The 57,671-nt window shown below is 40.8% G+C and carries 55 protein-coding genes (1 of these 55 running past the window's edge); 35 read left to right on the forward strand and 20 right to left on the reverse strand.

The window, feature by feature from the left end:
• Nucleotides 1–467: 467 nt before the first annotated feature.
• Together ENH88_RS08960 and ENH88_RS08965 are read right to left on the reverse strand one after the other, a co-directional pair.
• Complete coding sequence (locus ENH88_RS08960; protein WP_304181790.1) at nucleotides 468–1,073, reverse strand: type II toxin-antitoxin system HipA family toxin; 606 nt, start codon at nucleotides 1,071–1,073, stop codon at nucleotides 468–470.
• Nucleotides 1,074–1,084: 11 nt separating this feature from the next.
• Nucleotides 1,085–1,384, reverse strand: coding sequence for a helix-turn-helix domain-containing protein (locus tag ENH88_RS08965; RefSeq protein ID WP_304181791.1), 300 nt, complete (start codon nucleotides 1,382–1,384; stop codon nucleotides 1,085–1,087).
• Between the two features lie 480 nt (nucleotides 1,385–1,864).
• Here ENH88_RS08965 and ENH88_RS08970 point away from each other — a divergent pair, with 480 nt between their 5' ends.
• From ENH88_RS08970 to ENH88_RS08985, 4 genes are all read left to right on the forward strand, one after another.
• The gene (locus tag ENH88_RS08970) at nucleotides 1,865–2,464 is read left to right on the forward strand and encodes a class I SAM-dependent methyltransferase (protein WP_304181793.1); all 600 of its coding nucleotides are present in this window, start codon (nucleotides 1,865–1,867) and stop codon (nucleotides 2,462–2,464) included.
• Entirely contained in the window at nucleotides 2,461–3,570 is a 1,110-nt protein-coding gene (locus tag ENH88_RS08975) for an HNH endonuclease (RefSeq protein ID WP_304181795.1), read from the forward strand. Before ENH88_RS08970 ends, ENH88_RS08975 begins: the two co-directional genes overlap by 4 nt.
• Nucleotides 3,571–4,003: 433 nt before the next feature.
• Nucleotides 4,004–4,807, forward strand: coding sequence for a hypothetical protein (locus tag ENH88_RS08980; RefSeq protein ID WP_304181797.1), 804 nt, complete (start codon nucleotides 4,004–4,006; stop codon nucleotides 4,805–4,807).
• Between the two features lie 522 nt (nucleotides 4,808–5,329).
• Entirely contained in the window at nucleotides 5,330–5,734 is a 405-nt protein-coding gene (locus ENH88_RS08985; RefSeq protein ID WP_304181799.1) for a hypothetical protein, read from the forward strand.
• A gap of 10 nt (nucleotides 5,735–5,744) precedes the next feature.
• On the opposite strand, the gene ENH88_RS08990 is transcribed toward ENH88_RS08985, so the two are convergent.
• Nucleotides 5,745–7,322 (reverse strand): DNA cytosine methyltransferase, encoded by a 1,578-nt coding sequence (locus ENH88_RS08990; RefSeq protein ID WP_304181801.1) that lies wholly within the window; start codon nucleotides 7,320–7,322, stop codon nucleotides 5,745–5,747.
• Between the two features lie 357 nt (nucleotides 7,323–7,679).
• Between ENH88_RS08990 and ENH88_RS08995 the strand changes: the two genes are divergently transcribed.
• Entirely contained in the window at nucleotides 7,680–9,146 is a 1,467-nt protein-coding gene (locus tag ENH88_RS08995; protein WP_304181803.1) for an MvaI/BcnI family restriction endonuclease, read from the forward strand.
• Between the two features lie 392 nt (nucleotides 9,147–9,538).
• Here the strand turns inward: ENH88_RS08995 and ENH88_RS09000 are convergent, their stop codons facing one another.
• Nucleotides 9,539–10,195 (reverse strand): hypothetical protein, encoded by a 657-nt coding sequence (locus ENH88_RS09000; RefSeq protein WP_304181805.1) that lies wholly within the window; start codon nucleotides 10,193–10,195, stop codon nucleotides 9,539–9,541.
• 408 nt (nucleotides 10,196–10,603) lie between these two features.
• Here ENH88_RS09000 and ENH88_RS09005 point away from each other — a divergent pair, with 408 nt between their 5' ends.
• The 8 genes from ENH88_RS09005 to ENH88_RS09040 all read left to right on the forward strand — a co-directional run bounded on the left by ENH88_RS09005 (nucleotide 10,604) and on the right by ENH88_RS09040 (nucleotide 17,649).
• Complete coding sequence (locus tag ENH88_RS09005) at nucleotides 10,604–11,479, forward strand: nuclease-related domain-containing protein (RefSeq protein ID WP_304181807.1); 876 nt, start codon at nucleotides 10,604–10,606, stop codon at nucleotides 11,477–11,479.
• 134 nt (nucleotides 11,480–11,613) lie between these two features.
• Nucleotides 11,614–12,165: a hypothetical protein gene (locus tag ENH88_RS09010; protein ID WP_304181809.1), complete on the forward strand. Its 552-nt coding sequence runs from the start codon at nucleotides 11,614–11,616 to the stop codon at nucleotides 12,163–12,165.
• Complete coding sequence (locus ENH88_RS09015) at nucleotides 12,155–12,277, forward strand: hypothetical protein (protein ID WP_304181811.1); 123 nt, start codon at nucleotides 12,155–12,157, stop codon at nucleotides 12,275–12,277. Before ENH88_RS09010 ends, ENH88_RS09015 begins: the two co-directional genes overlap by 11 nt.
• 36 nt (nucleotides 12,278–12,313) lie before the next feature.
• Nucleotides 12,314–12,493, forward strand: coding sequence for a hypothetical protein (locus ENH88_RS09020; RefSeq protein ID WP_304181813.1), 180 nt, complete (start codon nucleotides 12,314–12,316; stop codon nucleotides 12,491–12,493).
• 450 nt (nucleotides 12,494–12,943) lie between these two features.
• Nucleotides 12,944–14,404, forward strand: a complete 1,461-nt coding sequence (locus ENH88_RS09025; protein ID WP_304181815.1) for a family 43 glycosylhydrolase — start codon at nucleotides 12,944–12,946, stop codon at nucleotides 14,402–14,404.
• 355 nt (nucleotides 14,405–14,759) lie between these two features.
• A complete protein-coding gene (locus ENH88_RS09030) occupies nucleotides 14,760–15,854 on the forward strand; it encodes a Fic family protein (protein ID WP_304181817.1) in 1,095 nt (364 codons plus the stop codon).
• A gap of 410 nt (nucleotides 15,855–16,264) precedes the next feature.
• Complete coding sequence (locus ENH88_RS09035; RefSeq protein WP_304181818.1) at nucleotides 16,265–16,729, forward strand: hypothetical protein; 465 nt, start codon at nucleotides 16,265–16,267, stop codon at nucleotides 16,727–16,729.
• Between the two features lie 2 nt (nucleotides 16,730–16,731).
• Nucleotides 16,732–17,649: a histone deacetylase family protein gene (locus ENH88_RS09040; protein ID WP_304181820.1), complete on the forward strand. Its 918-nt coding sequence runs from the start codon at nucleotides 16,732–16,734 to the stop codon at nucleotides 17,647–17,649.
• Nucleotides 17,650–18,012: 363 nt separating this feature from the next.
• On the opposite strand, the gene ENH88_RS09045 is transcribed toward ENH88_RS09040, so the two are convergent.
• Together ENH88_RS09045 and ENH88_RS09050 are read right to left on the reverse strand one after the other, a co-directional pair.
• Nucleotides 18,013–18,360, reverse strand: a complete 348-nt coding sequence (locus ENH88_RS09045; protein ID WP_304181822.1) for a hypothetical protein — start codon at nucleotides 18,358–18,360, stop codon at nucleotides 18,013–18,015.
• On the reverse strand, nucleotides 18,361–19,386 hold the full coding sequence (locus ENH88_RS09050; protein WP_304181823.1) for a hypothetical protein: 1,026 nt from the start codon (nucleotides 19,384–19,386) through the stop codon (nucleotides 18,361–18,363).
• Between the two features lie 1,013 nt (nucleotides 19,387–20,399).
• On the opposite strand from ENH88_RS09050, the gene ENH88_RS09055 reads away from it, so the two are divergent.
• From ENH88_RS09055 to ENH88_RS09075, 5 genes are all read left to right on the forward strand, one after another.
• A complete protein-coding gene (locus tag ENH88_RS09055; protein WP_145242858.1) occupies nucleotides 20,400–20,720 on the forward strand; it encodes a helix-turn-helix domain-containing protein in 321 nt (106 codons plus the stop codon).
• Nucleotides 20,704–20,991 (forward strand): HipA N-terminal domain-containing protein, encoded by a 288-nt coding sequence (locus ENH88_RS09060; RefSeq protein ID WP_259398490.1) that lies wholly within the window; start codon nucleotides 20,704–20,706, stop codon nucleotides 20,989–20,991. The genes ENH88_RS09055 and ENH88_RS09060 overlap by 17 nt, the downstream gene beginning before the upstream one ends.
• A 226-nt stretch (nucleotides 20,992–21,217) precedes the next feature.
• Complete coding sequence (locus tag ENH88_RS09065; RefSeq protein ID WP_304181825.1) at nucleotides 21,218–22,354, forward strand: HipA domain-containing protein; 1,137 nt, start codon at nucleotides 21,218–21,220, stop codon at nucleotides 22,352–22,354.
• A gap of 566 nt (nucleotides 22,355–22,920) precedes the next feature.
• Nucleotides 22,921–23,319 carry a DUF6088 family protein gene (locus ENH88_RS09070; RefSeq protein ID WP_064664724.1) on the forward strand — a complete coding sequence of 133 codons (399 nt, stop codon included), beginning with the start codon at nucleotides 22,921–22,923 and terminating at the stop codon, nucleotides 23,317–23,319.
• Nucleotides 23,309–24,271, forward strand: a complete 963-nt coding sequence (locus tag ENH88_RS09075) for a nucleotidyl transferase AbiEii/AbiGii toxin family protein (protein ID WP_304181828.1) — start codon at nucleotides 23,309–23,311, stop codon at nucleotides 24,269–24,271. The genes ENH88_RS09070 and ENH88_RS09075 overlap by 11 nt, the downstream gene beginning before the upstream one ends.
• Before the next feature lie 157 nt (nucleotides 24,272–24,428).
• Here the strand turns inward: ENH88_RS09075 and ENH88_RS09080 are convergent, their stop codons facing one another.
• Together ENH88_RS09080 and ENH88_RS09085 are read right to left on the reverse strand one after the other, a co-directional pair.
• Nucleotides 24,429–25,427 (reverse strand): SEC-C domain-containing protein, encoded by a 999-nt coding sequence (locus tag ENH88_RS09080; RefSeq protein ID WP_304181829.1) that lies wholly within the window; start codon nucleotides 25,425–25,427, stop codon nucleotides 24,429–24,431.
• 368 nt (nucleotides 25,428–25,795) lie between these two features.
• The gene (locus ENH88_RS09085) at nucleotides 25,796–26,662 is read right to left on the reverse strand and encodes a LysR family transcriptional regulator (protein WP_304181831.1); all 867 of its coding nucleotides are present in this window, start codon (nucleotides 26,660–26,662) and stop codon (nucleotides 25,796–25,798) included.
• 81 nt (nucleotides 26,663–26,743) lie between these two features.
• On the opposite strand from ENH88_RS09085, the gene ENH88_RS09090 reads away from it, so the two are divergent.
• Both ENH88_RS09090 and ENH88_RS09095 read left to right on the forward strand, forming a co-directional pair.
• Nucleotides 26,744–26,965, forward strand: coding sequence for a DUF2798 domain-containing protein (locus ENH88_RS09090; protein WP_304181832.1), 222 nt, complete (start codon nucleotides 26,744–26,746; stop codon nucleotides 26,963–26,965).
• Nucleotides 26,962–27,246, forward strand: coding sequence for a putative quinol monooxygenase (locus tag ENH88_RS09095; RefSeq protein WP_304181834.1), 285 nt, complete (start codon nucleotides 26,962–26,964; stop codon nucleotides 27,244–27,246). The genes ENH88_RS09090 and ENH88_RS09095 overlap by 4 nt, the downstream gene beginning before the upstream one ends.
• 128 nt (nucleotides 27,247–27,374) lie before the next feature.
• Here the strand turns inward: ENH88_RS09095 and ENH88_RS09100 are convergent, their stop codons facing one another.
• Nucleotides 27,375–27,680 carry a hypothetical protein gene (locus ENH88_RS09100; RefSeq protein ID WP_283708864.1) on the reverse strand — a complete coding sequence of 102 codons (306 nt, stop codon included), beginning with the start codon at nucleotides 27,678–27,680 and terminating at the stop codon, nucleotides 27,375–27,377.
• A 113-nt stretch (nucleotides 27,681–27,793) separates the two neighbouring features.
• Here ENH88_RS09100 and ENH88_RS09105 point away from each other — a divergent pair, with 113 nt between their 5' ends.
• Nucleotides 27,794–28,705 carry a LysR substrate-binding domain-containing protein gene (locus ENH88_RS09105; RefSeq protein WP_304181836.1) on the forward strand — a complete coding sequence of 304 codons (912 nt, stop codon included), beginning with the start codon at nucleotides 27,794–27,796 and terminating at the stop codon, nucleotides 28,703–28,705.
• A 29-nt stretch (nucleotides 28,706–28,734) separates the two neighbouring features.
• On the opposite strand, the gene ENH88_RS09110 is transcribed toward ENH88_RS09105, so the two are convergent.
• The 3 genes from ENH88_RS09110 to ENH88_RS09120 form a co-directional block, all read right to left on the reverse strand.
• A complete protein-coding gene (locus ENH88_RS09110; protein WP_304181837.1) occupies nucleotides 28,735–29,106 on the reverse strand; it encodes a response regulator in 372 nt (123 codons plus the stop codon).
• A 68-nt stretch (nucleotides 29,107–29,174) separates the two neighbouring features.
• The gene (locus tag ENH88_RS09115) at nucleotides 29,175–29,708 is read right to left on the reverse strand and encodes a DUF6942 family protein (RefSeq protein ID WP_304181838.1); all 534 of its coding nucleotides are present in this window, start codon (nucleotides 29,706–29,708) and stop codon (nucleotides 29,175–29,177) included.
• Nucleotides 29,705–30,154, reverse strand: coding sequence for a YaiI/YqxD family protein (locus ENH88_RS09120; RefSeq protein ID WP_304181840.1), 450 nt, complete (start codon nucleotides 30,152–30,154; stop codon nucleotides 29,705–29,707). Before ENH88_RS09120 ends, ENH88_RS09115 begins: the two co-directional genes overlap by 4 nt.
• Nucleotides 30,155–30,277: 123 nt before the next feature.
• Between ENH88_RS09120 and ENH88_RS09125 the strand changes: the two genes are divergently transcribed.
• Nucleotides 30,278–30,814: a lipocalin family protein gene (locus ENH88_RS09125; RefSeq protein WP_304181842.1), complete on the forward strand. Its 537-nt coding sequence runs from the start codon at nucleotides 30,278–30,280 to the stop codon at nucleotides 30,812–30,814.
• Nucleotides 30,815–31,092: 278 nt separating this feature from the next.
• On the opposite strand, the gene ENH88_RS09130 is transcribed toward ENH88_RS09125, so the two are convergent.
• The 3 genes from ENH88_RS09130 to ENH88_RS09140 are packed head-to-tail and all read right to left on the reverse strand — an operon-like array spanning nucleotide 31,093 to nucleotide 33,376.
• Nucleotides 31,093–31,428, reverse strand: coding sequence for a DUF3325 domain-containing protein (locus ENH88_RS09130; protein WP_304181843.1), 336 nt, complete (start codon nucleotides 31,426–31,428; stop codon nucleotides 31,093–31,095).
• On the reverse strand, nucleotides 31,428–33,035 hold the full coding sequence (locus tag ENH88_RS09135) for a PepSY-associated TM helix domain-containing protein (RefSeq protein WP_304181845.1): 1,608 nt from the start codon (nucleotides 33,033–33,035) through the stop codon (nucleotides 31,428–31,430). The genes ENH88_RS09130 and ENH88_RS09135 overlap by 1 nt, the downstream gene beginning before the upstream one ends.
• Nucleotides 33,032–33,376: a hypothetical protein gene (locus ENH88_RS09140; RefSeq protein ID WP_304181847.1), complete on the reverse strand. Its 345-nt coding sequence runs from the start codon at nucleotides 33,374–33,376 to the stop codon at nucleotides 33,032–33,034. The genes ENH88_RS09135 and ENH88_RS09140 overlap by 4 nt, the downstream gene beginning before the upstream one ends.
• A 276-nt stretch (nucleotides 33,377–33,652) precedes the next feature.
• Here ENH88_RS09140 and ENH88_RS09145 point away from each other — a divergent pair, with 276 nt between their 5' ends.
• The 4 genes from ENH88_RS09145 to ENH88_RS09160 are packed head-to-tail and all read left to right on the forward strand — an operon-like array spanning nucleotide 33,653 to nucleotide 35,778.
• Entirely contained in the window at nucleotides 33,653–34,015 is a 363-nt protein-coding gene (locus ENH88_RS09145) for a VOC family protein (protein WP_304181849.1), read from the forward strand.
• A gap of 48 nt (nucleotides 34,016–34,063) precedes the next feature.
• The gene (locus ENH88_RS09150) at nucleotides 34,064–34,438 is read left to right on the forward strand and encodes a VOC family protein (protein ID WP_304181851.1); all 375 of its coding nucleotides are present in this window, start codon (nucleotides 34,064–34,066) and stop codon (nucleotides 34,436–34,438) included.
• On the forward strand, nucleotides 34,428–35,018 hold the full coding sequence (locus ENH88_RS09155) for a uracil-DNA glycosylase family protein (RefSeq protein ID WP_304181852.1): 591 nt from the start codon (nucleotides 34,428–34,430) through the stop codon (nucleotides 35,016–35,018). Before ENH88_RS09150 ends, ENH88_RS09155 begins: the two co-directional genes overlap by 11 nt.
• 4 nt (nucleotides 35,019–35,022) lie before the next feature.
• A complete protein-coding gene (locus ENH88_RS09160; RefSeq protein WP_304181854.1) occupies nucleotides 35,023–35,778 on the forward strand; it encodes a phytanoyl-CoA dioxygenase family protein in 756 nt (251 codons plus the stop codon).
• Between the two features lie 8 nt (nucleotides 35,779–35,786).
• Here the strand turns inward: ENH88_RS09160 and ENH88_RS09165 are convergent, their stop codons facing one another.
• Together ENH88_RS09165 and ENH88_RS09170 are read right to left on the reverse strand one after the other, a co-directional pair.
• Entirely contained in the window at nucleotides 35,787–39,845 is a 4,059-nt protein-coding gene (locus ENH88_RS09165; RefSeq protein ID WP_304181856.1) for a DEAD/DEAH box helicase, read from the reverse strand.
• 114 nt (nucleotides 39,846–39,959) lie between these two features.
• The gene (locus tag ENH88_RS09170; RefSeq protein ID WP_304181857.1) at nucleotides 39,960–40,520 is read right to left on the reverse strand and encodes a short-chain dehydrogenase; all 561 of its coding nucleotides are present in this window, start codon (nucleotides 40,518–40,520) and stop codon (nucleotides 39,960–39,962) included.
• 122 nt (nucleotides 40,521–40,642) lie between these two features.
• Between ENH88_RS09170 and arfB the strand changes: the two genes are divergently transcribed.
• A complete protein-coding gene (gene arfB, locus ENH88_RS09175) occupies nucleotides 40,643–41,056 on the forward strand; it encodes an alternative ribosome rescue aminoacyl-tRNA hydrolase ArfB (protein WP_301562803.1) in 414 nt (137 codons plus the stop codon).
• 31 nt (nucleotides 41,057–41,087) lie between these two features.
• Here the strand turns inward: arfB and hemH are convergent, their stop codons facing one another.
• The gene (gene hemH / locus ENH88_RS09180) at nucleotides 41,088–42,107 is read right to left on the reverse strand and encodes a ferrochelatase (protein WP_304181861.1); all 1,020 of its coding nucleotides are present in this window, start codon (nucleotides 42,105–42,107) and stop codon (nucleotides 41,088–41,090) included.
• Between the two features lie 96 nt (nucleotides 42,108–42,203).
• Entirely contained in the window at nucleotides 42,204–43,538 is a 1,335-nt protein-coding gene (locus ENH88_RS09185) for an HD domain-containing phosphohydrolase (RefSeq protein WP_304181863.1), read from the reverse strand.
• A 183-nt stretch (nucleotides 43,539–43,721) separates the two neighbouring features.
• Here ENH88_RS09185 and ENH88_RS09190 point away from each other — a divergent pair, with 183 nt between their 5' ends.
• From ENH88_RS09190 to ENH88_RS09225, 8 genes are all read left to right on the forward strand, one after another.
• The gene (locus ENH88_RS09190; RefSeq protein WP_304181865.1) at nucleotides 43,722–44,678 is read left to right on the forward strand and encodes a sensor histidine kinase; all 957 of its coding nucleotides are present in this window, start codon (nucleotides 43,722–43,724) and stop codon (nucleotides 44,676–44,678) included.
• A 68-nt stretch (nucleotides 44,679–44,746) separates the two neighbouring features.
• Nucleotides 44,747–45,397: a UPF0149 family protein gene (locus tag ENH88_RS09195; protein WP_304181869.1), complete on the forward strand. Its 651-nt coding sequence runs from the start codon at nucleotides 44,747–44,749 to the stop codon at nucleotides 45,395–45,397.
• A 307-nt stretch (nucleotides 45,398–45,704) separates the two neighbouring features.
• Nucleotides 45,705–48,242 (forward strand): TonB-dependent receptor plug domain-containing protein, encoded by a 2,538-nt coding sequence (locus ENH88_RS09200; protein WP_304181871.1) that lies wholly within the window; start codon nucleotides 45,705–45,707, stop codon nucleotides 48,240–48,242.
• Nucleotides 48,243–48,350: 108 nt separating this feature from the next.
• Nucleotides 48,351–48,551, forward strand: a complete 201-nt coding sequence (gene arfA / locus ENH88_RS09205) for a ribosome alternative rescue factor ArfA (protein ID WP_304181873.1) — start codon at nucleotides 48,351–48,353, stop codon at nucleotides 48,549–48,551.
• A 460-nt stretch (nucleotides 48,552–49,011) separates the two neighbouring features.
• On the forward strand, nucleotides 49,012–52,176 hold the full coding sequence (locus ENH88_RS09210) for a glycosyl hydrolase family 18 protein (RefSeq protein WP_304181875.1): 3,165 nt from the start codon (nucleotides 49,012–49,014) through the stop codon (nucleotides 52,174–52,176).
• A gap of 54 nt (nucleotides 52,177–52,230) precedes the next feature.
• Nucleotides 52,231–53,826 carry a lytic polysaccharide monooxygenase gene (locus ENH88_RS09215; protein ID WP_304181876.1) on the forward strand — a complete coding sequence of 532 codons (1,596 nt, stop codon included), beginning with the start codon at nucleotides 52,231–52,233 and terminating at the stop codon, nucleotides 53,824–53,826.
• Nucleotides 53,827–53,893: 67 nt separating this feature from the next.
• Complete coding sequence (locus ENH88_RS09220) at nucleotides 53,894–56,527, forward strand: glycosyl hydrolase family 18 protein (protein WP_304181878.1); 2,634 nt, start codon at nucleotides 53,894–53,896, stop codon at nucleotides 56,525–56,527.
• 105 nt (nucleotides 56,528–56,632) lie between these two features.
• Nucleotides 56,633–57,391, forward strand: coding sequence for a substrate-binding periplasmic protein (locus ENH88_RS09225; protein ID WP_304181879.1), 759 nt, complete (start codon nucleotides 56,633–56,635; stop codon nucleotides 57,389–57,391).
• Here the strand turns inward: ENH88_RS09225 and ENH88_RS09230 are convergent.
• Nucleotides 57,388–57,671, reverse strand: partial view of a helix-turn-helix domain-containing protein gene (locus tag ENH88_RS09230; RefSeq protein ID WP_304181881.1) — the end only. The gene runs 664 nt beyond the window's last position; the window shows 284 of its 948 coding nt (coding positions 665–948); the start codon falls outside the window, past its right edge; it ends in the stop codon at nucleotides 57,388–57,390. The two genes, ENH88_RS09225 and ENH88_RS09230, sit on opposite strands and share 4 nt — an antisense overlap.

Below are 57,671 nucleotides of genomic sequence, written 5' to 3' on the forward strand. Positions count from 1 at the left end.
CTGCAATATCTTCTAGACGAACATCATCACATTGAGATAATGCTTTTTCAACCGCTTGGACTTTAAATTCTTGTGTAAATCGACGTCTCATTTTTATCTGCCTCTATTAAAAGTTAGAGGCGACAACTATCCTGACACAGGGGGTCAGCGCAGCGCCTCTTAACCTCTTTGTGAATAAATCACTTAAAACCAATTTGCACAAAGAGAAGTGAATGAGGGTAAATGAGAAGATAACGGCTTCGAGTTACGAGCAGCGAGCTTGTGCAAACAGCCTAGCGCCTAGTTACTTCCCTAGAACCTAGCCACTTTTTTGCACAAAGAGCAGACAATGAGGGTAAATGAGCAAAACCCTCTAAAAGTGGTAGCAGCGAGTTTACCTCGCGACATATAAACATGCTTCGAGCAATGAGCTACGTGCCGCGAAACATACCTAGCGCCTAGTTACTTCCCTAAAACCTAGCACCTTTCTATTCTATATCTGGTATAACACTTGCTAAGCGTTTTATATCTATATCGTTGATATCAGCAAAGCGCTTAAAGTGACTCGGCCATTGCTGGGTATAGTCTTTCATTTGGCTGATTATTTTTGTCGCTTTTGCCCTCGTTAAACCAAAACGTTTAGCTTGCGATAATAAATTGGCGATACTGGCATATCGGCCATCATCGCCAAGGCCTATACCATGTTGTTTTGAGTTATTGATTGGGGTGATGTCGTAAGCTGGGCTCAAGCGCCATGTTTTATTAGCAAAGTGATACAAAAAAGCATGGTTACGGCTGTGGTCGTCGGTATTGCCAATCAGCGCATTAAACACCATGCGCTTGTAAAGCTCTGTTGCATCATCAGCATACTCACCAGTATGGTGGCGAATAAACTCAGCCAGTTCACCGTAACTGTAGTAAGTTGCTAAATCACTGATCGCCACTTTAGGCTTTTGCAGTAAGCTGTTGGCACTTAAAAAGTGATGAGTTGGTAAACCATTACTTACATCAAACCGTTCAACTAATAGCACATCACCGTTATCAGTTTCATGAACTTGGGTATTTGCACACCGAATACCTAACTCTTTCGCCATACACATAGCACTCAGAAGTCATCGTTAATCACCTGTGTTTTATTGGTTTTACGTTGCCGTGCATTATAGCCACCTACATCAGCAGCTAATTCGTTAATTTCATCGAGCAGTGATCCTTGTAATTGCAACACCACGAGTGCTTCAAATAAAATATCACTTTTAACCACTTCCCCTTGCTCAAGCTTTTGCACGGTAGAGCGCGATACGCCAATCATCTTGGCAAAGGTGCTCTGCGTGTAATGCAAAGTACGGTGTTGGCGAATTAAATCCCCCAAACGCTGCGCCAGTTTTAATGCTTGTTCAGATTTCATAAATGATTACCTATACAGTCATTAGATTGTTAATGATTAGTTTGGCGGTATTTGATGTGTTTGCAAGGTGATTTAAAAAGATCAGCGCCGACATGTCGGCAGCGAGCAAGGTGCATACCTAGCGCCTAGTTACTTTGCTAGAACCTAGCCACTTTTTTTTGCACAAAGAGCAGTGAATGAGAGTAAATGAGCAGACAAAAGCTGCGGGCTTCGAGCGACGAGCAGCCAACACAGCCTAGAGCTGAGTCACTTTCCTAGAACCTAGCTTCTTGTTACTTTTTTAGATCCTAGCCCTTCAACACAAGCTCATAACCAAGACTAATTACCTAGCTGCAAATCAATAATAAGCTATGTGCTTGGTGCTCATCGGAAAACTCTATGTTTTTAATACATTTTCATGTTAGGTTAGGATAAAACTTAATGAAAGCTTAACGCTCTAATCATTAAGTACTATTAATTAACCACGGAGCGGTAGATTTAGTGCCTACTAAAACACTCAGTTACTACAACCAAAACGCACAAAGCTTTAGCGACTCAACAGTTAATGTTGATATGTCGGCGCTTTACGCTGAGTTTTTACCGCTTATTCCTAACCACGGTCATATTTTAGATGCTGGCTGCGGTAGTGCCCGCGATGCAGCCTACTTTAAACAGCAAGGCTTTACCATAAGCGCATTTGACGCAAGTGCTGAACTCGCAAGGTTAGCCAGCAATTACTTACAACAAGCTGTAGAGGTTAAAACTTTTCAACAACTCGATTGTACCAATAAATACGATGGTATTTGGTGTTGCGCCAGCTTATTGCACGTTCCAAAAGTAGAGTTACCGCAGGTGTTTTTAAAACTGCAAAATGCCCTAAAACCAAACGGTGTTTTGTATGTGTCGTTTAAATACGGCATGCAAGAGCGCGAACATAACGGCCGCGAATTTACCGATTTAAACGAAGACGGATTAACTGCGCTCATTACTCATCACACCGAGCTTAAAATAATAAAACAATGGCAAACGGTTGATCAGCGCCCAGAGCGCGAAAATGAAGTGTGGCTCAATGCGCTAATTAAAGCCGTGCCCGTTTTATGATGTCAGCAATGCAGCAACAGCTCGACTTTATTGCCTATATTCAGCGTATGCTGGTGGAAGGTGATTTTAGCGCAACGTACAAGTTTGCCTTGTTGCATGCGTTGGCTGATGTATGTGTTGAGCAACCGCTTATATCTGAGCAAGCAGAGCTGAAAATAGATTTAGCCACCTTGGCCGACAAACTCATTGTTTTATATTGGCACCATGCGGTGCCGTTTGCCTCAGAGCAAACAGGCGAAAGCGCTTTGCTTAAACAAAACACTGGCGCGCAATCTAAAGTAATTTCGGTACTGTATGAGTGCCAGCAAAACAACATTCGTAATTTACGCACGTTAAAACAAAGCTCGCTCTATAAGCCAACCTTTAACGCAGCAATGGCAACACTCAAAAGTGGCCCATTGTGGCGCTTACAAATATTAGCAAAACAAGCCGAATGCTTTTTATATCCGCATACCAACAGCACTAAGTACATCACCTTAAATGCAGGCATCGCCAGTTGCTTTCGGCGCTTTTATGATTTGGTGGTGTATTTGGCTAAAAATGCCTGGCTGCAAAAAATTCAAAGTATTAAGCATAATCAAGCGCTAATTGGCCCACAAAGCCAGCTGCACGACTTTTTGTTCGGCTTTGATCGCAACGCCCTGAGTAAAGCCAAACCTGTGTTAATCGAGCTACAACACGGTAATTGCTTTTATTGCCAACAGCCGTTGAACAATAAAACCGAGGTCGATCACTTTATTCCGTTTGCCCGCTACGCGAACGATCTAGGCCACAACTTTGTGGCAGCGCATAGCAGCTGTAATAACAGTAAACGCGACTTTTTAGCCGCGCAGTTGCACCGCGAACGCTGGCAAGAACAAAACTTAGTAATAAATAGTCAGCATTTAACCCGTGAACTCAGTGATTATTTTAATTGTGATGCTGATAAATCACGTTCGGTAAGTGACTGGGCGTATCAAGTTGCACAGGCGAACAGTGCGAAATTGTGGTTAGCGAAAGATAGTTTTGAACACGCCGCTGGTGTGGGGTCATACCTGCATCAAAAAGAGCAGCCAAGGGTTGAGCTTAGTTTAGTGGCGGAAGAGAAGCCAAGGTATGACGCGTAGGCGGGAGTTTACCTCGCGCTTTGTTTTTGTGGGAACTGGCTTTAGCCGTGATTTTTTGGTTTTAATTGGGATTTCGAAGGGATTAAAAACCTCTATTCGAGGTTTTATCGCGTTGGCGATGGCAACCAAAGAGAGGCTGCCGCCGACCTCTCTCTGGACTCTCTCGGCGCACCCGAGGATCACACTGTGTCCTCAAGTTAAAAATTGATGTGAACGTAATCGCCGTGTATTCGCCATCCATGGCGAAGTCACGGCTTAACTTGCATCCATGCAAGTGATTACTCATCAATTCATAACTTTCGGGTGTGATCACGGGGAGTTGGAGTGTGTAGAAAGATTGGTGTTTATAAATGTAGGCGAGAGTTCAGTTTTATTACACCAATAAATATATGGCTAAATGTTTATACCCATTAATTTGAAAGGAATTTATAAATTGGAACAATTGTATTATATAGCGACAAAGTATTATTTTGCTTTTGAAAGCAGTAAAGGGCTAAATTCTAAAATGAAGTGGAACTGGTTTTTTACAATTTCTCTAGCTGTTATTTTTCTAGGAATGTTTTGTTTAATATATTATTCATTAGCCACAGGCTCTAGCTCTACTCAAAAATTGAGCAGTAGTGCAGGATTAATAATTAGTGAAGTAGCATTTTTACTTTCTTTTACAAGTTTACAAGAAAAGAAAAAGAAACTAATTCTTGAAAAAAATGGCGAAAAAGGAGATGGCAAACGAGCGCTATTTCGTGCTAAGAGAAAGTGGCTTTTAAAAGAAGTAGGCATTAAAAATACAGAGTTTTTTGAAACCGCAGAGCAGTATGAAAAAATGCTTAAATATTATTTTGAAAGAAAAACACCCTATGAGAACTATTGGCAAACGTTCTTTTCTAATTTATTTAGTGATAGCTCAAAGGCAAGAATTTTAAGCTTATTCATTTTTTTAATATCCATTTGTTTTTTATTAGTAATGAAAGGAGTTAGTGATTCAAAGTTGTTTTTCGAACTGCTTGAACCAAATAATTTGATTTCAGGTTTTTTTCTAATTTTACTTTTTTCATTTGGATTGCATGTTTTCATAGAAACCGTAAAAGCTTTAATCCGTCTTATTGGTTTAATCAATTCAATAATTTCTATACGGTTTGAAAATAAACGTTCTGAGTCAGATGAAGTACTGAGAGTTTTTATAAAAGACTTGTTTTTATTGAGCCGGTTGGATAACAGGATCAAAGTGGCTAATTAATTCCCCCTAAAAGTCTAAATATAGTTAACTTTAGTTGTGGGTTTTACCGCTTTGTGAGATTGCTGGCTTGCAAAGCGCAGCTTTTAAATTGTAGGTTGTACTTTAGCGCGACAATATAATTAATTTTGTAGGAACGGGCTTTAGTCGTGATTTTTACATGATTTTGGGAAAGGGATTAAATAACCTCTATTCGAGGTTTTATCGCGTTGGCGATGGCAACCAAAAGGCGGCTGCCGCCGACCGCCCTTTGGAATCCCACGGCGTACCCGAGGATCACACTGTGTCTTCAAGTTAAAAATTGATATGAACGTAAGCGCAGTGTATTCGCCATCCATGACGAAGTCACGGCTTAACTTGCATCCATGCAAGTGATTACTCATCAATTTATAACTTTCGGGTGTGATCAGGGGGGGATTGGAGTTATGAGGATAGGCAATAACCTCTAGCTTATAATCTTATTACGAGTGACTTTGAACCGAGATATTATAACTAGTTTAAAACAATAATTATTAAGGAATAAAAATGGCGATAAAACCGATTATATTTAGTAAATCTTGTATAAAAACATTAACAGCAGTGGAAGCGGATATAAGACGTTCGAACCAGCATGAATTTCAGGGAGTAGCTCCGCTAAAGGATATTTTTGGTTTTAATCGAGTAACTAAGAAGGCTAGTTTTTCCATTCGGGGCGATAGTCGTACTTATATTGTGGATTTGACATGGTATGATGCTAGAGAAGGAAATCCAAATCGTTCTGCAGAATATAGATTATATTTTCAAAGCTCGCCTGTTATGGAGGCGGCTAAAGAGGGTGATGTAATAGCAATTGGGTATGACAATAATAATAATATTCACTGTGAACTTATTCAAAGCAATAGAGGTACACATAAGCCTACGCAATGGCAAATTTCTCAAGGTATAGCATAGCTTCATTGCACTATAAGCGTTCAGTTAACTTGACTAAGCAAGCACCTAATTTTTGGCCTAACAGTGGAGGCACTGCGTTGCCAACTTGGGTGTACTGCGGAACTTCGAATTTACGCATCTGGCCTCCTGTAGTGACTTTTGAGCGGAATTCAAATTGATCTGGGAATGATTGAATTCGGGCCATTTCTCTTACAGTCAGAACTCGTAGCTCATTCTTATCATAGTGGCAAGCATCATCAGGGATTGAGAGTGCAGCAGGTGCAGGTGCATTTGCAATTAAAGCTTTTTGAGTCTGTTTTTTAGTTGGGTGCCCTAAAAGATATTGAACCAGATCAAATTTATTTTTAAATTTAACCAATTTATTTTGCTGATTTAAAAACTCTTTATTGAGTAATAAAGCTGCGCTCTCGTTACTTAAGGTCGCTTCACCATTTTTAAGAATGTTAAATACGTCCTTTGTTACTTGTTTTTTATCAATATCTTGAAGTATTTGGTAAACTCTAAAACGTCTTTTTACAATATCGCTGTTTACCCTTAGTTCATGATTTTTTAGCTCAGCTACATTACCCAACACACCTGAAAAGTGGGTATTTAATTCATTAATATAAGCAGATGTTTCTGAAGGATTGATCAGTTTTAGATCATCAAGCGCATCTTTAACTGTTGCGGTATTGTCAGCAATTAAAGAGCTAAGAAAGCTATCTTTAAAAAGCTTAAAATGTTCTACATTTGTTATGTCAAAATAGGGCAGATCACCAAATTTTACACTATTAATGTTCTTTTTAGCTTTTTTGAAAAAGCTAAGTGATTGTTTAAATAACTTTGTTTCAGCGTCATTTAAATGTTTAAGCTTTTCAAAATAGTCCTCACGTATTGCAATCATGATAAAGCGAGGCCGGTTTTGAGCTATTCCGGCAAACCTAGCATTAATATGTAAACAAAGCGGAATGTAACCTTTAGTTGCAAATACTTTTGCAACTTCATACCACGCATGGAACTGGTTTCCTTCTTCATCCTTAAAAGCGCGTAAGATACCTGTTACGTTTTCGAGCATTGCAATTTTTGGGCGAACTAGAGATACGAAGGTGGCAAATTCCCAAGGCAAAGTATTTTTATCACAATTTTTTTTACGCATACCCGCCATACTAAAACTTTGGCATGGTGGTCCGCCAGAGACAAGATCTAACTCACCTTTACCAAATGAACTATGAAGTTCGTTGCATAGCTCTGAATTTGCTTCTAATAATTTATTAAGTTCAACGATGCTGCCAACAATAAGTTTATTTTGAATATTTTTTAAGTCATCAGGTAAATCAGAAAATCCATCTTTGTTTTTGAACTCAGGAAAGCTCAAGGGGTTCTCTCTCAATCTAGGTTTTAAATCTTTATAATTACTGTTTAACCACAGTGTATTTTGTGGCATTAAACCACCTTCAGCTAACTGCGCTAAATCCTCGTTAAAAAAATTATAAGCAAAAGTTTCAGCCGCCATAGGTGAGAGCTCATTAGCAAGTACAGTCTTAAAACCTACACTTTCTAGTCCTAATGTTAAGCCACCACAGCCCGCAAACAATTCAATATGATTCAAAACACACCAAGTAATAAATGAAAACCATCGAATTTTACTGTAATCGTTCTTAAAAGTCCAGGTAAGAATTAATTATTTTATGTATTGACTTAAGAGCTTGAAAAGAATAACTTAATTAAAGGCTTATGAGAGTAGCCTTCCTTCCTGAAAAGACCCTTTGTGTCCACTCTGTAGATAAAGTTGTGAATTCGCAGCTAGATTTACAGTGTTCGGACTGAAATCAATGAATGACTTTAACTACATATATTTTTCGGCACGGGAAGTGCCATCCTGATTATAGGAAAAGCATTTAGCATTACCCATTTAATCTAAATTTATTCTAGCTGCGATGAATTCCAAACCTTTGGACCATCGAAAATGATAAATGAAAAACGACTCAAACAAGAAGCAAAGCTTTTAAAAAAAAATAATGACAGTTTAAACCAAGCACAAGCACTAGATATTGTTGCTCGTAAGTATGGATATTCCAGTTGGCCTGATGTTTCAAAAGAGTTAAAAAAACAAGCAGTAGAAGGTATTCCGTTACCGAGTATTTCTACAAACTTCGTTGAATATAATGAAGTTGAAATGTCAGATAAGGATTATGAGGTTTATGATCAAGAAAGGGCTAGTGACTTACAGCTAGAGCAAAAACTATTGCTGAGAAGTAATACAGTTGCTTTGACCAAGCTAGGTGTAGAGTTTTCTCTTTTTGAGCCTACGCAAACAGGTTTGAATAAATCTATTCTGGATGCAACTCAATCAGTAAGAGATCATTTTGAGTTAGAGGAGTTTCATTATTACTTCCAACAAGAGCAAGGAGTTATAAGAAAAGAAGTTAGCTACTTAGTTAATCCGAATGAAATCAAAGAAATTGTTGGAAGCTTTTACCGTCCTAAAACTAAGCAGGGTGATCCAAGAATGTGGTATAGGCAATTACCTAAGTTTGCCACTGCAGGTGATCAAATTGCCATTGTTATATATCAAGGCTCACCACATTTAATTAACTTAAGTCGAATTGATTTAGAGGTTGAACTACAGAACCCTTATAGCCAAATTTATAAATTAATAACAAACTACATAAACAAAGAGTTCTCTTATTCAGCAGAGCTACTTAATAAAATAAAAGAATTAGCTATAAAGCCTTTCAAAGCACAGCGAAGTGGTGATACAGCAATAGGTTATACACTAGAGACTTTACTTGGTATTGATGCAAATTCATCAAAAGATCCGGATTACCATGGTATCGAAATAAAGTCTGGTAGAGGAGGTAAAAACCGGACAACCTTGTTTGCCCAAGTTTCTGATTGGAATTTAAGCCCTTGTGGTTGCAAGGAAGTTGATTTTACTAAAGGCTCTAGTGCAAAAATTTTAGATAGATACGGCTATGAAAGAGAAGATGATTTTAAATTGTACTGCACAGTCAGTACTCAACGTCAAAACTCTCAAGGGCTACATTTTATATTCAATAAGCAAAAAGACCAGCTTGAGGAATGGTATCGAAATGAAGAGTTAGTAGCTGTTTGGCCTGCTAAGCTTTTGAAAAAAAGGCTAATTGAAAAACATTCAGAAACATTTTGGGTGCAAGCTAAAAGCTTTAAAGAAAGTGGTGAAGAATTTTTTCAACTAGAAAGAATAGTTCACACTAAAGCACCTGTTTTGAGTCAGCTAATACCATTGATTTGCTCAGGCGTCATTACAATGGATCATCTGATAAAACGTTCTGGTAAAACTGGTCGCGTTACAGAAAAGGGACCGCTATTTAAAATAGATAAAAGAAACCTAGAACTACTTTTTCCTGAGCCGATTGAGATTAATTTGAAGAATGAAATTCATAATGTTTAGTAGGGGGTAGATTAACATGTCGCTGCTAAGACAATTTCCCCATGATCACATCCGAAATTGAATTAATGATGAGTAATTTACAGCATGGATGCGCGTTAAGTGATGCTTACACACGGACGTGTTTCATCGCGTTTACGTTCATATCATTAATTTAGATTGAGGAGGCCGTGTGATCCTAGGGGCGCCGTGGGTGACGAGTGACCGAAACGAAGTTTCGCAGCGCGAGGAAGTGGAAGCATGGATGCTGACAGGAACCCAGCTTCAGGGATGAATTACTTGCAGCAGAGTCAACTTTGAAAATCGATCGCCCCTTGGTTGCCGTCGCCAACGCGACATAACTAGAAATTCGAATATTGTCGGTATGCTCAAAGCTTACAAAATTAATTGCATGACTATAGGTTATTCTTTCGCCAAGCTAGAGCTTTACTTTTAACTTCAGCTGTAAAACCCATACGGGTTTTATTAATTATTATATTGTCTGAACCATGGGATGATTTTAATCCCCATAGATGGGCTGAACGACACATAAGAAGCAAAATCTCACCCTTCTTAGCCTTAGGTATTAGATGTTCTCTGAGAAACTGTTGTGCTACCCAAGAGCTTGGTAAGCAATTTGCGATACTTGCTAAATTATCCATATTTTCAGATGCATAGGGTATTAAATTTATCACAGCCATTTGATGGCTGACCAGCTCTAACCTTTGCTCCTTATTAATATCAGGGAACAAGCTATTAGCTTTTTGCTCAAACCATTTTCCCCAGCCATTCAACTTATAAGGATACTTTTCAGTTCCTTTTAATTGATTCATGAGTACATCGACATTTTCTTTGCACTTTATTGTATCGATTGATGGAGAGTTAATACTTGGGTTTGCATAACAAAGTACTATTTTGGCACTTTTAATAGGACCCCAATAAGGACCGGGAGGGAAGTTAAAATTAATATCTCCTTTGATATCATCTTCAAGCTCTTTCAAAACAACTAGATCGTCAGGATGTTTATAACCTGAAGTTTGTTTCATTCTGTCCCAATATTGAAATATGTCCATATCTGAATTTCCTTAAATTAAAGAGTTTTGGTATTTAGTACGATCTAATATTTCTTCGTAAATCTAGTAGGGCATAGTTCAATTCAATATACATAACTCTTGGTGTATCGACAAATTTTGCTTAAAGGCTGCTGCTAAGACAATTCCCCCGTCATTTTGCCCGAAAAGACTCAATTGATGAGTAATTGATTGCATGGATGCAATCAAAGCCGTGACTGGCACATGGATGTGCCTTACACGGCGTTTACGTTCATATCAATTTCGGTTTTGAGGAAATAGCAAAATGCTCTGGGCGCCGAGAGATTCCAAAGAGAAGTCGGCGGTTACTTCTCTTTGGTTGCCGTCGCCAACGCGACATGTAACTGTTTTTAATGTATAAAGAATGAGTTGTTATTACAGGAACTCATCATGGATGATTTATTAAATCAAGGCCTCAGCCTTTTAGTTATTGTTGGTAGTGTTTACTCATTACTCGGTGTTTTGTTTTTCCGTATTTGGTCACATCAACGCAGTGCTAAACTTCCTATCGAACGTCATAAATTAAAACGTGCTGCCGCACAAACGCTCAACGAACAAGTTAACGATAAAATTGTTGATGTCATAGGCTTAATTTTCTTGTCCGTTTTGATAGTAACAATGCCTTTTGCTATCAAAGGCATTGCTGAAATGTTTGCCAGTGGTAAGTTTAATTACTTCTTAATTATTATGATCTTGCTAGGTTTAGTTTATGTGGCTAGAAAGCTCTGGCTTAAATCTAACTATCTCATAAAGCTAAAACTTGGCCGTGATGCTGAACTTGCTGTTGCCTCTGAGCTGATAGAATTACAGTCACACGGTTATCAGGTATTTCATGATATACAAGCAGATGGTTTTAACATTGATCATTTAGTCGTGGGGCCTAATGGTATTTTTGCTATTGAAACTAAAGGCAGACACAAGCGAATAAAAGACGATGCAAATTACAAAGTCAAATTTGAGAATAATCATCTAGCATTTCCCTCTTGGTTTGAAAGTAAGCCGTTAGAGCAAACTCAAAATCAAGCAAACTGGGTGAATAAATGGTTATATGAATCAACCGGTTTTAACACGCAGGTTATGCCTGTTTTGTGCTTTCCTGGTTGGTTTGTCGAACTAAAACAGCGGCCACTCTTTCCAATTGTTTCGCATAAACAAATAGTGAAAACGATTCTTTCGATGCGACAAGTAAATTTAAACCAAGAACAACAACGTGCAATTTGTTATCAAGTGGTTCAGCGCTCACTGCATGAAAGTAAAGCAATTTAAAAGCTGCACTTTTCACGCCAGCAAGCTAAGCGTATTAAGGTTATGGCGTAATTGCATATATTGTATGGGGTGTTGCTGCGCATAAAAAAACAGATACCATCAAAATAGGAACGTATTTAATTTAAAGGATATAAATGAAAATAATCTACCTCTCTTTTTTAGCTCTATGCTCGCTTCATGTAAATGCAGCTATTTTAGATTGCGACTTACAGGGTAAAGATCGCACTATTTATCAATTAGTAAAGCCAATAGCACCCTTCGATAGCTGTAAAAAAGCCGTTGATAATGAAGGCAATATCGTGGGCTATAAATTAAAGAAAGAGGGTTCTTATATTGATATTTCATTTGAAGATGAAAACTTCACGCATGAAGAGCACTTCTTTGTTTCAGGTAATAAATTGACAGTGAAAGAACTCCTTTTATCTATATACACACCTTATGGTGAACCTGAAAACGAATATATAAAAGCCCAAAGAAAGAACCTTTTAAAATCAACTACTAGTGGTATTAAATATGATAAAGGTGGGGTTTACTTCTTTGATTTAGAAATAAAAAACTCAGCTTACAAAAACTATGTTGCTTATATTGAAGAAGGTAAACCTAACGAGTTTATTGGTATAGGAACTGACGGAAGCAAAGAATTGCTGATAAAAATAATGTTTAACAAAGGAATGGATGATGTCTAAAAAATATGAAGATATTGATGACAAGGACGTAAAAAAGATCTTAGAGGTGTTTTTTAGTAAAGGCACAGCTAGCCAAATAGAGATTAACGATAAAGTGATTGAGTTAGTTTGAGAAATGTTAGCCTCATCAAAAGAGTGTACTAAGGCCATGAACTTTGTTCCAAGACCACAAGGATTAGCGGCATCTCCTATGTATGTCGCTAAAGAACTAGCCAAAATAGCGTATAGGTTATCCGCTGATAAAGATGATTCTGTTTACCACGTATGTAAGGTGTTTTCTGCAAGAGGTTATGCTACAAAAATTAAATTAGCAGGCATGGATTTGTAAAATTTAATTAAAAACCAAAGCGCGAGGTAAACTCCCGCCTACGGCACGACCTACATTTTAAAAGCTGCGCTTTTCGCGTCAGCAAGCTAACGCCTACGGTGGTAAAGTTGCTAGGTTTTAGGGAAGTGACTAGCTGCTAGGGTTTTCCGATAGCCTTTTGTTTCTTATTTACTTCTCTTTGCGCCTGTAACAAATTTAAATGCTGTTGTTATGGCAATTCCTCCGTCACTTTCCAAAAACTCAACTGATAGTAATAGCCGTGCATGGATAAAATCTTGGTCGCGAACTCGGTTATATTCTGTCTTGTTAGTAATTTAATAGTTTTATAATATAAAATTAACATTTTGCTGTGTTTTGACTATAGTAAGGCTTGGCACGTACAGGCTTGTTCGTGCTTACAACATTAAACTACACACAATAAGGTTTAACCTATTTATAAGGACTCATTAAATGTTTATAAGATTTAAACCACTACTAGCATGCTTGCTCTTTATGTTAGTAAGTACTGTAACGAGTGCTGCTGTTAATCTACAGGGCACCACCGATATTCATGACCCTTCAACAATTATTCGCGAAGACGGTGTTTACTGGACTTTTGGTACAGGCACTGGAGCTAGCGGATTACCCATAAATGCACTTTATTCTACCGATATGGTTAACTGGCAGCGAGGTCCGTCACCTATCGCGCCTAATACATACCCAAGTTGGATCAACAGTAAAGTCCCTGGTTTTGATGGTAATTTTTGGGCTCCTGACATAATTGAGATGAAGGGTAAATACTATCTGTATTACTCTGCTTTTTCAGCAAGCCAAGGTATGCACTCAGCTATTGGTGTTATGGTCACCGATTCACTTAATAATCCTAATTGGCAAGATTTAGGTATGTTAGTGTCGACTAATGACGACCCTGTTTCGTCTGCTGGGTTTGCGGTAAATGCGATTGATGCAGGTGTGTATCGTGACACTGCGGGCAAAGTATGGATGATTTATGGATCTCACTATGCGGGTATTTTTATCAGGCAGCTTAACCCTGATAACGGTAAGCTTATGAATAATACACGTTACCCAGCTGTAGGCAGTGGTGGCGATTGGAATGAGTTTGAAGCTGCACAAGTACAGTACATTAATGGTTATTATTATCTTTTTGCTAACCTAGCAGATTGCTGTAAAGGTAAAGAGAGTGATTATTATATTGTTATGGGTCGCTCGACTTCACCTACAGGACCTTTCCTTGATAAGAACAATGTTGATATGTGGAACTACGGCGGCAGCACCGTATTATCAACAGAAGGTATCTACATCGGCCCAGGCCATTTTGGTTACCTGCGCCACGGCGAACAAGATTTAGCGACAATCCATTATTATGATGGCAATTCTCCTACGGGTTGGCCTGCACGTTTAGATGTACTAAAAATTCAATTTGGCAATGATGGCTGGCCATACTTTTCTCGCAACCTTAATTTAGGCAACGATACGCGTCTGCGCGATGGCCGTGTAAGTATTACCTCTGTACTCAGTGGTAAAGCGTTAGAGGTGAGTAATGCTGGGCTTAGTGATGGCGATAACCTTGTGCAATGGGGATATTGGGGCGGTACTAATCAGCAATGGGATATTGTTCATGTAGGTGGCGGCTATTACAGCATTACCAATGTAGCTAGCGGCAAGTCAATTGATGTATATGATTGGAGCGAAGACAATGGCGGCAATATTGTGCAGTGGGCTCTTTGGGGTGGCGAAGGTCAACGTTGGTTAATGCAATATACTGGTAATGGCCATTATGCATTAAGAAGCGCATGGAGCGGCTTGGCCCTTGATGTATTTGATATGGGCACCGAAGATGGCGCAAATATAGTGCAGTGGGAATACTGGGGTGGTGAAGGCCAGCAATGGAATATTAACTATCTAGACTAGTTTTTAGTAATAACAACCGCAATAAATATTGCCGTTGTTATTTTTAAACTAACCAGTTATTAATTTTGGTAACGCTATTGTTAGCTTTAGACATCGCTCATATGCAAATTGGTTTTAAAATAATCACAGCCCACAAGATATAGGTGCTAGGACTGTAAAAGATATTAGGTTTTAGCGGCTAGGTGCTCTAGGTTAAAGGGAAAGGGCCTAGGTTGTAGGGAATTGACTAGGTGCTAGGATGTTTACACAATCTCGCTAACTCACACAATGAGGCAATTAAGCTGGCTATTCGCCTCATTGTGCGAGGCGAATAGTTGTCATATACTGGTCTTAATTAATCTTGAGGTGAATAATAATGTGGATATGGCAGCAGCAAAACTGGCCTGATTTTAGTTGGGATCAACAAGCATTGGCGCCGATTTTGCGTGAACTCACTTATAACCAAGGGCTGTTAATGGGGCAAATGGGCTTGCAAAACGTTAAATTAAAGCAGCAAGCGCTTGATACCCTACTCGCTAATATTATTCATTCAAGTGCAATTGAGGGGGAGAAGCTTAACGCATTTTCTGTACGCTCGTCACTTGCTAAAAAACTCCACATTGATGAGCAGCCTTATCCAACTACAGTGCAAAGTGATAACCTTGCTGAAATGATGTTAGATGCAATTAATAATACCCATACTCCACTTGATTTAGAGCGAGTACTTAATTGGCATCGTTTATTGTTTGCCGGTGAACAGAGTTTATTTACGCAAATAGAAGGTGGCCAATTACGTGGTAATGAGCCAATGCAAGTGGTGTCGGGACGATTAGATAAACCGGTATTACATTTTACAGCGCCACCTAGAGAGCGGATTGAAAGTGAGCTATCGGTTTTTTTTAATTGGTTTAACAGCAGTCATAATGACATAACGCTAGATCCTTTTATTCGCGCAGCTATCGCACACTTATGGTTTGTAACTTTACATCCACTTGAGGATGGTAATGGGCGTATTACGCGACTTATTACTGACTTAGCACTGGCGCAAGAGCATGCCGAGGCAATCCGGTTTTATGCGATGTCGGTGGCTATTTTAAAGGACAGAAAAAGCTATTACGAAGTACTTGAAGAGACCCAACGCGGCGATCTTTGCATTACGCAGTGGATCTGCTGGTTTTTGGGCACGCTTAATAAAGCATTACAGCATACGCTAAAAAATATTGAGCAAACAGTTTTTAAAAGTAACTATTGGCTTAGTAAAGACCAAACAAAGCTAAATGAACAACAAGTAAAAGTGCTTAATAAATTACTTGATGGTCAATTTGAGCACGGTATAAGTGCTAGCCAATATCAAAAAGTGGCTAAGGTGAGCCGCGCTACCGCTACGCGCCATTTAGCTGATTTGCAGAGGTTGGGGTTTATTGCAAAAACTGCAGCTGGGGGGCGAAGTACACGTTATGCTGTAACGTAATCACACAGTGAGGCAATTAAGTGAATTTATTGCCTCATTTAGTGAGGCGAATAATAATTATAAGTGCTGTGTTAAAAATGCAAATTGAAAAGTTTGTGTTAGTAATGACTCTATGGCTGTGTTTATGGGGATACGTTGCCATTAACCCTTTGTTTTGGGTCAACGGTTATAAACCCAAGCGCGATATAAAATCGCATCTACCTATTCAAAAGCTGCGCTTTTCGCGTCAGCAAGCTTAACGCCTACAGTAAATTTGAACGCTGCTGACAAGTTAATCCCTCGTTACTTTGCCCTAAAACTCAATTGATGAGTAATAGATTGCATGGCGGAATTTAATTTTCTCATTGATTTTTAGTCTTTAAATATATACATTGAACCTAAATTAGGAAATATAAAAAAGGATTTTTGCTATGTTGAAAGTACATGTTTGGCTACCTCATGGTAATATGGTTGGCCATGCCTCAATCTCATTTGGCACAACTTATATTAGTTTTTGGCCGGCAGATGGCGCTGGTAAAAAAGATTTAAAAATAAAACGACGCCAGCCAGGGCATTTTATGCAGGCTCTTGAACTCGACATTGAGAGTGAAGGTAACCGTCGCCCACTAACTGTTACCATTCCAGATGCTAATACAGATGCCTTGGAAGATTATGTGGTTTCTTTGATGGAGAATATACCACAATACCAACTCGCCAAATTTAATTGCTCAAATGTTGTGGCTGATTGTTTAAAAGTAGCTTGTAATAAAGAACCCAGTTTTAAACCAAATGCAGCTGCATATGGCAAATTAGCAAGAGCACTAGGAACGGGTATCTGGACACCTCATGAAGTATTACGTTACGCTAAGGAACTTGCTGATACGGAAAACGCATAAACATGAAAGTTATTTATGAACCACGCTTTAACTATCAATTAGGGGTACTGAAGTACTTACACCCATTTGATGGTGAAAAGTTTGCTAAAGTCGTATCTGAATTAGGTGAATTAGAGATTGAAATAGTTCAACCTGCCGGCCCTATTTCTACCGAGGTTATTAATGAATATCTCAATGAATTAATGAGAAAGTTGGTTTTGAGTAAAACGCTTGTTTTACGTGCACTTGAAGTTCCAAAAATTCCTTTTGTTGGCTTTGATTTTCTAGATAAAAAAATTCTGACACCTATGCGTTTGGCTGTTGCTGGTACTTTATTGGGGGCTGAAAAAGCCTTGGAGTCTGGTGAGATTATGTGGAACTTATCCGGCGGCTTTCATCATGCTAGTAATTTAAATATGGAAGGTTTTTGTATTTATAATGATATTGGTATTAGCTATCAACAATTGCGAAAGAATGGCCAATTAAGTGAGACAGATAAAGTATTAATTATCGACGTCGATGCTCATCATGGTAACGGTAATGCGTACTCATTCAAAGACAACGAAAATGTACATTTATTGGATGTATATAATGAGGATATTTACCCGACCTCACAATTTACTCGTAACAGAGTAAACTTTCCGGTTCCGTTAAAAAGTGGTGTAGAAGGCTGCGAATATTTAGAAAAGTTAACCCAAGCGCTTGAGTTAATAACGGGTAATTATGCTTTGGCCTTTGTTATAGCAGGGACCGATGTATTGGCTGTTGATAAATTAGGTGGTTTTAAGCTTAACGTAGAAGATGTTGCTAAGCGTGAAAAAATCATACTGTCTCACTTAAAAACGCTTGAAATACCAACAGTGGTTACCGGTGGCGGCGGATATTCAAAACAAAGTGCTTCTGCCATAGCGGCTGCAATTAAGGCATGCTCAACATTATAAGCTTACCCATTAAAAATATAATAAAATCAAGGCCGGATATAAGCTCCCGCCTATAATTTAAAAGCTGCGCTTTTATACTCCGAAAACAATGTGTCATGTGAATTTAATTTACTATTAGCTATTTTGAAGATAGGTAATTATACAAAGACACACTACTGTTCCTGCCACTGAAATAGAGTGAATTGCGCCAATTATTTTATCAACAGGTCTTGCATGTTTAGCTACAAAACGCCCATCAAACATCGGAGTGGGTATGCGGGAGCGTTCAAAAAACATCGCAAAGATATAAAATGACACACTAGCGCCAATGTCTTTATCCCAAGTTGGGGGTTTTGCACTGCACTATCTTTCTCCATATTTTTATTAATAAAAGCTTTTAAATAAAGTAATAATGCAGAGGCAAATTATCATTCCTGTCACTGAAATAAAATGGACTGCCGCTATTACTCTATCAATAGGCCGCGCATGTTTAGCTACAAAGCGGGCATCAAATAGCGTGTTTTTAATCCTATACTTACTAAAAAGCATTGCAAATACATAAAATGAAGCACTCGCTCCAATCCCTCGGTCCCAACTAGGTGGATACACGCCATCTTTTTCCATTTGTATATTTATATGTTTAATTGACATTCTTGAAAGCAAAAGAGATGAAATAAAAAAGCTAAAAAGAAAAGTTAAGAACAAGTAAGTTAATATAGGTGCTAGATCCATCTATAAAATACCCGTATGAATAGGTTTGCGATCATAAATATTCTCAGTCGTCTTTTTAACTAAGGTATTGGTTCCAATACTCATGACAAATCCGGCTACAAGGCCTAATCCAATAGCAACAACCCAACCAAAGGGTGTTAACATTAGAAGTGTACTTGCGGCTAAATGTGTTGTTATAAAAGTACCAGTTGCTATCCCTACTGTTGTTGACGCCCCAAAACTAGCTAATTCAGCTGATAAGCTTCTTTGCCAGTCGTCACCATTTCTATAATCGCTGTAAACTGAATTAGCTCTAAAAACACCATCGAGTAAGATCATGCCATTACCAAGCCAACGGCCTGTGTTTTCAATGTATTTAATTTTTTTAAATTCTGCGGTGCTGCTTATATCTAGTTTAGTTGAGTGTCTGGCACTTTTTGCTATGTGAACACCACGATTAGGGTTAGACCAAACAGTGCCTCTTCGACTTGCACGGTTAGTATTCATAAAACGTTGTAATTCAGCTTGATATTTAACTTGCAGCTCTTTAAATATAGCAAGCGCTTTTTGCTCTAAAGCGACCATGTGGTATTTGGGTGTGCCTGACTTATGTGCAGCTCGTATGTCTTTTAAAGCTACTTCATATTTAGACGCTAAAGCGACAAACTTTGAGCTGCGGGCTTGAACTGATGTAGCACCAGAGCCGACAAGGCCATGTGTGTTGTTTGCTAAAAAGGGTATAACTTGGGCTTGAAAGTCTGAAATTGCCAGCAATGTTTCGCTGCCAAAATCACGCAGCATACCTGCTATATTTCGTCTGGATTGTGCTGGTAGAAGCGAAAATTGATTGAGTATATTTTTTTGTTCAATTGAGGGGGCATTCAAGGGGGTTGAGTATTCCTTTCGCCAAATATAAGGTGTTCCAGAAGTTATTACTTCATTTTTTATATGGCTATTGTCTTTTGAGAAAGTATCTTTTTCGTCAGTTTTGCATTGAACTGCTTTTTTTGTCACTGGATCAAAACAAATAACTATATCTATCGCCACGGTAATTCCTTTTACGTTGATGGGTACGCTGTGATAATAAAGCGCACAGTAATTTTAGTCAAATACATGAACTCATTAAAGTGATAGTTTAAGGTTGCTTTGTGATCTAGCTTTTTTTTGCCATTTTGCCCGAAAAGGCTCAATTGATGGGTAATTGATTGCATGGATGCAAGTTCAGCCGTGACTTCGCCATGGGTGAAAAACGCAGTTTTGAACGAGAGGGTATGGATACCCGAACTGGGGAGCGTACATGGATGTGCAAGTTGGGCGAATACACGACGTTTACGTTCATATTAATTGTGGCTTTGAGGAAATAGCAAAATGCTCGGGGCGCCGTGGGTGGCGAGTGACCGAAACGAAGTTTCGCAGCGCGAGGAAGTGGAAGCATGGATGCTGACAGGAACCCAGTTTCAGGGATGAATTACTTGCAGCAGACTCAACTTTGAAAATCGATCGCCCCTTGGTTGCCGCCAGCAATCTGGCAAATACCTCGAATGAGGAATTTACAAAACTTGCAATTAAAAACCAAAGCGCGAGATACACTCCCGCTACAATTCAAAAACTTCGCTTTTCGCGTTAGCAAGCTTAACGCCTACGGTAGTAAAAGGTGCTAGGCTTTAGGGAAGTGACTAGTGGCTAGGGTTAATTCGTAGCCTGTTACCCATAGCCCGTAGCATTTGATCTTATCTGTGTAGCGCCGCGCCTCGGTGAGCTCGGTGGTAAAATTGGTTTTAAAACAATCACAGATTAAGGTAAAGGCGCTAGGTTTTAGGAAAATGACTAGCCTCTAGGATTAATCCGTAGCCCGTTTTTTCAACTTGCCAGTTTTATGCTATAAACTAGTCAATTAAAATTTACTTATGGGTTTTAATTTAATTACAAGTTGCCATAAGTTAAATATATTTTACTTATGGTCTTGTTGATTAATTATTTAGTCTAAAAGTAAAGTATCGTTGACTTTTTCTTAAGGTATTCTAGAATTGGTTGTATAAGTAAACTATAGTTGACCATAAATGAGCGATTCCTCCGTCAAAAAAACACTCGGAAGAGTTGTTAAGCGTACTGAAATGCCTGAGCTTTCTAAGCCATTTTCACCCATGCAGCTGGCTAAAGCCATTACTGCAAAGCGAACTGGTATGAAGCTGACATTAGTGGATGTATCACAAGCGCTTGCTATTTCTAAGCCTACGCTAATAAAAATAGAAAAAGGTGATGTAACTGTGCAACTGCATAATGTACTAAAAGTTATGGAGTATTTAGGGTTGTCGTTCAGCCTTGTCAGTGATGATATAGCTCATAGCAATGATGAGGTGAGCGATGAACAGTGGTACTAACACCAATCGTTTAGATGTGTTTATCGGTCAATCGCAAAAGGTGGCTGAGATAACGCTGGCAATAGGCTCTGAAAATGAGATTTCATTTACTTATGAGGCTAAATGGATCAACGAGGGTTTTGCAGTTTCACCACATTTGCCACTCAATGGCGATTTTGACTCTCGTGCAGTACGTAATTATTTGCAAAATTTATTACCGGAAGGTAAAGGACTTGAGGAGATCATCAGTAGCACGACCATTTCTAAGAATACATACTCAAACTACCTCTAGATACGAGTTTCAGTTGGAATTAAAAGCGATTTAGGCAAGGCATTGATTGCAAGTAATAGTGGTTCTATTGTTAAAATCAATAACGCAGTATAAATTGCTTTTAAACCAACCCGCTGGGCGTTTCACAGGCACTTACTCTCAGCGTTGTTACTTCTTAAAAGGGACTGCCATTCTTGCAAAGTAACGCCTTGATATTAAGCTCCTGTGAAACGCTGAATTCTGCATCTTGAGGTGGTTTGAGTATACCCTTGGTTTAATTAAAGTTATTGGCGAAGAAACATCGGGCGCTTTGTCGTTTAGAGCAAGTAACCGTGCAGTAAAGCAAACATCTTTTCGTGAAGTAACGAATCACCAATTGAGTCAAAAGCTGAACCGTTTTAAGCAAGCGGGCGAGCCTATTACATTATGGGACGGGCGAACGAGGCTCTCTGTCGCTGGGGTTCAAGATAAGCTTAATTTACTCGAAATCGACGGCAGGCTGGGGTTTGGTGAAGGCGAATTATGCTCTAATAAAATATTTAAGTTTGAAACGGGCGCTGCGCCTTTCATAGCCGTAAATGAGTTATTTACTATGTTGCTGGCAAGAGGCGCAGGACTTGATGTGCCTGACGTTGAATTGCGTAGCTATGGTGAAATGCGGGCCTTTGTTATCGATCGTTTTGATAGGCGTGTTGTTAAAGAGCAAAACCGAGTGTTACGTCGTCATGTTATTGATGGGTGCCAAGCGACAAATTTGCCTCCTTCTTACAAATACGAGCGTCAGCACGGTGATCAGGGGGACGGTATTTATATTCGAGATGGTGTTTCTTTTCCTAAGCTCTTCAATATTGAAACAGTGAATCTGCAAGCGTATCAGGCGCAACTTATTCGCTGGATGACATTTAATATTCTAGTGCGTAATTATGATGCTCACGGCAAAAACATTAGTTTTTTTGTTGGTAAAAATGGTTTAGAGCTCACACCGTTTTACGATTTGGTAAACATAGAAGCGATTATTGAACAGGCGGGGATTGATTGTGCAAAAGGTGGTTCAAAGCTAGCTATTTCAAGGCATTATGCAATGTCGCTAGGTGACTATAATTCACAAGGCGCGGGTAATTTTAGTAATGAAATAACGGCTTATATGTTAGCTGATTTTGCTGATGAGTTTGATATTTCTCTTGCGCGTATGCAGCTACTGATGAGTCAAACAATTCAGTCAGTATTAGCTGCAATAACAATGGCTAAAGCGACTGCTATTGCAAATAATTTGTCTAATAGTGAACTAGAACACATCGGCTTATGTATTAACATTATCAATAAAGCAGCTGGCGAACTGAGTGAGCAGGTTGAGCTGTTACCAAGTATGAAAGCGTTTATTTAAGTTTCTTCGGTGTAGTGAAGTGAGGTAGTAAAAGGAGCTAGGTTCTAGGATTTGCTCGTAGCTTGTTGCCCGCATTATTTTACCTTCTCTGTGTAGCGCAGCGTCTCGGTGGTAAAATTGGTTTTAAAACAATCACAGCTAAAACGGGTTCCTGCAGGGAAGTGACTAGGCGCTAGGGTTTGCACCAGCACGCTGCACGCAGCTCAAAGCCCGTTGTATTCTTATTTACCCTCATTGTCTAAATTGATTGTAAGTGATGTATTCACCACAGAGATTAAGAGGCGCTGCGCTTTAGAGAAAGAATATAAAGACCGCGTCAGCAAGCTTAACGCCTACGGTAGTAAAAGGAGCTAGGTTCTAGGGAAGTGACTAGGGACTAGTGTGTAACCGTAGCCCATAGCTCGATGCCCGTGGCTGGATTTAAAAACAATTACTGCTAAAGCGCGCTCCTACTGGTGATAGATACCATTAAGATGATGTGATTACATCAACTAAGTGTCGTATGTTTGCATTGTTTAAATGTCGTATGTTTGCTATATTTTGTCTAAGCAACGAGAGTAATTAATATGACAATAGCAAGTAAAGTAACGACAAGAATAAATCGCTCTAAGCGTTATGTTTTTGAGCGCGCTGATTTTGCTGATATTGCAGGTTACGACCAAGTTGGTCGTGTACTAAAAAAGTTGGTTGATAGTGGTCAATTGTTACGCATTGGTTATGGGCTTTATACCAAAGCGCGAGAAAATCGCATTACTGGTAAGTTAATGCCAGCATCACCTGCGGGTGCAGATGGAGTCATTTTAGAGGCTATTGAAAAACTGGGCGTTGAGTATCAGTTTGATGAATTTTCACAACGCAGCCTTAATGGTGAAAGTTTACAAGTTCCCGCTTCATTTAAAATAATGACCACCAGTCGATTTAAGCGTAAGATTGTTGTAAATAATAGCGCTATCAATGCAAGTTGATAGCGATTTATTTTTAGATGTAGCGGATGCTCTTGGTATGGGTAATCCTGCCATTGTTGAAAAAGATTACTATGTAGTTGTACTACTTAAGCTACTTTGTGAGTTATCTTTTGATACGCATTTTTTAGTTTTTTCAGGTGGTACGGCATTAACAAAGTCAGGCATTAAAACTCATCGAATGTCTGAAGATGTTGATATAAAAATCATTCCTAAAGATTTAGCTGCTAACACGTCTAAAACTAAAAGAAGAAAGGCTAGAAAAGCGCTCCACTTGCAGTTAATTGCTGCGATTAATTCACATGATTATTTTTCTGTAGAAAATACTCCAACTGTTTTTGATGAATATCGATATCAACAAATTGATATTCGCTATCCTCAAGCCCATTCAAAAGTCCCATGCTTACGACCGTTTATTAAATTAGAGCTTATAGAAACGTTACTTTTTGATAATGTACAAAGCCGTAATATATCTTCTTTAGTGAACGAGGTAACTCAACAGGCACCAGAAGTGCCGCTGATGGATTTTTCTAGTATTAAGAGTACACAAGCTGAAAAGTTAGTGTCTATGCTTAGGCGAACAGCGAGCTTTGCACGTGATAATAAAAGAGACGATGATCCTGCGCTAATTCGTCATATTTATGATACCTATTATATTCAACAAGCAGCATTGGCGAATGTTCAAGATGTAGTACCTTTAGTCAAAAAAGTCATAGCAGAAGATATTACCCGCTACGGTAATCAGCATTTAGAATTCATGGAAGATCCTATAGTTGAACTTAAGTTTGCTTTAGATGTATTGCAAACTAATTCACTCTATGAAACGCGCTTTAATGAATATGTTGTTCCAATGGTTTATGGTGATCATAGCGTTAATTGGGAACATGCATTTGATGTATTTAAATCGTTTAGTTTAGCTGTTTTAACTGATATCGGCTTTAACCATCAATTTTGAAAAGCGCTTTACTTACTAAAGGTTCTTGGCTTGGGGCAACCTGCAATTCGTCGCTCGAAACCCGTTGCTATTTCAACTCGCACACTCGCAAACTACACAATGAGGCAATTAAGTTGGCTATTCGCCTCATTGTGTGAGGCGAATAACAGCTTAAACTTTATATATCAAACGTAAAGGTTTGCTTTAATAAAGGTTGTATATTTGCTTTTATTGCAATGGGGTCGCCATCTGAAAATCGCTTAGGGTTAACGGTGATAAATCCCCAAAACTCTAAAAACCGCTCTATAAAACGGGATCTGATTAAAACACCTAACAACCTAGCTGGCTCTGTGTATTCGGTCGCCGGTGTTTCATTTAGTAGAGCAGGAAATGCGGTAATGACTTCTTCTATCAATTGCTCAACCGATTCGTGAGTTTGGACTCGCCACAGCATAAAGACCCAAAAAGTGCGTAGCTCGCAATCACTGACAAAGCTATCAAAATAGCCCCAATTATAGTGTGTGGTGGCAGCTTCAAGCATAGGTAAGAAAAAGGCTTTAATACCATGAGTTTGATACTGTTTTTGGGCAGTTTTTTTAACATGGAAGCGGCCGTTTTGAAGGTAAATAATACCTGCAATATCTGCCAAAATTCGGGTGTAATGTAAGGCGTTAATTTTGTCTTCGTTACTACCGGCAAACTCACTGATACTTACAGGCTTTTCATACTCAGATATGGCAAACTCAGGAAGTAATTCACTAGCTTGCTTGGCTATTTGAGCTGGTAAATTACCTTTGGCTGTTGCTTTAAATGAGCCACCTTGTTGCATCGCTTCATCTAGTATTATCGCTAAGTAGCGCATCACGGGGCTTGCTGTTAGCTCATTAGGTATACTTATTGTTACCCCTGCCAACTCATTAAATGGTGCTCTTAGCCAATTATCCATTTGATTAGCGGAAAGGCCGCAAAAATCATCTAATGAACTATTGTTGATCCCTGAAATTTTATGTTGAGCTATCAGATTCATTTCATCTAGGCTTAAGTCAGGGTTAGTAGCAATGGTTTGTGCTATTTCGTCATATACTTCGCAGTGCTGCTTTGATGCGCTATCCATACAGCAGCGTTTATACTTTTTACCGCTATTGCACGGACATGGATCGTTTCGGCCTAACTTCATTTGAAATACCTCTGAGTTTTAAAACTTTACGTGAGAGTAATCAATTTACTGACGTTAGGTCAAATGGCGCAAGAGTAGCAAAGGTTCTAGGTTTTGGGTTCTAGGAAAGTGACTAGGTGCGAGGGAATTGCACAAGCGCGTTGTGTGATGCACGTGGCCCGCTGCATTTTTGATCTTCTCATTTACTCTCATTGTCTTCTATTTGTGCAAATATGTTTTTAAGTGATTTATTCACAAAGAGGTTATGAGGCGCTGCGCTGAAGAGGAAAAATTAAAAACTAGGTTATAGGGAAGCAACTAGGAACTAGGATTAGCCCGCAGCCCTTCGCCCGCCGCTCGTATCCCGAAGCCTCGTCTGCTCTTTTAACCTAGAACCTTCCTAACTCAACTGTTTCACCTTGCAAACTGGGGTTCTGTGCAATCTTCGCTTGTACTAAATTAATTAATTGCTCTGCTGCATAGCTGGGCTTACGAGAATGTGGCCATAGAGCGTATATAGGCCTTGCTGGAAAGTTTATTGGTAGTTCAAGATATTTAAAGGCATGTTTTTCACAAATAGTGTCAATTTCACTCATCGGCAGTAGGCCTACGCCATACCCTGACTCGACCATATTTTTAGCAATGGTTATATCAAAACAAAAACTAATTTGTGGGTAGGTTTGTTTAAGCTGTTTTAAAAGCCCTGCAGGGAACTGCGATTCAGTATAGGGTAAAACCAGCCGAGTAGTGGGCGCATTATTTTTAACAATGAGTTTAATAGCAATTGAACCTAAGCGTTTTTGGTAATAGCTCGAATCTTGTTGTTCGCCAATGCGAATGGCTAAATCAAAACGTTTTTGGCTGAGCTGACTATTGGCATTGCTTGGGTAAATGTGCAGATTGAGCGCCGAATTAGTGGCTGCGAATTCGTTGATTGCTGGCATTAGTGGCCCTGTCATAATATTTTGTGGGCACAGTAAGTAAAAGTCACTCAGGCCATGCTCGCTGCTGTTTAGTTGATTGAGCTGATCATTGAGTGTCAGCACTTGCTCGGCAAGTTCGCAATAAAGCTGCTCGCCTTTTGTGGTAAGCACAATGCCTCTGGCTGTGCGTTGCAATAATGGCTCTGCGAGCTTTTCTTCTAGTCCTTGCATACGTCTTGACAGGGTTGATAAATTCAACCCCAGATCTTTCGCTGCTTGGCTCATGCTGTTACGCCGCGCTATTTCAATAAATAAATGAAGATCATCAAGCATATCAATTTCTCAATCTTAGTTTGCGTTTTCGTGACTGTTTGCCTGCCTCGGCTTTGAATATAGTAACGCTAAGGAGGAGATATGAAAATTCATTTAACATTTACCGCGGCATTCTCATTTTTGATGTCGTTTTTATTATCGGCTTGGATGACTTACGTAAACTTAGGCTTAACTGAAACATTTATGCAAAGCTGGATGACAGCTTTTGCTAATGCGTGGCCTGCGGCGTTTGTGGTGGCCTTTAGTGTGGCACCCCCGATCCGTTTAATGGTTATGCGTTTGTTTAGTAAGGAGCAAAAATGATTAATATTGTGGCAAAAATAACCCCAAAACCTGAGCTGTTTGATGATTGTAAAGGGCGTTTACAGGAGATCTTAGCAGCAACTTTGGCAGAAGCTGGTTGCATGCGCTTCGAGCTTTATGTCAATGCTGAGCAAAGCTGTTTGTTTTTGGTTGAACAATTTGCATCGCAAGCAGCACTCGATACGCATTACCAACAACCTTATGTTGCAGCGGTGTTTGCATTTTATGAGTCGGCACTTGCTTTACCCGTTGAGGTGAATTACCTGCAAGCAGTAAACTAAGTTACGCAGCGGTAGCCGATATTTGGCTGGAACTGCAATTACAACGGTAATAAAACTGGGCTACTGGGGAAAGTACTGGTTTTTCGTAGCCCAGTTTGTTTAGGTTGAAACTATTATTCGCAAGGCGACTACAACATATTTAAAATTTGTTTTGCTTTTACGCGGGTTAAGCATGCCGCCAGTGGTTGCTTTTTAAAGGTTTTGGCCGAGACCGTCTGCTGTTTGCCCATATATTGATTATGCAGTGTCTGCACGCTTACTTTACAGCTCACTTGATGATCATTTTCAACGTAACGCAGTTCAATTCTTTGCGCCTTATTAATTAAGTTTTTATAAGGGTACCCTTCATCTGTCGTCAGTTTTATATTGCTGTTTGCTTGCGCTTGGCTTGCCGTACTTATTAATATAATGATTAATATAGCGAGGTATTTCATGATAGTGGCTCCTACTTAGGCTTGTTTTACAGTATGAGTATTGCGCCTAGTTGAAAAACTGACAAACGATATAAAATTGGCTATGCTTTAGTTTTTCTTAACTGTGGTTGACGATGAACTTACCGCCATTAAAAAGTCTTTGGTATTTTAAGCATGCTGCGGAGCTGGGGAGTTTTAAGCTTGCTGCTGAGCAGTTGTTTGTCAGCCAAGCAGCTGTAAGTCAGCAGATCAGGTTGTTAGAAGCCCATTTAGGTTGTCAGTTGTTTACTCGACAAACTCGGTTTGTTGCCTTAACGCGGGCAGGTGAGCAGCTGCTGCCTGCAATTTTACAAGGCTTTAGTCACTTTCAATCTGGAGTTAACGGGCTCAGCCAAGATACTGAGCCGCATAGTTTAAACTTATCTGTTTTACCCTCATTTGCCAGCGGTTGGTTATTGCAGCATATTAGTGATTTTCAACGCCATTACCCTGATATTCATTTACGCATTGATCCGAGCGACCAACATGCCAACTTTGCGGCTGGGCAAGTAGATTTAGGCATTCGTTTTGGCTTAGGGCAATACCCTGAGTTGCATAGTGAATTTCTTGCTGATGACAGTTTATATTTGGCATATAAGCCGGGCATGCTTGACCCACAATTGCCATTACGAGCACAGTTATTACAGCAGCAATTGATTATGGATATTTGCCCTGATGCTGAGCGTGGTTGGCGCTCACTGGTTGATGAATTGGCAATTAGCGCAGCCGCGATGCCGGTATTTTTAGAAATTGATAATGCCGCCTTGGTGATCCAAGCAACCCTTGCAGGGCAAGGTGTTGCATTAGTAAGGCGACGCTTAATTGAGTCGCATATTAAATTAGGGCAGTTAGAAATTTACCCAGATTTTGAATTTAGTTGCCACTATAAATATTATTTAGTGGGCCCAAAAGCGCATTTTAATTGGCCTAAAGTGATCGCTTTTCAAGCGTGGTTATTAGCTCAATTTGAGCAAGATGATGATGCATTTAAGCTATGTTTAAAGTAATACAACATTGAGATTGACTAACTCACTTTTTAACTCGCTAATTTCATAACTTTCTTTAACTGGTTATCTAACACACTTAAATTAAAAGGTTTGACAATAAAGCCAGACACTTTCGCGGCAATAATTTCTTTGATCGCTGTGGAGCTGTCTTCGCAGGTGATCATAAGCACTGGGATCGCCTTTAATTCTTGATCGTCACGAATGCGGTTGAGTAGGGTTTTACCATCCATTTTTGGCATGTGTAAATCGGTGATCACCAGATCAAAGTGTTGATTTTTCAAAAAGGTAAGTGCTTGTATGCCGTCAGTGGCCTCGACTAGATCTGGGAAATTAAGTGCTCTGAGCATGTTAATTAATACATGGCGCATTAACGGCATATCGTCAACGACGAGTATTTTCATAGAGTTAAATCATCCGAGCTTTTTCATGCCATTAAGATTAGCTAACAAAGTGATACCGCGCCATATTATTAAAAACACTCGGCAACTAATTGGCTGAGTCGGGCTATTTTTATATTGCTCAATTGACGGTAGTCAAAGTATGGGCAGACAATTAATTTGTTGGCTTTATCTATCGCAAACTGCTCATCTAGCCAGTCTAATTCTGCCGCTAACAGCCCTTGGTTTATCAATGCTTTGGCATACGTTCGCCCAGCAATAATATGCAAGGTAGAGTTGTTGCTCAGTTGTGGAGGGCTAAACAATAAAGCGGTGTGACTATCGCTTTGCAATAATTGGCTATCGCGATATTGCTGCCAGGTGGGGGCGAGTTTAGCAAACTGATAATGCTCACTTGGCAGTGTAAACAGCACTTTTGCATACACGTTAAACACTTTACGCCAGCCATTACCGCAAGCTTGGTTAATGGTATTTATTTGCCCGTCACGCAGCGCAGTGACATCGCTTAAATGGCTATATTCAGGCATTGGTGGCAGATTTGCGATGTAGACCGCAACAGTAAAGCTGGGATCACCAAAGCCGATATTATTTACGCTGTTACTCATTTGTTTTTAGCTAAAATACGGTCAAGATTATTGGCGAAGTTTTGCCGGTCGCTTTGACTCAGTGGTGGTGGCCCACCATTCATTTCTACGCCGCTTGAACGCATAGTATCCATAAAATCACGTACATTAAGTAATGAGCGAATATTTTCGCTGGTGTACAGTTCACCACGCGGATTGAGTGCTTGGCCGCCGTTATCAATCACTTCAGAGGCCAGTGGAATATCACCGGTGATCACTAAATCATTGACGGCTATGCGTTTCACGATTTCGTCATCGGCGACATCAAATCCTGATGATACTTGCAAACGGCTAATATATTTTGAAGGCGGGATACGCATGGCATGGTTAGCGACTAAAATGGTCTCAGTTTGCGTACGCTCTGCGGCGCGAAATAAAATCTCTTTGATCACCACCGGACAGGCATCGGCATCAACCCATATCTTCATTATTAGCTCACATCGTTAGTAAAAAAATGATCCTAACCTAAGCCTTTTCTAACCACTAGTATTAAGTGAACTTTTTTATAGATTACAGCGTAGAATACTTGATAAACCATAAAGGGATCGACTATGAAAAATCAATTATTTATCACTTTGACTCTGTTCGTTAGTAGTTTACTGCTCGGCTGTACTGGCATGCCTGATAAAGTAACTCCCGTAAGTCCTTTTTCTATCGAACAGTACCAAGGTAAATGGTATGAAATAGCCCGATTAGATCACTCATTTGAGCGGGGTTTAGACAATATAACTGCGAATTACGTTATTAATGAGGATGGCAGCGTCACTGTGCTAAACCGTGGGTTTAATTCAGAGGAGCAGCAATGGAGCGAGGCGCAAGGTAAGGCAAAATTTGTTGATAGTGATAATGTAGGGCATTTAAAAGTGTCGTTTTTTGGGCCGTTTTATAGCTCCTACGTGGTGTTTGGTTTAGATCAGCAAGATTATCAGTATGCTTATGTGTCTGGTTACAATAATGATTACCTGTGGCTATTAGCGCGCACTCCGACTGTGAGTGAGCAACGGTTAGCGGATTTTAAAGCCAGCGCAAAACAACGCGGCTTTAATACTGACAACTTGATAATGGTGAAGCAAGACCCTGCACAGTGATTGTAAATTCCCTTTACAGCCACTGTGTTAATTAATCTTCGAATGCAGAAAAATTAGCGCAGTAATAAATATGACACATGAAATGAGTATTATGCCTACATAGCTTGAGTAGCAATTGCCCATAGCTATTTGTAGACATGTGTATCCCCCTACTTTTTATAACCAAATTATTTGGATATAGAGGCAAACTAACTTAGTTTGCCTTTTTTTATGTTATACCAATCGTGTTAAGTTATTGGTATCAGATCATGATTTTACTAACTAAGCTTAAAAAACACTTAAAAAACACTTAAAAACAGCCCACTCAGCATTATTACCGTGATATTTAGTACACTCATGATTTTTACCCAGGATGCTTTAAAACTATAAAAAATCATTAAAATTAAAAGACTTACAGCAATATAGCCACAAAAAAGCAAGGCGCCATAGCCGTTATGTTGCACAACACTCAGCACTAAACTTAGTAAAATACTGATCCAAGCCGCCAATAAAAATTGTTTACTCTGTTTTTCATTTGGGCGCGTTTTAAATACCTCTCGATAATGATTGAATTTTGCTAAAGCAAAACAATTAAAAGCCAATAAACACAGGCTAAATTGCAGTAACTCATGCATTATGATTGCTCCTGTAAGTTGGTTTTTGCAGCGCGTCGCGAACTTTGCTGTTGTGCTTTAGGCTGAGCTCGAGTACGTATTTTTTTGGCCTGAATAACAAATAGCCCAGCAAAAATGATACATAAAAAGTCAAAGCTAAACAGTGCCCATTGGCCATTCAGTAAGTAGCTGATTATATTGCCGTCGGTTGTGAGTGCATTGATAAGCACCACGGCAATACAGGCAGCAGCATTGAGCCAAGCAAGTTGTAACCATTGTGCTGTGGCGCGTTTAAATAAGGCAAATAAGGCAACTGCAAGCCAAGTTAAAAAGAACGCTAAAATCTCTTTATCAGCTCGCTCTACTGCGTTAATTGGTAGTAGCCGATTGGCAATAAAGAATGCACAGGTTGCCAGTGGTAGGCCCATTAGCGTGGCAAGGTTTAAACCTTCTACGAGTTTTAAAGCAAACGACGCTGTTTGTTGTTTTTTCATCCGCTCGCGGATCCGTTTAGCCCACATTATGCAGCCGCTAGCTATCATTACGCAGCCGGCAATGCCACATAAAAAATATAACCAACGCAGTAGCGGGTTGGCTAAGCGACCGGTATGTAGTGCGGTCATTGAATCGTAAAACGCTTCTGTGTTGCTCAGCTCAGTGGCACTTTTTGCAATTAAGCTACCATCAACGCCATTGAATAATAAGGTTGGGGTTTGATCGCGTACCTGTGTGCCGGTAGAGGCGCGAACCGTGATAGTCGCCGACGCTTTGTTCGGATCGCGGATTGATATTTGTGTTAAATCAGCATTAGGCCAGTTAGTATAAACTTGATCTAAAATGCCTTCGATACCAGCTAGCGGGGCACTTTCAGGGCTGCTTTTGCTACGAACATTAGTTGGCAGCACATCATTAAATAAGCCGCGTACACCGTCTTCATAGGCGGTCATTGCCGGATAGGGGAATAACATAAAGATCAGTGTTATTAAGCCTGTATAGGTGATCATAAGATGAAAAGGCAGGGCTAAAACCGACGATACATTATGGCCATCTAACCAACTGCGGCTGCCTTTATTAGCGCGAAAACTAAACATATCTTTAAATATACGTTTGTGGATCACAACCCCAGATATAAGCGCTACCAACATAAATAAGCTCGCAAAGCAGACTATCCAGCGGGCTGTGCGGACATCAATATAATGTAGGTCAAAATGCAGTCGGTAGAAGAAGTTACCACCTCTGGTGTCTCTTGTTTGCGCTATTTCGTCACCTGTTTGTGGATTGATATTGTGATCTTGCCAACCACCAAAACGCTTGCCTTCAGGACGAGGCTTTTCATAGGCGTAATTAAGCTGCGGTTTTCGCTCTGTGGGTAAGTAAATCCCCCAAAGCGTAGACTCTGGTGCTGCATTTTGTAGGTAATTAATACCGCTGATAATTTGGCTACGCTGTTGCGCTACACGCTGTTCTGGCGCTTGTACATTGTGTAAAGCTGGTTGATTCCACAGCGTCATTTCATCACGGAAAAAGCTTAATGTACCGGCATAAAAAATTAAATACAGTAGCCAGCATACCAATAAGCCAACCCATGTATGCATCCAAGTCATAGAGCGAAAAAAGTTCTCTTTCATAACCAGCCCTTAAGTAACGATAAGATCAACGCAGATCCTGCTGTAGTTAGTAAAATAGTGATCCAAATTTTAGTGAGTGATTTAACGGCAAACACCCAAATAAACACGCAGCTATAAATAAAAATAGTCAGGCTGATACTAAGTAACACGGCATCTGACTTTTTCAGCGGTAACATAATGCTCAGTAAAGAGCTAAATACGGCGGTAAAGACGTAACCACCTACAATGGCTGCTAAAAATCGTGAGATTACCGCAATACGATAGCTATGAGATTGATAAACATGACTTAATTTAGAAGCTATCGAGAATGTTTGCCTGTTTTTGACCGATTGAGCGTGCATAGTGATCCCTCAAAGCCCCAAAATGGGGAGCGAATAAAGAGGGTATTATATATTCTAGACACAGAAAAGATAGTGATTCGTATTACCTTTGGCTTTATTATCTAAGTAAGTCCCGATAATCATTATTTTTTATTACCCAGAGTTTAGGTTACTTAGTAAAATCGTGATCTCTAGCGGATTATCAGCTGTTTTAATTGAAAAGTTCGCAAATTTTTCAACTGCTTGTATGCTTAGTGGTTGGTAGCATTATGATTGTTATTTTTTTCAGGATTTATTATGAGTGCACATGAAAAGTTAAATTATGTTGAATTTGCGGCAGCCGACTTAACGGCAACGAAGGCGTTTTTTAGTGCTGTATTTGACTGGCAGTTTATTGATTATGGGCCAGAATATACTGCGTTCAATAGTGACTGTGCAGGGCTTGATGGCGGATTCTATCAAGCAAATGCCAGTTCATTAACGCAACATGGCGGCGCATTACTGGTGTTTTATAGTGAAAATATTAGCCAAACACTCAGTAAGGTTGAGCATCATGGAGGAAAAATTATAAAACCTATTTTTGATTTTCCTGGTGGGTGTCGTTTTCATTTTACCGAACCCAGTGGTAATGAGTTTGCGGTGTGGTCAGAACGCATCTAGTTCATTTATAACAGATCATAATTTTACTAACTCAAAGAAAGGAATTGCATGGCAAATTTGAGTTGCGAAGAGATCAAGGCATTTGTGCCTGCAAAAGATTACGCGTTGAGCTGCGAATTTTATCAGCAAATGGGCTTTGAGCTCGCATGGCAAAGCCCAGAGATGGCGTATTTTTATCATGGTGATTGCAGTTTTTTATTGCAAAACTTTTATAACCCAGAGCATGCTAATAACTTTATGATGCACCTATTAGTTGCAGATGTGCATGCATGGCATGCGCAGTTAAAAAGCACAGCTTTAGCGCAAAAGTATGGCATTACTATAACAGAGCCAAGCTTACAGCCATGGCAGATGATTGATTTTGTGGTTTATGATCCAAGCGGTGTGTTGTGGCGGATAGGGCAAAATAGTGATGCTGGCTAGCGATTTATTAACGCAAGTTAGTCAATGCGTGATCTGTGAAGCACAGTTGCCGCTCGGCGCACGTCCGGTTGTGCAATTTAACCCTAGCGCACGAATTTTAATTGCTGGGCAAGCACCAGGGCTTAAAGTGCACCAAACTGGGATACCATTTGATGATGCCAGTGGTCAGCGGTTACGCCAGTGGTTAGGGCTCAGTAAAGACGATTTTTACGATGCGACTAAAATTGCCATTTTGCCGATGGGGTTTTGTTATCCCGGTAAAGGTAAGTCGGGCGATTTACCGCCACGCAAAGAGTGTGCGCCTGCCTGGCGTGCGCAGCTGTTAGCCGCACTGCCAAATATTAAGCTGACCATAGTACTGGGTAAATACGCGCAAGCGTATCATCTGCCACAGACTAAACATTTACCGCTTACTGAGTTAGTAAAATCGTGGCGTGAGTATTGGCCAACCATTCTGCCATTACCACATCCCAGCCCGCGTAATAATATTTGGCTCGCTAACAACCCTTGGTTTGAGCGTGATGTAGTGCCACAATTAGCGCAAGCAGTGCAATCAATTTTAAAATCTCAGGGTGATTAGCCAGATGATCAATACGCAATTTGAGCAACACGGCTTTTTCCATGTTAAAGGTTTTTACACTGAGCGTGAGCTTGTGCAAGTGCGTGAAGTGACCAATTGTTTTCACCAGCATTGGATTGCTGATAACCAACAGTTTTATCAAACCAAGGCGGTTAATAGCGCTTACTTAACTGCAAGCACCTATTTAGATGAAGCGCAACGATTAGTATTGTTTAAGTTTATTGCCAGCCATAAGTTAATGGCGCAAGTAGACTCAATTTTAGACACTGCGGCATTTATCAATACGCAGCTATTTTTTAACCCAGTAAACCCTGAGCAAGAAAACTATTGGCATCGTGATATGCAGTACCATTTGAGTTTGCTTGAGCAACAAGCTGCGTTATCAGGCCCAGAAGTTATTCATTGTCGGGTGGCACTTGAGGACGAACCAGGTATTGAGCTGGTGCCGGGTTCCCATCGCCGTTGGGATACCCCAGCTGAATTGGCGACTAGGTTATCTGAAGGTGGCTATAACTCAAGTGATGATTTAGCCACCGGCCAGGTTATTGAAATGCAAGCAGGCGACTTACTGATTTTTTCAGCGAATATGCTCCACCGTGGTTTATACGGCAAAGATCGCTTAGCGCTGGATATTTTGTTTTGTGAGCCAGAGCCCCATGTGCTGCACTTTGTGCAAGATATCTGCCTGCCTACTGCAAAAATGCTGCGCAAATTAGAAGATGACAGTGCCTTTGCGGTTACCTTGGCGTACCAAGCATAACCGTCACATTACAGATCATTGTTATTTAACAAAGCCAGTAATTGATCTTTAGACATTTGCCCCGCATCACCACTTCCTGCTAATACTTTGTCTGCTAATGCTTGTTTATGCTCATGTAATTGTAGAATTTTTTCTTCAATGGTGTTTTGTGCAATTAGCCGGTACACAGTGACGGGGCGAGTTTGCCCGAGACGATGGGCTCTATCAGATGCTTGTTGTTCAACCGCTGGGTTCCACCATGGATCTAAATGCACTACATAGTCGGCTGCGGTTAAATTAAGCCCAGTCCCACCGGCTTTTAGACTGATCAAAAACAGCGGCGCATCGCCGGCTTGAAATTTATCAACCTGTTGTTTGCGTTTGTTGCTGCTCATACTGCCATCCAGATAACAGTAATCGATACCGCGTTTTTGCAAACGTTGCTCAAGCAGTTTTAATACATCAACAAACTGACTGAAGATCAGCGCTTGGTGGTTGTTCTCTAGTAATTCTTCAATAATGGCTTCGGCGGTGTCGAGTTTACTGGATGGTAACTTACTATTTTCCAGTAACAACTGCGGAGCAATACAGGCGCGGCGTAATTTAGTTAATGAAGCTAAGATAGTGATGTATTGACTGTCATCCTGTGACGCTTGCTCAAGCGCATTTAAGCGAGTTGCTTCGTAGAGTGCCTGCTCTTTATCACTTAGCGCAAAGGTTAAGTTTATTTCGGTTTTTTCTGGTAACTCAGTCAACACAGTTTGCTTAGTACGACGCAGGATAAACGGTGCAATTAAGGTTTTTAGGGTGTCGGCTTGCTGCTGATTTTTATCGGCATTGCCAAAGCGCTTTTTAAATACGGGCAGGGTGTGTAAAAAACCCGGCATTAAAAAGTTAAATAAACTCCACAGTTCACCTAAGTGATTTTCAATCGGCGTGCCCGACAGTGCTATTTTAAATTGACCATTGAGTGCAAACGCGGCTTTTGCCCGTAAACTCAAGGGGTTTTTAATTGCTTGTGCTTCGTCAAAGACAATATTAGCAAAACTAAATTGACATAGCTGCTCGCCGATCAGCGGCAATAAACCATAACTGACAATCACTAAATCGTGTTTGCCCGCATTGGCGAGTACTTCAGTGCATGTCGCAGCATTTTCAATAATTTTTACGTTCAAACTAGCTGCAAATCGCTCGGTTTCGACTCGCCAGTTATGACACACTGATTTTGGCGCAACCACTAAACTGGCACCTAAACTACTGCGCATTTGTAACACGGTTAAGGTTTGCAGTGTTTTGCCAAGTCCCATGTCATCGGCTAAGCAGGCATTGAGTCCCCAGTTAGCTAATTGCATTAACCAGTTCACGCCTACTATTTGGTAATCACGCAGAATATGGGTTAAATGTGCAGGTAAAGTTGGCTCGATTGTTTGGTTAAACTTAGCTAAACGGGTTTGCCAGCTTTCACCAAATGTGACATCACCTAAGTCGGCAATCGTTTTGTGTAATGGCAGTGCGCGCGCATTGGCAATCCTTAGCTCATCAGTAGGGTTGTGTTTATCAAGGTTTTGCATACCTTCTAAACGATTTAACAAGTTAGTTAAACGCTGATCCAATAACAGCGAATTACCCTCTGAAAACTCTAAAATGCTACCGCGTCGAGGTGCTTTGAGTAGCGTTTGTAATTCGTATATTTGGCCGCTGGGCAGTGAGATATTGCCACTGACACTTAACCAGTCATTATCGTCATTGAGGTTCAGTGACAGGTGCTTGCTCTTCGCCACTTGCATGCCTTGGCTGCTTTCATCCCAGCTTAGTACCAAGGACTGTTGTTGCTGTGCTGTTTCAAGTAGTTCTATTGCTTGGCTGATATCTTCTGGTAAGTAAAATTGTTGCTGTGACTTGTTGTATTGCCCAGTTTGTCGATCAGCAAAAACCCCTGCCATATTTTTAAGTAGTTTTCGCAGCGCTTTTTGTTCTGCTTTTAAATCGCGCTTGATAATAATGCTGTCGGTTTGTTCATCCGTACTGTGTGCCAGTGTTAACGCACCAATACCTGGCTCAAGCCAAGGACCCTCTACGCCAATTGGCATGCTGTAGAAATTAACATTAATGCCTAATTGAGTCAGCGCAATCACTGCGGCAATGTCGCAGAGCCCTTGGCGTACGTTATTAATATGGGCAAACTCGGTACGTTGGCTACTTATATGGTGCTCGTTGGCCAGTACTTGTAATGCGGCGTTGAGTTGTGGCAATCTTTCTTCAGTTAAGTTGTTCGGTTGTTGTTCAAGTAATTGCAGTAATTTTAGTTGTTTATCATCAATTCTAAAAACTTGATAACAGTGCGCATGGCTGTGTTGAAGTACAAAATCACAATCAACATCGCTAATACTCGGTTGTATCACTAGGCGGTAGCAATCATTTATGTCTTGTGCAATTTCAATAACAAACTCACCTTTAATTAGAGTCAGCGGTTGTCCGTTGTGATCTTCCAGCCCTTTAAATCCGATCAGCGCTTGTAATACTGCGCCAGTTGCGTGTATCTCATTATAGCCAAACCCTGCATGGCTATTGAGCACTTGAATTAAGTTGCGGTCAATGCTGGTTAATGCGTCTTCATATTGGCTATAGGCAAGTTCATGTGCGTTTATTTTACGGCCTTTGGTCCAGTCGCCTTTGGCATTGAGTTGTTGCACTTTAGCTTGAATAATTGGTAAATCTAGATGAGTGACATCCAGTTGCCAAATCACTCGTTGCTGCGCGGTTGGGGTGTCTATTTGGCTAATTTCATTAAGCCAACGTTGCCAGTGTGGCACTCGGGTAAAGTGCTGTAGTAAACCAGTGCTGGGTAATGGTATGTCATCGCTAAGCCAATTAACGAGGTGCGAACATTGCTCTGCTAACCAATGTTGCTGTTGGCTAGCGGCTGTTTTAAGTTGAGTTAATAACTCAGTATCACCTCTTAGGTGATTTATTTGCTCATCAGTGGCGTTTTTAATGATTGCCAGCAATAAGCAAAATAGCGGCGCCAATGCATTTGGGTTATTTATATAACGATATAAATCGTTATTTAGACGATGCTTCTCACAGCTTGCTAAGTCATCTTCGAGTAGGTGAACAATCGCTTGGTTGGCATGGCTGAACTCGCCGAAATTTTTCTTATACCATTTTTGACAGGTACTAAGCTGCTTTACATCGGCAGGTCTACCGCTGATAAATAAACATACTGTATAGAGTAATCCGCTCAGTTCGCCTGGATAAACCCCTTTGCCAAATTGTTTTCTAAACGCTGTTAATGCGCTTTTATACTGTATTAATGCAATATCAATAAACCCACCATTGATGGCATTGCGATTTGCCTCGATAAAGGTGGCTAAAACAGCATCGCGTTTGTCATCAAGCAACTGTGCGTAGTTGTTATTTTGCAGTAAAACGGCTAAGTTTTCATTGAGGTAAATGCGTGTATGTCTTGTAAGTGCTGGCTTTGCTTGGTTGATTAGTGTCGGCCAGGCTGGAGTGGCAGTAAGATTAAAAAACTGCCCGCGAATAAAGTTTTCTAAACACAGTTGTTGCCACTGCTGGGGTAAACAGTGCCACACTTGGCTGCTATACTGCGACTGTGCGAGTGAGTTAATATAATTAAAATCAATCGCTTGTGATAAGTCCTTGAGTAATTGCGGCTTACCATTTTGGGTACGGCTAATGTGATCAAATAAGCATTGTAAAAAAGCAACATTGTTATCGTAATAAAAACAACTTTTTACTGCCTCTGTCACAAAGGCATTCAGCAAGTTAGGGTGTTTAGTGACATTAACGATTATAAAAGCGATGGCATTGATTGAAATACGAAAGCGATCCCCAAACGGGTATTGCCAAATGAAATCTTGTGCTTCAAGTTGTTTGGTGAACTTGGCGACTTCTGTTTTAGAAAATGAATAGCCTGTTTTAATGTTGTTATAAAGGCGTTTAGTCACTTGCTGGGTCGAATTATCATAGCCGCTCGAGGCACCGCTAATTACAATTGCAAGTAATACACACAGTTGTTTTTGTTGTTCGTCAGTTGTGGCACTTGGGGCTAGGTTAATTGGCATAAAATCAGTAAGTCAGTCGCTAATAATTGCTGCCAGTATAAATTTCAGTGGTGTTGGTTACAACCAATAAAAAAAGCGACCAAACGGTCGCGTTATAAATATTTTTTGCCGTACTTATTGCACCATTGCAAATAGTTTTTGCAGTTGCGGCATGTATTCTTTCACGAGGTTTACATTGTTTTCACTAACAACCGGCGCAGCTGCACTGGCGGCATTCGCTGAGTTAGCTACTGAGCCTAGCATTGAGTTAGCACTGTTATTTTGCGAGCCGCTCATACTTTGTAAGCCACCCATTAGCTGATTTACTGTTTCTTTATTCTCTGGTGATAAATTACCTTTGATATTTTCAAGGTAAGCCATTGATACTTCAGAGCCTACAGCAATAAGTTGCTCAGGAGTAAAACCATATTTAGTCGTTAATGCGGTAAACTCTTTGTATAAATCGTTATCTTTGATCATACCTAGAGCACCTAATGCCGTTGCGTTGGTGCCACCTTCAGAGCCACCTAACATATTGCCTAAGTCCATGCTTTTTAATGAATCTTGGTTTTTTGACCAGTCAACTACGGCAGGGAGTGCTTTCATGTAACCTTGCAGCTCACTTTCAGTGATGTCTACAGCTAGGCTTGAAAAGCTCATGGCTAATAAGCTGATTGATAATAATAGTTTTTTCATAGTTAGATCCTTTGTTTATTTCTATTGTTGCTTTAAAGACGAAATATAGCTTAATAGTAGTCGATTTTGGTCTCTATGCAGCAAATGCTATAATGCATTTTTGCCAAATGTAACTGAACCTAATGTTAACTATTTCAAACGCTGTAACAATTGATGAGTGGGAAGTTGAACTAACTGCTATTCGTGCACAAGGGGCTGGTGGGCAAAACGTTAATAAAGTAGCCAGTGCAATACACCTGCGCTTTGATATTAATCGCTCAAAACTCCCAGAATTTTATAAAGAACGTTTACTCGCACTTAATGATAGTCGTATTACTAAAGACGGGGTGATTGTGCTTAAAGCGCAAAGTCATCGTACTCAAGAATTAAATAGAGAAGATGCGCTGGCGCGTTTAAAAGAGCTGATTGTGTCTGCCACTAAAGTGCAAAGAGCACGCCGCGCGACTAAGCCCAGTCGTAGTTCGCAGCGTAAACGCATGGATAAAAAAACCAAGCACGGTAACACCAAAGCATTGCGCGGTAATATTAAATTTTGAGTAGGCACTAAAATGCGCCTACTCAGGGGTTTTAAAGCATTGGTTTAAGCACATCGATTAGTGCGTTAATATGATCGTCGCGGTCATTAAGCGCTGCAATATAACGGTATTTTTCGCCGCCGGCATGTTCAAAAATTTCACGGTTTTCACTTTCTAATTCTTCAAGTGTTTCAAGGCAATCGGCGCTAAATGCAGGGCTGATAATAGCCACATCTTTAATACCTTCACCAGGTAAGCTCTCAAGGGTTGCATCTGTGTAGGGTTTTAACCACTCGGCTTTACCAAAGCGGCTTTGAAAGGTACTGACAACTAAGTCTTTATCAAGGCCAAGTTTTTCGACCACTAAACGGGTGGTTTGCAGGCATAAGCAATAATATGGGTCGCCACGTTCTAAAAACAGTTTCGGCATACCATGATATGAAAACACTAATTTTTGTGGCATCCCATTAGTTTGTAAGTCTTCACTAATGCTATTGGCTAAAGATTCTATGTATGTGGTGTTTTTATGGTAGCCATTTATAAAATGTAGCTCTGGCACCCAGCGCCATTTTCGCAGTACTTTTGCTACTGCATCAAAGGTCGAGCCTGTGGTGGGGCTTGAGTACTGCGGATACAAAGGTAGCACCACAATGCGAGTAAAACCTTTGTCGCGTAATTCTTCTAAACCTGCTGCAATGGATGGATTGCCATAACGCATCGCCATCACGACGTCAGTATTCTCAAAGCCTTGGTTTTTTAGCTGAGCGGCGAGTTTGTCCCGTTGTAAACGAGTTATATGGGTTAATGGCGAGCCATTTTCGGTCCAAATACTTTGGTATAATTTTGCTGAGCGCTTAGGGCGTACTCGCAAAATAATGCCATGCAAAATGATCATCCAGACTAAACGCGGGATCTCAACGATGCGCGGATCAGATAAAAATTCTCTTAAGTAAATGCGCAATGCTTTCGCTGTGGGTGCATCTGGACTCCCTAAGTTGGTCAGTAAAACGCCTGTTTTTTGATGAAAACGCTGATCATGAGGGTTATCGGTAACGGCTGAAAATCGCGACACACACTGCTCCTAAAGAAAAATAGCCAGTTATGGAAAATATTCCATGTATATTATTAGGCTATTGTAACGAATCAAAGGCTAAATAGGATCACTGATTTATGATGATTTGATCATGATCCGAAAAGGTGATGGTTTTTTAGCCTCAAGCTGTTGCAGTTTCTCTATCGATTTGGCACTAAAAAGGTGGCCCTTTGGCAGCAGCATAATGCCGTTATGGCTATGCAAAGCATGGCCTAACACCATATTCACAGTGAGCTGTCGTGCAGTAATGATTTGCATGGAGCCGATTTTTGATTGTTGCTTTATACACTTGATCCTACATTCAGTTAAGGCGTGCACTAATTTGGGGTGGTAATAAGTGCCACTGAATCGCGTAACTGTTTCTAAAGCATGTTGGTGTTTTTTAGCATCAGTTTGTTGGCATTGCTCATAGGCATCCCAATAATCACGCGCTAAGGCAAGGATCATTGCGCTCAGTGGAATATCATTACCTTTGAGCCCTTTAGGCAAACCATTACCACTATAATGCTCGTATTGATGATAAATGGCATCAGACACATCGTGTAAATGGGTCGCTGGCATCAGCATTAATTGGGCTGTACTTGGGTGAGTATAATAGCGTTTGCGTTGTTGCTCGGTCAGTTCATGTAAAGGGTGTTCATATAACTGAGGATCCATTGCCAGCAAGCCAATTTGCGCTAAATAGCCTGCCATGGCGGCCATTTCGATATTTTTTTCGGGGAGTTGCAGTTGTTTTGCTATCTGCGTGCAGGTATTGGCGATATTTTCTGCTTTTATGCCATCTAAATAGGGGTTGGCGTTAATAAAGTTATAAAGTAATTCAACCGTTGAGCGGTGCTCATGCTTTTCACTGGCATTAGCGATTTCAAGCTGTTTAAGTACTTGTTTGATCTGCTTAGTACGTTTTTCGACGCGCTGCTCTAGTGAGTTATTGAGTTCTTTTAAAGCGATATTTTGTGCATTGATCTGTTGTTGTAAAGCTTGGTTTTGTTTTTTTAATTGGTATTTTTCCATGCTATCGACAATGCAGCTGAGTAATAAATCATTTTGCCATGGTTTTTGGATATAACCATGAATTTGCCCGTCATTTATGGCGGTCAGTGTGGTGTCTATATCCGTAAAACCGGTTAATAAAATACGTTGCGAGTCAGGGGCAAGTTCTCTTGCTTGCTGAAAAAACTGTGCACCATTGATTTTTGGCATCCGCATATCGCAAATGATCACTTCAAACTGATGTTGTTTTACAAGCTCTAATGCCGCAACGGGACAACAGCAAGTCAGCACGTTGAGTTGATGGCTTTTTAATAAATGCGATAACGAACGCAGCACAATTTCATCATCATCGACGCATAATATTTGTTGTGTTTGCTGTGTTTGCTGTGTTTTCGGCGGTTTTGCTGCTAGTCCCACAATGGCCTCATAAAGTTAAGCGTTATTATTAACCATAGTCTGTTGCTGCGAGTTTTTCGAATTAAAGCGTGTAAGCGTTAAGTGTGCTAACTTTAAAGTATTAAGTACAGCTAAGTAACTGTACTCAAACCGTACGAATACGCTACTTGCGAATTATTAGCACTAGGGATGGAATAGCTCATTATGACATTAACAGATGACAATTATCGGGAGGCGTTTTTACGCGAAAAAGTTGCGCGGCAGCAGGCGGAACAACTACTTGAAGATAAAAGTAGGGTGTTGTTTGCGTTAAATCAAGAGCTGCAAAAAAAGGTCGTGGCATTAGAGCATCAACATGGGCTGTTTATTCAGGCTGAAAAAATGGCGACTTTAGGCACGTTATGCGCAGGAGTTGCTCATGAGATCAATAATCCGTTAGCTTATGCGATGAGTAATATTGAAAGTTTACATAGCAGTAATAACACTGTTTACCGTTTACTTGAAATGAATCAACAGGTTCTTGATAGAACAATTAGCGATAGCGAATTAATTGCGCAACTTAACCAGCTTACTGAGCAACAGTCATTGCTCAGTCTGCGTGATGATATTCATGAATTATTAGCCGATAGCAGCCAAGGGCTTAGGCGGATAAACCATACAGTGCGTAATTTACTGGATTTTGCTCGACCAAAAGACAATGAAAAACAGCTTGTTGATATGACTGATGCAGTAAAAAATGCAGTTAAATTATTGTTAAATCAATTGGGTCACTGCGAGGTTAAGTGCAATTATCAACCAGTGCCAATGACATGGTGTAACTTAGCTGCGATTAATCAAGTGATGGTGAATTTATTAATTAATGCTAAACACGCATGTGATGAGCTTAGTGATACTCAAGCAATAATTACTGTCACGGTGGCTTTTGCCGATCAGCAGATATGCATTACCGTCAGTGACAATGGCTGCGGCATGAGTGAACATGTAAAAGCACATATTTTTGATCCATTTTTTACCACTAAGCCCGTTGGCACTGGCACTGGAATGGGGATGACGTTAGTGTACGCCATGGTCCATGATCACCAAGGTGAGATTGAAATTGACAGCCAACAAGGGCAAGGTACACAGATACATTGTTTTTTCCCAATTCTAAGACATGAATAATTTGCTTTAAAAAAAACCAATAGTTGGTTAGTGTATAGACTGATTGTATAACGACCTGAGGGTGAATAATGCTTAATGAAAAAAGTACATTGGTTTTGAGTGATTATTTAAGTCAGCACCCTGAATTAAAAGTGGTGAGCACTGACAGTGTAATTGGCTTTATTAGTGGTTTATTAGCGTGCTCGGAGTTTTATGGCGAGTCAGAAATTGCCAATTACATTGCTGATAAAAATGATCCTATTTATACCCGTTTAATGACCGGCTCTGCTGAACACGAGGCAATGATCACGTTATTGGATAATGTGACCGAAGCGCAGGTAGCACAGCAACATTTATTGAGCACTATTTATCCTCATGGGGATGATGCTAAAGCCCCAAGTGAGCAACTGCAACAGTGGTGTGTGGGTTACTTAGCTGCGTATATGGTTAACCAAGAAGTGTGGCAAAGTGACTTTGCTTTTTTATTAAGTGCGGATAAACAACAAGTTGCAAATCAAGCTGATGGGCAGCTGTTTATTGATAACTTTGAAGCAACCTTAAACTTATTGGCGACCTTTGCAATGTGGCCTGATACGATTAAAGAACACCCAGAACCAGAGCAGCTCAGTGATGGTTTTGCATTACTTTACAAAGGATTGGATGAAAGCTTAACCAGCATTGCATCAATGGCATTAATGCTTGAAGATGAAAAGTTAGCGCTTTGGGAAGAAGAAGGCTAATCCCTCACGCTATTTAGCGCACAACAATATTTTAACAATGAGCATGATTTGAATAATCATGCTTTTTTTTGTTTGAAATTCAATCAAAATCATAAAATAGGAGAAAATTTAGCTAATTTTTGCATATTTCGACCATTGTCGCAGTTAAATATGTTTCTTTTTGTATGTGTATGTTGCTAGGATGTTTGCCAAGCCGTTATTTTTGTAAATGACGCTTGATTACACTAATTATAACTTTTATGAATTCACTTGTTTATCACTGCAATTGAGTAAACAGGTGAAGAGTCAACAGGGTCGAACAACACACATGACAACATTTCGTTTAAATACACTGGCTATCGCCGTAGGACTTGCATTTAGCAGCTCAGCTGTCATGGCTGAAGACGCACAAGTCGAAGCAGAAAAAAACATAGAACAAATTTCCGTTTTAGGTTCGCGGGTCTCTAACCGCACAGCAACTGAATCTTCGTCACCAATTGATTTAATTGACGCTGATGATTTAAATAAAGGCGGCTTTACTGAGCTGGGGCAAAGCTTACAAGCTACCGCGCCATCGTTTAACTTTTCGCGTACGCAAGTCTCAGACGGCTCTGATTTATTCCGTCCTGCAACGTTACGTGGCTTACAGCCAGATCAAACACTGGTATTAGTAAACGGCAAACGCCGTCATAATCAGTCTATTTTTGGCCTAGTGGGTACTGTGGGTGCAGGTGCTGCGGGTACCGATATGAATGCAATTCCACTGACTGCACTTAAAGGGGTTGAAGTATTACGTGATGGTGCAGCAGCGCAGTACGGCTCTGATGCTATTGCTGGGGTCATTAACTTGTCACTGAATGATTCAACAGGTATAACAACTGGTTATGTACAATATAGTGAAACAGCTGAAGGTGATGGTGAGACCCTTTCAGCGGGTTTAAATCGCGGTTTTGATTTGGGCACTGCAGGTGGCTTTATTAACTTATCACTTGAGTATCGTGATGCCGATGGTACTAACCGCGCAGAGCGCGATATTGGCGGCTCGGTTGATGTACCGTATGGAACTTTGTCTGACGAGGTACGTTGGGGCCAAGGCAATTCGGAAAGTGAATTTACCTCGTTATTTTATAATATGGCATTGCCAATGGGCGACGGTGAACTTTACTCGTTTGGTGGTTACTCTGAGCGTACAGCACTGGGTAACGGCTTTTACCGTAACTTTAATGAAGCATCTAAAAATGTTACTCAAGTATACAGTGATGGTTTTTTACCGCGCATTTATAACGAAGCGCAGGATATTTCTGTTGCACTAGGTTTTAAAGGTGATATTAATCCAGATTGGAACTACGATGTATCGGCAGTTTATGGTGAAAACCAATATGACTTTACATCACGCAATACATTAAACGCTTCTTATGCGGCGGAGTATTTATTTAATAACCCAACGGCGAGTGATGCTGATATAGCAGCAAATGCAGGCCCAAGTGGTGGTTACTCAGGTGGTTTTAGGTTTGATCAAACCACAATAAATGCTGACATTAATGGCATTATTGATATCGGTCGCGATGAGCCTATTTATCTGTCATTTGGTGGTGAATACCGTAAAGAGAATTATGAAATAGTACCTGGTGATGAAGCTTCGTACGCCTGTGGTTTAGCTAATAATAATATCTTGTACCCTTCAGTAAACAATCCTAATATTGTTGCTGAGTGCGGTTTTCAAGCCTATAACGGTTTAAGGCCAGAAGCATCAAACAAACAAGGTCGTGACAGTTATGCATTTTATGTGGATGCAGAAACCATGATCACTGATGCCTGGAATATCAGTGGTGCACTTCGCTATGAAGACTTCGCTGATGCGGGTGATGATATTATTGGTAAGTTAGCGTCTCGCTACGAATTGAATGATGATTTTGCTGTTCGTGGTGCGGTATCGACTGGTTTTAGAGCGCCATCACTTCAGCAAAGCGCATATACTGCGTTTACCACAAACTTGAATAGTGCTGGTGAACTTGAGCAATCATTTATTGCTAAAGCAGGATCAGATCTTCCAGTCGCTTTAGGCGTTGAAAGCTTAGAATTAGAAAGCTCTAAAAATGTTAGTTTTGGTTTTGTTTATGATGTAAGCAGCGAGTTGTCATTAACCGTCGATTTTTACCATACTGCGATAAAAGATCGTATTACTTTGGGTAACTTTATGAAGGCTGAAGATCTTGCGTTTAGCCCTGTGGCTGTTGCTGCACTTAAGGCTACGGGAGCAGATCAAGCGGCTTATTTTTCAAATTCAGTCGATTCAACAACTAAGGGTGTTGATGCCATTCTTTCTTATCGTACCGATCTATACGATGGTGACTTTTCTGCAACATTTGCGGGTAATATCAATAGAACATACATTGATGGTGTAAACGCAGCGGAAGGTATTCCTAAAGATATCGCATTAGATGATACCCAACGTAGCTTTTTAACAAATGGTCAGCCTAGTGAACGAGCAACACTTACCTTTGACTACGAACGTGATGCATACACTTCAACAATGCGTTTTAATTACTTTGGCGAAACCGATGTAAAATATTTTGGTAACGATCATATACCATTACCGGGTGAGCTTTCGCCAACAGGTTCGTTTAAACCAACAAGTACAGTTGAATCTGCAGTGTTAGTGGATTTAAACGTTAGTTACCAAATTAACGATATGTTTGTGCTTTCGGTTGGTGCGGATAACGTATTTGATGAAACGCCAGATGAACTAGGCGATGACGAAGTACTAAACTTTATCACCAATGGCGCATTTAAATACCCTGTACGTGCATTGCCTTATGGCTTTGATGGCAGAAGTTACTACGCAAAAGTAAGTTTTAGTTTCTAAATTTAGAGTTGTTTATTAAGCCTGCAATTATGCGGGCTTTTTTATTAAAACTGCTTGTATTTTTTTATATCAAGCATACAATCGCGATACTTTTAAAGAGGAAAAAAAATGAGCAAACGTCGTTCTAAAGTGACTAAATCTACTGCATCAGTAGATACTGGCCGAGGTGTTATTCGTGATAATGCATTAGCAGCATTAGTTACATCGAAAATTTTTAAACCACAAATTGTAGCCGCTAAAAAAGGCAAAGGTGCTTATAAGCGCAACAACAAACATGCAGGACAAGAGTCCTATTTAATCGCCGCTTAATGACGTTGTGATCAAATAGGGCTTTTATTCTAAACGCTATTTTTTTACAAAAAATAGCAAGCTCGGACATTTTTTAAAAACCTCGCTTAGATAATTTTTTTCTAAGCGAGGTTTTTTGGTTATATAGTCTGCCATTTTATTGTTTCTGCCTATTCCCACTCTTGTTTACGTTTGCGTAAAGGTTGCTAGAGCCCGCTAAGATACTCGCAAATAAACTGTAACCATAAATTAACCTTGCGTTCATATTTTGTATGCGAAATTACCCATTCTCTGAACTTGATGTTTTTATTTAGTGTTAAATGGCGATAAAAAAACTTTTTTATGGTCTTTTTTCATTACTTTTATGGCTGTTTTCTATACATCATATAGCCAAATTAAGTTGACGTATGAGTAAACTGTGGTAGTTTTCAAATTCAATTGTAAAATTAATGTTATATTTAAAATCTGGGCGGAGGAGCTGATGAGCTCACAAATGATAATAAAAAATGCATTTAAGCTAAGTGTAGTATCGCTTAGTTTTGTCGGCTTAAGTGCGCATGCAGCAGTCGATTGCAGTACGTTAACGCAGTGGCAAGCGGGACAAACTCATACGGGTGGCAGCCAAGTACATGCACAAGAGAGTGCCTATGAAGCTAAGTGGTGGACACAGTCAAATCCAGTGGAAAATGCTGGTGAATATCAAGAGTGGCAACTTTTGGGTGTTTGTGACAGCGCTGTCACAGAGAGTCAAGCGCCAGTTATCACCTTATTAACACCGGCGAATAACTCTTTATTTAACGATGAAGACAGCGTTGTCATTGAGGTGCGAGCAACGGATGCCGATGGTTCAGTGGCATCAGTTGAGTTTTTTGTTGATGGTAGTTCTGTGGCTGTTGATAACACGGCTCCATTTACGACTAACTGGCAAGCTGTGGCGGGTTCGCATCAGCTCAGTGCTGTGGCAACGGATGATAAAGGTGCTACATCAATACAAGTGAGCAACACGATTAGCGTGACAGAGGTGGTTGATCCTGTTAATCAAGCACCGGTTGCTGCTATTTCATTTAGTACTTTACCTGAGCAACTGATTGTTGGTTCTCAAGTGGTGTTTGCGCTATCAGGTACTGACAGCGATGGTCAAGTAACGGGATTAAGCTTTGCTGCTAATGGCATTGACGTACATCAAGCCAGTACGGCATCAAGTAGTTATGCATGGCAAGCAACGGCACTTGGCCAAGCCACGTTTACGTTAACGGTAACCGATAACGAAGGCGCAACAGCTCAAGTAACTAAGGTGCTTACTGTTGTTGAAGAAAACACAGGGCCAGTACCTGGTACTGATTGTCGCCCACAAGGTTTATATCAAACACCAGGTGTTAATACGCCGTATTGTACTGTGTATGATGCCGATGGTCGTGAGATCATGGGCACTGATCATCCGCGTCGTGTAATTGGCTACTTTACCAGTTGGCGCAATGGCGCAAATAGTCAACCTAGCTATTTAGTGAACGATATTCCATGGGATAAAATTACCCATATCAACTATGCGTTTGCCCATGTTGATGCCAATAATAAAGTGTCAATTGGTGATCCTAACGCAGCCGACAACCCAGCTACCAATATGGAATGGCCAGGTATTGTAGGTGCGGAAATGGATCCTAGCTTTGCTTATAAAGGCCACTTCAATCTATTAAATAAATTTAAAAAACAACACCCTCATGTAAAAACATTAGTTTCTGTTGGCGGTTGGGCTGAAACCGGTGGTTACTTTGATGAAACGGGCCGTGTTGAAAGTGGTGGTTTTTATACCATGACAACCAATGCTGATGGTTCAGTGAATCAAGCGGGTATTGAGGCATTTGCAAAAAGCTCCGTTGAATTCATTGAAAAATATGGCTTTGACGGAGTTGATATCGATTATGAATACCCATCATCAATGAAAGATTCAGGCCACCCTGATGATTTCCCTATTTCAAATGCCCGCCGCGCTGGTTTAAATGCCTCTTACCAAGTGCTGATGAAAAAACTCCGTGAAGAACTAGACCGCGCTGGTGAAATAGCGGGTAAACATTACTTGCTCACCATTGCATCGCCATCTTCAGGTTATTTACTACGCGGTATGGAAACATTCCAAACAGTTAAGTACCTAGATTACGTAAACATTATGTCTTACGACTTGCACGGTGCATGGAACTCACATGTTGGCCACAATGCAGCCTTGTTTGACACCGGTGTTGACTCTGAGCTGGCACAATGGGGCGTATACACCACGGCTGAGTTTGAAGGCATTGGTTATTTAAATACCGATTGGGCGGTACGTTATTTCCGTGGTGCTGTATCTGCAGGGCGTATTAACATCGGCCTTCCTTATTATACTCGTGGCTTTAAAGACGTAAGCGGTGGCACGAATGGTTTATGGGGCCAAGCGGCACTGCCAAACCAAGCTGATTGCGCAACAGGCACTGGCGTTGGTGAAAAGAACAAGTGTGGTAATGGTGCATTAGGAATAGATAATCTTTGGCATGATAAAAACGATGCAGGGCAAGAAATGCCAGCAGGGTCTAACCCATTATGGCATGTTAAAAATCTTGAAAATGGTATTTTTGGTTCGTACTTAGGTGTTTATGGTTTAACACCAGATACCGATCCTGATGATCAACTAACAGGTACTTATACGCGTCATTACGATGATGTTGCGGTTGCACCGTGGTTATGGAACGCCGAGAAAAAAGTATTCCTCTCTATTGAAGATGAACAGTCAATGGCGGCTAAGCTTGATTATGTCATCAACAATGGCCTTGGCGGGATTATGTTCTGGGAACTTGCTGGTGACTATGATTTTGACGCGGCAAAGGGCGAGTACTTTATGGGCTCGACTTTAACGACACTAGCTTATGACAAGTTTAACCAAAGCGGTGTGGCATATGACACTCATCCAGGTAACCCACACTTTGTGGTACCAACCGAAGCGGTAGATGTAACGTTTGCAGCAAAAGACTTCCCCATTGGTGATGATAACTACCCAATTAGCCCAACCTTTGCGTTTACTAATAACTCAAATATTGATCTAAGCGGTGCGAAAATCTCGTTTGATGTGCCGGTATCAACTTCGGCTATTTTTAAATCTAATTGGAACGCACAAGAAAAACTCGGTATGGCCGTTGAAGTAAATGGCTCTAATGCAGCGGGTAATAACATTGGCGGTTACGAGCACGAGTTCCACCGGTTTTCAATCACACTTAACAATGAGTGGGGCGGTCAGCCAAAAGATTTCAGCGCTGGTAAAACAGTCAATGCGCAAGTGATGTATTACATGCCAATTACCGGTCCGAGTAACTTTACCATTGAAAAAGATGGCAAAGTTTACGCATTCAAATTTGAGTATCCACACCTACCAGACGGTACTTCAACAGGTGGTGGTAATACAGATCCTGATGGCGACGACACGTCAGGCACTTGTGAAGGCGTAGCCGTTACTGCAATTGCTGTTTATCCAAACTTCCCACAAACAGATTGGGCTGGCAATCCCAGCCATGCTACAGGTGGTGACTTAATGGTTCATAACAACGCGGTTTATAAAGCGAAGTGGTGGACAAGTTCAGAGCCGGGTGCAACGGCTGATTGGACCAAGAGTTGTAGCCTGTAAATCATAGGGGCAAGTTCATTTGCCCCAGAACTTTCGCTTTTTAAGGACAACACAATGACATTAATTAAATTAAAAACCCTGTCGCTGTCAGCAGTAGCAAGTAGCGTGTTACTAACGCTAATACCTACGGATGTAAACGCACACGGTTATATGGACAGCCCCAAAGCACGTCAAGCATTTTGCCAAGCCGATGGCGGATATTGGTGGCCTGAAGATGGCACTAATATTCCAAACCTTGCATGTCGTGCTGCATTTTTAGAATCAGGCACAGTCCAGTTTGTACAAGATATTGAATTTTCTGTTAATACACCAGATTATTTAAATCAAGCTGCGGTAGAGGCATCGGTTCCCAATGGACTGCTGTGCGCCGGTGGTGATAATGCTAAACGCGGCATGGATTTACCTTCGCCACATTGGCAACGCAGCGAGGTTGTGCCTAATGCCAATGGTGATATTCAAATTCGTTATCTTGCAGCGACGCCGCATAATCCAAGCTTTTGGCAGTTTTATTTAACCAAGCCAAGTTTTAATGCTGCAACCGATGTATTGACATGGGCTGATCTAGAATTAGTGCAAGATCATGACAATGTTGCAGTAATTAAAGACACCGATGGCAAGCGCTATTACGAAATGAGCGTTGCTATCCCACAAGGGCGCAGCGGCGAGGCTATTTTGTATAGCCGTTGGCAACGTAACGATGTAGTGGGTGAAGGCTTCTATAACTGTAGCGATATTACCATTGTGAGCGACGCAGGGCCGACGGATCCAAGTGTTTGGACAAGCGTGGGTTATTTTGTTCGCCAAGGGCAAGATGCGATTGCAGGGGAGAGCGTTTGGGCACGTTTATTTGATGAAAATGGCCAAGAAGTGATTAATCAGCAGTTAAAAATCACCGCAGAAAACCAAGCAAACTGGCAACAAACACTCGCTGCGCAGCTGAACTTAGATTACGCCCACTTAGTGCAAATTGGCGTGCAAAATCAAGCCGGTGAGGTGGTATTTAATGGCAATGATGTACTCACCAATCAAGTCTATAGCAGTAATGCAACCTACACCTACACATTAAGCGTGCAAACTGCACCGACTAATACGGCGCCAATTGTTCACACTCCGGATGATTTAGTTATCGATGAAAATACCACCGTAGCCGTGCACCTTCATGCTTTTGACGATGAGCAAACTGCATTGACTTACAACTGGTCAGTACCTGCGCCACTGAGTTTTACTGGAGGGGACGCAAATATCGTCATTACTGCTCCTGAAGTATCGGCAAACGCAGATTACAGCGTTTCTGTGTCGGTATCGGATGGTCAACTCAGTACTGAAACCAGTTTTACTATCACTGTAAATGACAGCGTTATCACTGATCCTGTTATTGCACCGTGGAGCAGTAGTGCGGTTTATCAAGCTGGTGATCAAGCCAGTTTTCAAGGTGTTGTTTACACCGCTCAATGGTGGAATCAAGGGCAGCAACCTGACAACTCCAATGCGTGGCAAGAGACATCGACTTCCGACGTAGACAGTAACTGGAATGCAGGCAAAGCCTATCAAGCTGGTGCCGAAGTAACGTATCAAGGACAGCGCTATAGCGCTAACTGGTGGACTCAAGGGGATACTCCTGGACAAGCCAATGTATGGACTCAACTTTAAATAAAAGCCTAAGTTTTGTAGTTCAAACTTATTAAATAATTACATTAATAATGGATAAGAGAGAAATATGAATATCAAACAGTTAACCGCAGCCATTGGTGTTGCTTTATTTGCAGGCACTGTGTCTGCTGCGCCATCTACACCAAGCATCAACTGGGAGCCACAACAATATTCGTTTGTTGCAGTGGACCTTGAAGGAAATGGCTCTTACAAGCAACTTGTTACCCGTGTTGAGCAAGTCGCTATCAACATTCAATGGAGTGCATGGAGCGGTGATGGTGGTGATAGCTATAAAGTTTACTTTGATGACATGCTAGTAAATGAAGGGCCACTTGCAGCAGGTTCTAAGACTGGCACTATTTCATTCCCGTATGATAAAGCGGGCCGTCATACCTTGTATGTAGAATTGTGTGAAGGCGGTACTAGCTGCGCGCGCAGTGCTGGTAAGCCAATTGTAATTGCTGATACAGACGGCGGCCATTTAGCGCCATTACCGATGGACGTTGATCCTAATAACCGTGATATTGGCATTAAGCAAGGCTTAGTAACTGGTGCTTACTTTGTTGAGTGGGGCATTTATGGCCGTGATTATGATGTAACAAATATTCCAGCACAAAACTTAAGTCACATTTTATATGGCTTTATTCCAATTTGTGGTGAAAATGCATCATTAACGGGTGCTCCTAAGCAAGCACTTGATACTGCCTGTGCAGGCTCTGCTGATTATGAAGTGGTTATTCACGATCCATGGGCCGCTGTGCAAAAAGCATTACCAGGTGTGGATGCAAAAGATCCAATCCGTGGTACTTACTCACAGTTAATGGCGCTGAAACAGCGTTACCCTGATCTGAAAATCTTACCATCAGTAGGTGGCTGGACATTATCAGACCCATTTGGTGGCTTTACTAATAAAGCTAACCGCGACACCTTTGTCGCCTCAATGGAAGAGTTTTTAAGAACCTGGAAATTTTACGACGGGGTTGATATTGACTGGGAATTTCCTGGTGGTGACGGCCCTAACCCAGATATTGGCGATCCAATCAATGATGGTCCTGCCTATGTTGCGTTAATGCAAGAGCTGCGCGCTATGCTTGATAAGCTTGAAGCTGAAACTGGCCGCACTTACGAGCTTACGTCAGCAATTGGCGCAGGTTACGACAAAATTGAAGACGTTGACTACCAAGCGGCCAGTCAATATATGGATTACATCTTCGCGATGACGTATGACTTTTATGGGGCATGGAGTGGCGTAACGGGCCATCAAACGGCGCTTTATTGTGGTGAGCACATGAGTGCAGGCCAATGTAATGGCACCGGTGTTGATGAAAATGGCGAGCCACGCAAAGGCCCTGCCTATACCACTGATAACGCAGTACAATTATTACTAGCGCAAAATGTACCATCGACGAAAATCGTTGTTGGTACCGCTATGTATGGCCGTGGTTGGGAAGGTGTTTTTCCAACAGGCACTACTATTGACGGCAACCCAATGACGGCCACTGGCAGTGGGCCATTAACAGGCTCAACGGCACAAGGTGTTTGGGAAGATGGCGTGATTGATTACAAAGGGGTCAAAGCGCATATGATTGGTGCTGCGGGCACTGGTGTGAATGGCTTTGAAGTCGGCTACGATGAGCAAGCGCAAGCAGCTTATGTATGGAACCGCTCAACCGGTAAACTAATCACATACGATAGCCGCGAATCAGTACTTGCTAAAGGTGCTTACGTTAATCAGCATAACCTAGGCGGTTTATTTGCTTGGGAAATTGATGCCGACAATGGTGATATTTTAAATGCAATGCATGATGGCTTAGGTGGAGTTGTTACACCGCCAAGTAATAAAAAACCTGTGTTATCAGTATCAAGCACTGTAACCGTTAACGCTGGCGAAAGTGTTTCTGTCAGTGCTTCAGCAACGGATGCCGATAATGATCCACTGACGTTTAGTTGGACTGCATCACCTGAATTAACGGTATCAGGTAGCAACTCAAGCACTTTAGTGATCAGTGCGCCGAACGTCACGAGTGACAGTCAATATTTAGCGACAGTGGCGGTCAGTGATGGTGAAGCAACGGTTAGCCAAGATGTGGTCGTGAATGTGCTTGCCCCAAGTACGGGTGAAAATACTGCGCCAACGGTTGCTGCTATTGCAGATGTAACAGTCGAAGAAGGTGGCTCAACAGCAGTAAATGTATCAGCAAGCGATGCAGAAGGAGACACCCTTAGTTATAGCTATAATGTACCCGCAGGTTTAACTCTTGTCGGCAGTGGCGCAAACGTGAGTCTAACGGCTGACCCAGTTGATGCAGACACAAACTATAGCGTTGCTGTTACAGTGAGTGATGGTCAAGCCTCAACCGTTGTTAGCTTTACCGTAACGGTGACCGACGCTGATACCACTACCCCACCAGATGGCGATACTACATGGGATTCAAATGCCGTGTATGTTACCGGAGACACAGTGACTTACAATGGTGTTGAGTACACTGCAAAATGGTGGACACAAGGTGATCGCCCTGATCTGGGCGGTGCATGGGAAGCAACGTCGCAACCAAGTGATGGTAATGGCGATGTGATTTGGCAAGCATCAGGTATTTATAATAATGGTGACCAAGTGACCTATCAAGGCGTGCAATATCAAGCACAGTGGTGGACTCAAGGAGATGAGCCAGGCAGCGCGGATGTATGGCAAGCCCTGTAATGACTTAGCACATTTTATTACAAACAAAAGCAGCAATTAGGCTGCTTTTTTTGTGTTTTAAATTCTATGATCCATACTTAGAACTGCGTAATAGAGGTCAATTTAATGAAGTATATGCAGTTATTGTTTGGGTTATTATTGACGCTCAGCGGGATGACGTTAGCCTGTGAGCGAACCCTTAAAGTTGGCACTAGTCAGTTATGGCCGCCTTATATTTTTAATGCTCAGAGTCAGTTAGCTGGAATTGATATCGATATTGTGAAGCTGGTATTGCAAGAGGCTGGGTTTTGTAGTCAGTTTATTCGCTTTCCATCGTCGAATCGGGCTTTTGTCGAACTTGAAAAAGGCCGCGTAGACTTATTACCTGCAGCAAGTTATACCGCACAACGAACCCGTTTTAGCCATTTTTCTGAACCTTATCGACGTGAAGTGATGCGTTTATTTTGGTATCCCAATCAGGCTTTGTTAGAGCAAGACTTAGCAGGGTTGTTTACCAATCAACAAATAATAGTGGTTAACAGCGGTAGCTATTATGGTGAGGAGTTTGCCAGATTCAGTGATAATGACCAATACAATGATTTAATTGTTTCTGTACCTTTACTGAGACAGCGTTTAGATATGCTGGTGGCGAAACGAATTGATTTTTTTATTGACGATGAGCTGGCGGGTTTATACTTAGTCCATAACGAGAATATCAAAGGCATCAATGTGCACCCATATATTATTAATGATAACCCGGTGCATTTTATGCTAAGCAAAAACACACTGAGTGATGATGAATTGAACGCCATTAATTTGGCTATCATCAATAGCAAACAACGTATTCAAACGATTATTAATAACTACAGTAAGCACTATTATTAACGGTCTCTGCGTTTTGCCGTTGCCGATGGGTTTTCACCAAATAGCTGTTTATAGTCTTTGGCAAATTGACCTGGGTGGCCAAACCCCCAATTTGCTGCGATCACCGATACCGGTTTGTGCAATTGTGGATCGCTTAGCTCGCGCCTAACCTGGTTAAGCCGAGTGATACGCAAAAAGCGCAGTGGATTAATCCCTAAAATACTCTCAAAACTGTATTGCAAAGTACGACGACTAACATGACTCAGTTCGCATAATTGCGTCATGGTGATAACGTCGTGAG

Source organism: Pseudoalteromonas prydzensis, assembly GCF_011050055.1.
GTDB classification, from domain to species: Bacteria; Pseudomonadota; Gammaproteobacteria; order Enterobacterales; family Alteromonadaceae; genus Pseudoalteromonas; species Pseudoalteromonas prydzensis_A.

Excerpts from the sequence above, each read along its gene's own strand:
- ENH88_RS08960 (WP_304181790.1), bottom strand. The coding sequence starts at position 1,073 with ATGGCGAAAGAGTTAGGTATTCGGTGTGCAAATACCCAAGTTCATGAA.
- ENH88_RS08965 (WP_304181791.1), bottom strand. The coding sequence starts at position 1,384 with ATGAAATCTGAACAAGCATTAAAACTGGCGCAGCGTTTGGGGGATTTA.
- ENH88_RS08975 (WP_304181795.1), top strand. The coding sequence starts at position 2,461 with ATGATGTCAGCAATGCAGCAACAGCTCGACTTTATTGCCTATATTCAG.
- ENH88_RS08985 (WP_304181799.1), top strand. The coding sequence starts at position 5,330 with ATGGCGATAAAACCGATTATATTTAGTAAATCTTGTATAAAAACATTA.
- ENH88_RS08995 (WP_304181803.1), top strand. The coding sequence starts at position 7,680 with ATGATAAATGAAAAACGACTCAAACAAGAAGCAAAGCTTTTAAAAAAA.
- ENH88_RS09000 (WP_304181805.1), bottom strand. The coding sequence starts at position 10,195 with ATGGACATATTTCAATATTGGGACAGAATGAAACAAACTTCAGGTTAT.
- ENH88_RS09005 (WP_304181807.1), top strand. The coding sequence starts at position 10,604 with ATGGATGATTTATTAAATCAAGGCCTCAGCCTTTTAGTTATTGTTGGT.
- ENH88_RS09010 (WP_304181809.1), top strand. The coding sequence starts at position 11,614 with ATGAAAATAATCTACCTCTCTTTTTTAGCTCTATGCTCGCTTCATGTA.
- ENH88_RS09015 (WP_304181811.1), top strand. The coding sequence starts at position 12,155 with ATGATGTCTAAAAAATATGAAGATATTGATGACAAGGACGTAAAAAAG.
- ENH88_RS09020 (WP_304181813.1), top strand. The coding sequence starts at position 12,314 with ATGAACTTTGTTCCAAGACCACAAGGATTAGCGGCATCTCCTATGTAT.
- ENH88_RS09025 (WP_304181815.1), top strand. The coding sequence starts at position 12,944 with ATGTTTATAAGATTTAAACCACTACTAGCATGCTTGCTCTTTATGTTA.
- ENH88_RS09030 (WP_304181817.1), top strand. The coding sequence starts at position 14,760 with ATGTGGATATGGCAGCAGCAAAACTGGCCTGATTTTAGTTGGGATCAA.
- ENH88_RS09035 (WP_304181818.1), top strand. The coding sequence starts at position 16,265 with ATGTTGAAAGTACATGTTTGGCTACCTCATGGTAATATGGTTGGCCAT.
- ENH88_RS09040 (WP_304181820.1), top strand. The coding sequence starts at position 16,732 with ATGAAAGTTATTTATGAACCACGCTTTAACTATCAATTAGGGGTACTG.
- ENH88_RS09045 (WP_304181822.1), bottom strand. The coding sequence starts at position 18,360 with ATGGATCTAGCACCTATATTAACTTACTTGTTCTTAACTTTTCTTTTT.
- ENH88_RS09055 (WP_145242858.1), top strand. The coding sequence starts at position 20,400 with ATGAGCGATTCCTCCGTCAAAAAAACACTCGGAAGAGTTGTTAAGCGT.
- ENH88_RS09060 (WP_259398490.1), top strand. The coding sequence starts at position 20,704 with ATGAACAGTGGTACTAACACCAATCGTTTAGATGTGTTTATCGGTCAA.
- ENH88_RS09070 (WP_064664724.1), top strand. The coding sequence starts at position 22,921 with ATGACAATAGCAAGTAAAGTAACGACAAGAATAAATCGCTCTAAGCGT.
- ENH88_RS09075 (WP_304181828.1), top strand. The coding sequence starts at position 23,309 with ATGCAAGTTGATAGCGATTTATTTTTAGATGTAGCGGATGCTCTTGGT.
- ENH88_RS09080 (WP_304181829.1), bottom strand. The coding sequence starts at position 25,427 with ATGAAGTTAGGCCGAAACGATCCATGTCCGTGCAATAGCGGTAAAAAG.
- ENH88_RS09085 (WP_304181831.1), bottom strand. The coding sequence starts at position 26,662 with ATGCTTGATGATCTTCATTTATTTATTGAAATAGCGCGGCGTAACAGC.
- ENH88_RS09090 (WP_304181832.1), top strand. The coding sequence starts at position 26,744 with ATGAAAATTCATTTAACATTTACCGCGGCATTCTCATTTTTGATGTCG.
- ENH88_RS09095 (WP_304181834.1), top strand. The coding sequence starts at position 26,962 with ATGATTAATATTGTGGCAAAAATAACCCCAAAACCTGAGCTGTTTGAT.
- ENH88_RS09100 (WP_283708864.1), bottom strand. The coding sequence starts at position 27,680 with ATGAAATACCTCGCTATATTAATCATTATATTAATAAGTACGGCAAGC.
- ENH88_RS09105 (WP_304181836.1), top strand. The coding sequence starts at position 27,794 with ATGAACTTACCGCCATTAAAAAGTCTTTGGTATTTTAAGCATGCTGCG.
- ENH88_RS09110 (WP_304181837.1), bottom strand. The coding sequence starts at position 29,106 with ATGAAAATACTCGTCGTTGACGATATGCCGTTAATGCGCCATGTATTA.
- ENH88_RS09115 (WP_304181838.1), bottom strand. The coding sequence starts at position 29,708 with ATGAGTAACAGCGTAAATAATATCGGCTTTGGTGATCCCAGCTTTACT.
- ENH88_RS09120 (WP_304181840.1), bottom strand. The coding sequence starts at position 30,154 with ATGAAGATATGGGTTGATGCCGATGCCTGTCCGGTGGTGATCAAAGAG.
- ENH88_RS09125 (WP_304181842.1), top strand. The coding sequence starts at position 30,278 with ATGAAAAATCAATTATTTATCACTTTGACTCTGTTCGTTAGTAGTTTA.
- ENH88_RS09130 (WP_304181843.1), bottom strand. The coding sequence starts at position 31,428 with ATGCATGAGTTACTGCAATTTAGCCTGTGTTTATTGGCTTTTAATTGT.
- ENH88_RS09135 (WP_304181845.1), bottom strand. The coding sequence starts at position 33,035 with ATGAAAGAGAACTTTTTTCGCTCTATGACTTGGATGCATACATGGGTT.
- ENH88_RS09140 (WP_304181847.1), bottom strand. The coding sequence starts at position 33,376 with ATGCACGCTCAATCGGTCAAAAACAGGCAAACATTCTCGATAGCTTCT.
- ENH88_RS09145 (WP_304181849.1), top strand. The coding sequence starts at position 33,653 with ATGAGTGCACATGAAAAGTTAAATTATGTTGAATTTGCGGCAGCCGAC.
- ENH88_RS09150 (WP_304181851.1), top strand. The coding sequence starts at position 34,064 with ATGGCAAATTTGAGTTGCGAAGAGATCAAGGCATTTGTGCCTGCAAAA.
- ENH88_RS09155 (WP_304181852.1), top strand. The coding sequence starts at position 34,428 with ATGCTGGCTAGCGATTTATTAACGCAAGTTAGTCAATGCGTGATCTGT.
- ENH88_RS09160 (WP_304181854.1), top strand. The coding sequence starts at position 35,023 with ATGATCAATACGCAATTTGAGCAACACGGCTTTTTCCATGTTAAAGGT.
- ENH88_RS09165 (WP_304181856.1), bottom strand. The coding sequence starts at position 39,845 with ATGCCAATTAACCTAGCCCCAAGTGCCACAACTGACGAACAACAAAAA.
- ENH88_RS09170 (WP_304181857.1), bottom strand. The coding sequence starts at position 40,520 with ATGAAAAAACTATTATTATCAATCAGCTTATTAGCCATGAGCTTTTCA.
- arfB (WP_301562803.1), top strand. The coding sequence starts at position 40,643 with ATGTTAACTATTTCAAACGCTGTAACAATTGATGAGTGGGAAGTTGAA.
- ENH88_RS09190 (WP_304181865.1), top strand. The coding sequence starts at position 43,722 with ATGACATTAACAGATGACAATTATCGGGAGGCGTTTTTACGCGAAAAA.
- ENH88_RS09195 (WP_304181869.1), top strand. The coding sequence starts at position 44,747 with ATGCTTAATGAAAAAAGTACATTGGTTTTGAGTGATTATTTAAGTCAG.
- ENH88_RS09200 (WP_304181871.1), top strand. The coding sequence starts at position 45,705 with ATGACAACATTTCGTTTAAATACACTGGCTATCGCCGTAGGACTTGCA.
- arfA (WP_304181873.1), top strand. The coding sequence starts at position 48,351 with ATGAGCAAACGTCGTTCTAAAGTGACTAAATCTACTGCATCAGTAGAT.
- ENH88_RS09210 (WP_304181875.1), top strand. The coding sequence starts at position 49,012 with ATGAGCTCACAAATGATAATAAAAAATGCATTTAAGCTAAGTGTAGTA.
- ENH88_RS09215 (WP_304181876.1), top strand. The coding sequence starts at position 52,231 with ATGACATTAATTAAATTAAAAACCCTGTCGCTGTCAGCAGTAGCAAGT.
- ENH88_RS09220 (WP_304181878.1), top strand. The coding sequence starts at position 53,894 with ATGAATATCAAACAGTTAACCGCAGCCATTGGTGTTGCTTTATTTGCA.
- ENH88_RS09225 (WP_304181879.1), top strand. The coding sequence starts at position 56,633 with ATGAAGTATATGCAGTTATTGTTTGGGTTATTATTGACGCTCAGCGGG.